Consider the following 53,525-nt stretch of genomic DNA (forward strand, 5'->3'; position numbering starts at 1 on the left):
CCCCCCTCGTGCCCGCTGTGCACGGCGGGCGGCATATCCACGTCCCGGTAACGGTCGGCGTATTCGGAAGGCGGATCGAAGGGGTCATGGGGCCCCACGAAGCTGACGAAGAGGTGCCACGGGTAGTCGTCCGGCACTTCGTCGATCCATTCGGCGGCGCGGCGGCCGATGTAGGCGTCCTCGAAGGCCTCGGCGGGCAGCACCGAATCGTGGGAAGCGCCTTCGATCCATCCCCGTGCCTGGCGGGCGGCGTAATCCGTCCGGAACGCGTCGAACAACCCCTGTTCCTCCAGCCAGAAGCCGTAGGGTCCCCGTGGTTCATCCGCCATGCCCGCGTGCATCTTGCCCTCGCACTCCACGGGATGGGTGAATCCCCAGCCGAAGACCCGGGGCCGGTCGCCGCGGCGGCCGTTGTAGGGGTCTGGCTTGGCCAGGTCCAGCTTGCCCACGCAACCGACCCGGTACCCCGCGTCCCGCAGCCGGGCGTAATAGGGCGTGATATGCCGGGGCAGGTAGCAGTTGTTGTCGAGGCACCCCAGCCGCGCGGGCTGGAGTCCGCTGGCCAGGCCGATGCGCGCGGGGGCGCAGACCGGGGCGTTGGTGATGCACTGCGTGAAACGGATCCCGCGGCTCGCCAGGCGGTCCAGGTTCGGCGTGTTCAGGAACGACGCGCCCGCGGCCGACAGGTAGTCATGGCGGTGCTGGTCGTCCATGATGAAGAGCAGATTGGGGCGTTCGGATTCGGCCATGTCTGTGTCCTTGAATTCAATCTAATTGATGAACGACTCGAACTGGTGCGGCGCCGCCGGAAACCACAGGCTGTCCACGAGGAATGAGAGGGCCATGCCGAGGACATACCCCACCAGGATGCCGAGAAAGAGCGGCTGCGCCCTGCGGTAAAGCGCTCCTCCGCCCAGGCGCAGCAGGATCACCTGGATAAGCCAGGCCAGGAAGAAGGGCAGGAACATGAACCGCACGGTATCCGCGGCCACGGCGACCAGCCCGATGGGATGAAGCGGCCACCACAGGAACAGGAACCGACCGAGGATCATCAGCATGTACAGGACGATGCCGTTCCCGAAGAAGATCAGTTCCAGGTCGGAAACGCTGCGCACGCTGCTGTTCCACGTCATGATCGTGTTGTAGAAGAAGGGCACGAGGTCGCCGGGCTTGGACAGGAGATTGTCGGCGCCGACGGCGTATCCCGCGCTGATGTAATAGTAGAGGGAAGTCACCACGCTGACGGCGAAGGCCAGGCAGATCCAGAGAAAGAGATGCCGGGTGGCCGGCGCCATCCATCGCTGCAGGTAAGCGGCATGGGACAGCCCGATCATCGTGAAAGTCCTCCAGTTCCGGGCGAAGGCGTTCGTCATGCCCAGGGCGGTGATCGTGGAGGGATCCAGGTTGTCGGCGCCGATGATGCCCGCGGTGAAGTTGTTGGCGTTCACCGGCAAGTCCATGGCGACCAGTCCGGCCTCCGCGACGATTCGGGCCATGCCGAGGTAGATGGTGAAGAGCACGGCCAGGAGGACCAGGCTGACCGGCAGGGACATGCCGATGCTGTACAGCCAGGCCAGCAGGTAGAGCAGGCCGAAGATCAAGCCGAAAACCGCCACCCGGTACGAGAAGAACTCCCCGCTGTCGTCCACCGACGGATCATTACGAAACGCCCGCCGGGCCACCGCCGCCAGGTGCCGGCGCGCCATCCAGAGTCCCCACACCACCAGGGAGATCAGGGCGCCGATCGACTGTGTGCCCACGAGGCCGGTAGGCGACATGGTCGTGGCCGCCGTAATACCAAGCATGTTCAACAGCCCCCGCTGCAGCATGGTGAACAGCAGGAAGAAGCACAGGCTGAAGAGAATCTCGGCGTTGATGAAGAAGGCGAAGCAAAGCACGAAGACGTTCAGCCGGATGGGAAGTTCCGGGATCGACGGATGGACCTGCAATTGCAACAAGTCCGGTCCCATGATGGGGACCGGGGTAACGATGTCCCAGTAGGAGGCGATGTTCCAGCACACGACGGCCAGCGACAGGCCGGCGCCGATCCGGAAGGCGGTCGTGCGGACCATGGGCGGACGGTCACGGTCCTTCCCCACGCCCATCAGGTTGAGCGCTACCTCCCCCAGGGGAAAGCGCAGCCGCTCGTGGCTGACCCACTGCTTCCTCAGGATGACCACGATGCACGCGCCCGTCCACATCAGGGCGCCGAAACAGGACATCCACCACAACAGGGGCGAGATCCAGGCCATCCAGGGGATCTGGTAACCCGGCGCGGCACCCTCGTAAAAGACCCGTACCGCGTCGGTCTTGCCGCTGATCACGAGCCACGTGGGAAGCGTGTCAAAGAACGTTTCCGCCCAGCGGTTCTCGGGGCTCGCATGGTAGAAGGGTCCGGTGATGAGGGAGACCAGGTACCTGGTCATGCCCCAGTCGGGCACCATGGAACCGATTAGGCCCATGGCGAAGACCACGATCAGTTCGGACGTCGTCAGGGCGTACCCGGGCGCCAGCCGCTTGAGCAGGACGTGGGGACCCAGGATCAGGATCAGGAAAGGGATCAGCAGCGCCGCGGGGAGATGGGCGTAGGTGGAATAGTTGTATCCGGCGTGATCGGCGGAGAACTGGCCCCAGAAGGCGACCACGGCGGAGAGCGCGAGCCCGATGACCCCGGATCGCAGCGTAATGGCCGAGCGGCCACGGGACCGGGGTGGTTCAGGGGGCATGACGTTCATCCGATCCGATTGCGGTACTTGAAGTTACCCGATCCAGGGATCCAGACGGAACAATTTGCGGCCCAGCGGGGTCAGCGCGGCCAGGGCGTCCGGACTCAGGGGCCGGTCGGGTCCGGGCGCCTGGCGGGCTTCTTCTTCTGACAGGGTCTGCAGCCGGGTGAACTGGGCGATCCTCGGCGAGGCGTTGTGGTTGGCACTGGCGGAATGCGGCATCAGGTGGTGCATGAGTACGAAGTCGCCGGCGTCCCCGGTGACCTCCATGGACGACTTGAAATCGACGATTTTGCCCCAGCCGTCGTTGCGCTTGAGCCCGTCCGGCTCGCCCAACATGATCTCCCGAACGCGGTTCGGCGCGCCGGGCACCACGTGTATGCCGCCACCGTTGTCTTCCACCTTGTTGAGGTAATAGCATCCGCCGATGCCGATGCCGGTGCGGAGGAATCCCTCGTTCAGTTCCTCGGGACCCTTCGGTACGGCGTCGAGGTGGAGGTTCTGGAGCCGCCCTTCCATGGCGCGGTTCCTCAAGGTAATCCCTGCCGAGCCGTCCCACACCTGGATGAATTCGGTCTCCAGGATGTCCACGGCTGCGCCGTACAGCCCCTCGTTCTGCAGCAGGGGCAGCATGGCAGGCTCAAAAAAACTGCCGTTTCCGTCCGGATTATGGGGCTTGAACCGGGCGTGGTTCGCGTGGTAATGGTCCGGGATGACCAGATCGCGTGGGATCAGGTCCAGCAGGAAACTGCGGGCACTGTCGACGACGTCGTCATCCAGCGTGCCCTTCAGGACGAGGTAGCCATCGGACCAGAATTGCGCCAATTGCTCTTCAGAGAGGTAGCGGGGGGATGGGGTCATGGAGATCCTGAACGGGGCAAGTCCTTCACTGTTGATTAGATCGCAATAGAAACCTGCGCCAGGGAACCATCGGCCTCAGGGAACCGCCGCCTCACACCGCCCAATACTTCCACAGGTCTTCGGGAATCTCGTATCTGAAGTCATGCTCCAGGTATTTCTCGTGGTTCCAGCGGGCGAACAGGGCGAAGCGCGGCGAGGAGCTGGTGTTTTCCGAACCATTGTGCGTCAGGTAGGAGTGCCAGAGCACCACGTCGCCGGCCTTCGCGGTGAATTCCCGGCCGCCGGTGGCAGGGTTGTCGCAGAAAACATCCCAGGAGAAACCCTCGATCTCGAGAAAACTCCCGTCCACGTGCGAGGGATGCTCCAGGAAATACCGGTGGGCGGCGTGGTGGCTTCCCGGCCAGTAGATGAGGGCGCCCCCGCCGGGTTCCACGTCGTAGAGATAGGTCGTCGCGCCGATCATGAAGGGCAGCCAGCGTCCCCCGTAGGCGTCGATATGGCCCGTTTGAGGGATCTCGAACGTCCGCTCCGGTTCGGGCCAGCGTATGATCGGTATGCCGTCGCCCGCGACGAAGTGTCCCCCGCTGAGCTGGTCGATAATCGACATCATGGACGGATGGTGCACGAGGGCCGATTGGGGTGGATCGTATTCGTACCCGTCGAGACCGCTCGTCTCCCGGGGCCAGGTCTCGGGATCCTCCAGGCATCCATCGAGCGCCCGCCAGATCTGCCGCCGCCACGCCTCCAGGGTCTCCCCGTCGAACACGTTCTCCAGCACCAGGTAGCCGTTCAGCTTGAAGTGGGCGATCTGCTGGGCGTTCAGCGGTTGTGAATTGGTCATGGGCTTGAAATTAAGCGGCGCGGCGGACGCTGTCAAGACCCGTGGATTCAAGACTCGCACAACTTTGAATACAGTCGGTTCGTTCCTGCTTGACACGAATCACGCAACCCGTATACCATTGCAGAAGCCAGGACGATTCCAGACAACGGTCACCCATGCTCCTCACTTGAATCAACTGTGTTATCCGCGCCGACGACGCGGCAGAAGGGATCTTGCGAAATGCAATCGGAAATCAGGCGATGGATCGCCGAGAGCAGGCGGAAACTGGAGGGGAAGGGACTGGATGACAGGGACCTGGATCGGCTGGAGGCGCTCCTATGCGGCAAGTCCCGCCCGAAGATCATGTACCTGACGGCCCGTTCGATCAATATGCGGTCCGGGATCGCCGGCTGGGCGGTTTTCGTACCGGGCGAGGGACCGGAGCTCAAGTTGCCGAGTGACGAGCCGCCTTACGAATCCGTACTGGATGCGGTTGCCGACGGTTGGCGCGTGGTGCAGTACCCAATCAATAAGCTCTACGAATACAAGGACCTCGAAAACGACTACGTGGGTTTCGATTTCATACTCGAGAAGTGGAACTGAGGAGGCGTTGCCATGGCGGAGATCAGACCGACAATGACCGATGACGACGTGATGGATTTCGTGGCCAATGGATACGTGGTGCTCGACGAGATGGTTGGTGCCGATTTCAACGAGCGGTGCCGCAACTTGAAACAAGGCCCCGCGAAGGAAACGGTCGGCTCGCCCGATTTCATCCGCGAAGTGCTGCTCCATCCCCGGTTGGCCGGCGTGATCCGTTCGCTGCTCGGACCCAATTTCCTGATGCCCACGGGGGGCCATCACCATCTCATTGACCAGCCGGTCTCGGGGCAGGACTGGCATTCGGACGGTATATCCGGCCTCGGATACGAGATCAACGAACTGCAGTGCTACTATTATCCTCAGGACGTGAACATCGAAGACGGGCCGACCATGATCCTGCCCGGTTCCCACTGCCGGGCGGTCAACCGCGACGCCCTGGCCCATTACGGCGATCTTGCCGGCCAGCTTTCGCTCGTCGTGAAGGCCGGCACCGTGGCCATCACCCGGTACGGCATCTGGCACCGGGCCGGCCCCAAGCTCAATTACAAGCCCCGCAGCATGATCAAGTTCTCCTACTTCCGCAATTCGGATCCGCGACAGCGTGACTGGCTGATCGAATCGGAAGAAATCCCCGCGTATCGGGATCGCCCGGCCGCGCCCTACACGAGCGGGGTGGAATCCTACCGGGACCTGAGGCGCCGCATCCACACCTGGAACTGGCTGTGCGGGCTGAGCGAGGAAGAGTCCATGGCCCACGACAGGTGGCGGCCCGCCTACGAGACCGGCACGCAACCCGTCGAGGAAGTCGTCCTGCAGTGATCTGACCGGCACGAACCAGGTCACTTTCTGCTCGAACCCACACAGGCACTGTTTGACCAGGTCTCATGGCGAGCTGGAGCAATCCGCATGCTGATCACCCACACCAGACGGGAAGAAATGCACCTAGGCGTCAGCCACGGCGGCGCGGCGGCGAGCTATTTCAATCCCGGTTTCGACGGGACGGCTTTCGCGTCTCCCTGGGGATTCATCCATTCCGTGATCTTCCCGCCGGGAAGCGGCATCGGTGAACACAGCCACACCTACGCGGAAGAGATCTTCGTCACCATCGACAACGCCATGCAGTTCACACACAATGGCCGCACGGCCGAAGTCGACGGCGGCGCCGCGGTGCCCCTGCGGTCGGGCGAGTCCCACGCCATCTACAACCACACGGACCGGGATACCTGGTTCTTCAATTTTCATTGTGTGGACACGGTCCGTGAACCGAAGCATGAGGACTTCGACGACCCGCGCAGAGTGGTCGAACTGGAGTCCACGGACCGCCTGCCCGTCGGCCGGTTCGACCGCGGCCTGCTCAGACCCCGAAGACACCACGGCGGACGCGGCGAAGTGCTGTACCGCCAGATCTGGGGAAGCCGGGATTTCCAGACCAATTTCGAATATCTCTGCCACGTCCTGCTGCCGCCCGGTACTTCTGTGGGGTACCACCGGCACGATCTCGTGGAAGAAGCCTACATGATCATGGACGGCCGGGGCCGGATCACCGTGAACGACGAGACCGTGGAAGTAGTCCGTGGGGATGCCGTTCCCAACCTGATCGGAAGTGCCCACGGTATCTACAACCATACGAACGAGGACCTCGAACTCTTCGTCGTCGGCGTGAGCCTGGAAAAGGGCAAGGTGGACGCGACCGACCTGGGCGACGACCTGGCCGGACGAACACCATGACAAAGCAATCCTTTCAGGCGCACGTACTGGATCTGAAGGTCGAAGGATACACTATCCTGACGGACCAGCTTACGGCGGAGGAGTGCGCCGAGGCGCGAAAGGAACTTGAAACCCGGTACCCCGACCGGGACCGCGGCAGCTTCGAGTGGCTCTTCAACAAAGCGCGGGTCTTCGAACGGTTCTACCAGCTGCCCGACCATCTGCGGCTGATCCGACACTTCCTCGGTCCCGACGCGCTCCTCAGCGCCGTGTACGGTTCGGTGGTGTTGCCCGGAGAGGGCGGTCGCGGCCTGCATTCAGACAGCGGCATCACGGGGCACAACCGCGAGGCTTCCATGCCCGAAGCCGACGATGGGCGGCGGATCACGAGCCACTCGATCGCCCTGAACACGATCTTCTGCCTGAGCCCCTTTACCGAGACCAACGGCGCCACCGAATTCGTCCCCGGCAGCCACCGGTACGAATACCTGAACGTGCCCGATTCGGCCTACGAAAACGCCCGGACCGCCGTGGCCCCGGAAGGATCGCTGGTGCTCTTCGACGTGAACACCTGGCACGGCACGACGAAGAACCAGACCGACGAAACGCGATACGCGGTGCTCAGCCCCTGGCGCCGGCGCTGGACGAAGTGCGAATACGAAATGGCCCGCGTGGTGAAGCCCGACGTGCTCGAACGGGCGGGCGAGGACGGACCGGTCATCTTCGGATTCCAGGCCCAGTCCCCCTACACGGAACTCTGGCAGTGGGACCGGGAAGAAGGCGGGCCCAAACCGGAGTTCAGCCACCTGCGGCGGGACTGACGGTGACCCGGAGATACGTGCCGAAAGTTAAAGGATACCATTGAAAATCACCGACGTTCAAGTGCACCTGGTGGAGTCCTGGCGTAAAACCAGGGACATCGGCTCGCCGTGGATCTTCGTCCAGGTCTATACCGACGAGGGTGTCGTGGGCCTGGGGGACGCCACCAACTGGCCGGGCGGTACGATCATCGCCCAATCCGTGGAGGAACTGGGCAAGCTCATCATCGGCGAGGATCCCTTCCACATCGAGTACCTGTACCATCGCATGTACTACGCCCTGGAGCAGATCGGGCAGACCGGCGCGGTCATCGCGGCCGTCAGCGGCATCGAGATCGCCCTGTGGGACATCGTGGGCAAGGTCACCGGACAGCCCATCTACAACCTCATCGGCGGACCATGCCGCGACCGCATCCGGTTCTACAGCCACGCGTCCAACCCGGAAGAATGCGCGGCGCTGGCTGAGAAGGGCGTTACCGCCATCAAGGCGTACTTTCCCGCCGACCCGCCGACCAACGGGGAGCGCATCGATTCGCCCCGCTCGGTCACGCTGCGGCAGGAGAAGCTGGCTCTGGATCACATGCGCCGTTGCCGCGAGGCCGTGGGCGACGAAGTGGACCTCTGCACTGACGTGGGGTGCCGGTACACCACGAGCGCCGCGATCCGCATCGGCAACCGGCTGGAGGAGATCGGCCTGCTGTTCTACGAGGAACCTGTCCACCCGGAGAACATCGACGCCCTCGCACGGGTGACCGCGTCGGTCAACGTGCCCGTGTGCGTGGGGGAGCGCAGGTACACGCGCTTCGGCTTCCGGGACCTGATCGCCGCGCAGGCGGTGGACATGATCATGCCCGACGTGGTGCGCACGGGCGGCATCATGGAGACCAAGAAGATCGCCGCCATGGCCGAGAGCTACTACATGCAGGTCTCGCCCCACAATCCGAACAGCGCATTGTCGACGACTGCGAGCCTGCACGTCATGGCCAACATCCCGAACGCCCTGGTCCTCGAGTTCGTGGACGAGAAATGGGACGCGCCCTGGCGCGACGACCTGCTGACCGATCCGCCGGTCGTGGAGAGCGGCTATTTCCGGCTCCCCGAGAAACCGGGGCTGGGGACGGAACTGAACATGGACGTCGTGGAGAAGTACCGGTTCAAAGGTTGAAGGAGCAGGCGAAATGCAACTGCATGACGACAAACAGACGAATCGCGCGGACAACATCCAGGGCGCCGAGATCCGGCTGCCGTCCGCGGACCTGACCGCGGACCTGGCTTTCTTCATGAAGACCCTCGGTTTCCGCATGGACAAGATCTATCCCGCCGACTACCCGACGATCTCCGTGCTTTCCGGCCACGGACTCACCATCCGGCTGGAGCAAGGCGCCTCCGAACCGCCGGGCACGCTGCGGATCCTGTGCCGCGATCCGGCGGCCCTCGCTGGCGGGCAGACTGAACTCACCGCGCCGAACGGCACCCGAATCGAGATCGTACAGGCCGATCCGCCGCTGGAGATTCCACCGACGCAACACGCCTTCCTCGTGCGGAGGCTGAAGGACAACACCCCCTGGGTGATCGGCCGCGCGGGCATGCACTACCGCGACCTGGTGCCCGGCCGCCTGGGCGGGAGCATCATCGCCTCTCACATCCGGATCCCCGACGCCGGGCCCGTTCCCGACGTCGTGCACTACCACACCGTGGGATTCCAGCTGATCTTCGCCTACAGGGGCGAGGTGAAGCTCGTCTACGAGGACCAGGGGCCGCCCTTCATGCTCAAGGCCGGGGACTGCGTGATCCAGCCCCCGGAGATCCGGCACCGCGTGCTCGAATCGTCCGAGAACCTGCAGGTGATCGAGATCGGCGTCCCGGCCGACCACGTGACCACCATCGACCACGAGGTCGAACTGCCCACGGGGGTACTGAATCCCAATCGCGTCTTCGGCGGTCAGACGTTCTGCCGCCACCAGCTCAAGGACGCGGTGTGGGAACCGTGGAGGCTGGCGGGGTTCGAAGCGAGGGAAACGGGCATCGGCGAGGCGACGGGCGGCGTGGCCTCGGTGCAGGTCGCCCGTGTGACGGATGGCAAGAACGACAGTTCAACGGACGGCCGCTCCTCTTCCGGCAGCGAACAGGTCACGAGCCACACGGGCGATATCCTCTTCACCTTCGTGATGGAAGGGGAAGTCGCGCTGAACGGCGAAAACCAGGAAACGCACAGGCTGGAGGCTGGGGACGCCTACGTCATACCGCCCCACACGAAGACTTCGCTCACGGACCGCTCGGCCGACCTCGAACTCCTCGAGGTGGCACTGCCCGCGCGGTTCGAGACCATCGTACACTGATCCACTAAGCATACCTGGTCGATGTCGGGCTGGACCGATATCCGCTTCGTCAGACCCCCAGCACCCCGCGCAACCGTTCAGAAGCCCGGCTCAGCACCGTGGGTGGCACGGGTACGTGGTTGTACGTGCTGAACCGCCGGTAGGCCCAGAAGGCGGCGTACTGGGATTGAAAAACGTAGCGCATACGGTCGGAGGTGACCGGTGCTCCGCGATGCCAGCACTGGTTGTTCTGCAGGTAGACATCTCCCGCCTTGCAGAAGGCCGAAACGGGTCCCCGTCCATCGAACTCCGGATTTTCCTGGTTGTTGGGGTCTCTGCCGGAGTACTGGCTGCCCGGGACGAACTGCGTCGGACCGTCCTCGATCGTGTCGATGTCGGTGAGCGCCATCTGGATGGTGAACCACTGCACCGGCATGCGGATTCGGGAATCATGGCGGGGCACGTCGTCCGGCAGCGGAAACTCCACCCGGTCGTCCACGTGCCACAGATCGATCGCCTGTCCCCGCGCGTTTCGGATCACGTTCTGGCCGCAGAACTTGCAGTCCTCCCCCACGACCGCCTCGGCCAGGCTCAGGATCGGTTCGCGGATCAGCATGTCCACAAACACCGCGTCCAGCTCCAGCGTATGCCGCAATACGAATCCGTCCCCTCGTCCGCTCACGTAGTCGGTACCGGCGAGCACGGGATCGTTGAAACAGCGGTCCGTGGCCTCGCGGAGCGCGTCGATTTCATCCCGGGTGAGCACCCCGGGGATGAGGGCGAAGCCGTCCCGGTGGAACTTTTCCAGCGTATCCTCCATCACGTTGTCAGCAAGGCGCTCCCCGGGAAGTATCCGTTTGGAAATCAAAACGCAATCCTCCATTAAAACCCCACTCCATAAATCATGTCGTACAGAGAAACATCTACTATGAAAATATGAAGTCAAGCGTTTGAGCGCTTGACAGTTTGCTGTACATCGTCTATTTCCTTGAAATCGTCGTGCCGATCCAACAATTCTCGAGGAGCTGAAGTCCGCAATGAATCTCGCCGAACAGATACAGCGTCTCTACACGCAGGCAGAGGCCGCCGACCGGGATGAGGCCCGCGCCGCGTTCGCGTCACTTCGAACCGAACTCGCGGAGGGCAGGGTGCGCGCGGCCGATCCGGACCCGTCGTCCCAGACCGGCTGGCGCGTCAACGCCTGGGTCAAGCAGGGCATCCTCGTCGGGTTCCGCTTTGGCGACGTGGTAACCTTCGACTCGCCGAGTACGGATTCGCCCTGGCTAGACAAGGATACGCTGCATCTTCGCCCGCTCTCCACCGCGTCGGACGTCCGTATCGTACCCGGCGGATCGTCGGTGCGTGACGGTGCGTATCTTGGCCGCGGTGTTATCTGCATGCCGCCGATGTACGTCAACATCGGTGCGTACATCGGCGACGGGAGTATGGTTGACTCACACGCGCTTATCGGTTCCTGTGCACAGGTCGGAAGCGGCGTCCATGTCAGCGCGGGGGCGCAGATCGGCGGCGTGCTGGAACCGGTGGGCGCCCTTCCCGTGATCGTCGAGGACGACGCCCTTATCGGCGGCAACACCGGTCTGTACGAAGGCGCGATGGTCAAGCGCAGGGCGGTCATCGGCGCCGGCACCGTGCTGACGGGATCCACCCCGATTTACGATCTGCCCAGGGAACGTATCATCCGGCCCGTGGAGGGCGAGCCGACCGTCGTGCCTGAAGATGCGGTCGTCGTACCCGGCGCGCGTGAAGTCACGGGCGGCGCCGGACCGGCCTGGGGCCTCTCCCTCGCTACACCGGTCATCGTCAAGTACCGCGACGATCGCACAGACGCGCGTGTTGAGCTTGAAACATGGCTCCGGTAGTTCTAAACCCCTACCCCTCGTCCATCACCGCCTGAATCATCGCCTGGATGTAGCCGAACTCGTAGGCGAAGGCCTGGCGGTAGCTGTCCGGGTCCTTGTGTCCCGGGGCGTGGTCGGGCACGCACATGTGCGGATAGCCGACCTCCTTGAGCGCCCGCATGTTGCGGTGCATGTTCATCACGCCCTCGTCGGGCCAGACCTCCTGGAACTTGTTGCGCCCGCCCACGATGTTGCGGAAATGGCAGAGGAAGATCTTCTTGCGCGAGCCGAGGTAGCGGATGATGTTCGGCACCTCGTTAAGGGGATCGAGGGAACTCTCCGCCATGCAGCCCAGGCAGAGGTTGACCCCGTGATAGGGACTGGGACAGATCTCGATGAACTGCTTGAAACCATCGAAGCCGCCGAGCACGCGGTCCACGCAGCGGTACCCGGGGGGAAGCCAGGGGTCGCAGGGATGGCAGGCCATGCGCACCTTGCATTCCGTGGCCACGGGGATCACCCGTTCCAGGAAGTAGGTGATGCGGGCCCAGTTCATCTCGGCCGTCACGGGTTCGTCGTACCTTGCCGGCCGGTCCTTGGCCTTCTCCAGGTCCCATGTGCTGTAGATCGATCCCCCACGTCCGGGCGGATCGCTCTCGGTCCGCTGGTTCTCCATTTCGCACAGGTAGTACTTGATCGCGGGGATGCCCGCTTCCGAGGCCTGGCGCACCATGTTGCAGACCAGCTCGATTTCCTTGTCGCCTTCCTCATACTTGCCCAGCATGTAGTTGGGTACCTGGCCACCGTCCACGTTCAGGTCGGCGATGGGGAGGGCCACCATTTCCATGTTGATGCCGAAACCGGCGCACTTCTCCTTCTTGGCCGCCAGTTCGTCCACGTCCCAGCCGTACTCCCTGTGAAAGGTGATGTTGAGCTCGCTCTTGTTGAAGACGCCGTGACGGGCGAGATATTCGAGGTCTTCGTCCGCCGTGCTGAACTGCTGGGTACCGACGTGCATGGTATCCTCCGTGTTATGTAAACTTGCGGGTGCTGGCGATGCCCAGGATTCGTGCGGCGGTGCCGCCCATGATCGCGGCCAGGTCCGCCTCGGTTAGAAAATCCGCGTACTTCTCGATCCAGTCCCGGGACTGGCGGTAGGTGCAGAACCGGTTCTGGAAAGGCATGTCCGTGCCCCACAGCAACCTGTCTGCTCCAATTCGGTCAACCATCTCTTCCAGTGCGGTCCAGACCTCGCGGTAGGGATAGTCGAACAGATCGCCGATCCGCACGGGAAAGCACACTTCCAGGCTGAGGTGGGGGTTTTCGAAGGGTCTCCACAGGCCTTCCGGCAACACGAGACGGTCACCGTCGATAAACATGCGCCAGGGGAAACCGTGGGTGATGCTGCAGACCGTGTCCGGGTAACGGTCCATCCAGTCCATGAACACGCCGAGTTCGCCTAAGTACCCCTGCGTGAGGTCGGCGTGGTACCCGAGGACGGGTCCGGCACCCAGGGTGAAGAAGACCGGGACGTTCAGGGCGGCCACGGCGTCCCAGAAGGGGTGGTAAGCGCCGCCGCTCCACGGCTGCCCGCTCCCGCGATAGGCCAGCGTGGCATTGAACTTGACGGCGTGCAGTCCGTGATCCCGCACGGCCCGCTCGATCTCCTTGATCACAGCGTCCGGCTCATCGGCGATACGCCACTCGTCCACGGGCGCCATGGAATACAGGCGGCCGGGAAAGGCAGAGACACACGCAGCCTGGAACGCGCTGTCCCGGCCCAGCATGGGATTGGTATGGAGCAGGGCGGCGTCCACGCCCGCGTAGTCCATCTCGGCGACCAGGTCGCCGGAGGTGTATTCAAGATTGCGAAGGTGGGGCGGGTAGAACTGCTTGGTGTAGTCTTCGCCGTCGATCGTCCACACCACGCGGCCGTGGGTTCGATCGACACGGAAATCCACGTCGGGGAGCGTGGACCAGTCGCCGGGGGCCTCCGGCGCGATCGCCTCCGACGAGGCGGGGGCCCGGTCCCGGACCCGCCAGGCCGGCTGGTGATGGACCGCGTGCTCGGCCTGCATCCACCTGAGGTGGTCCCGGGCATGGGCGTACCCGGCCTTCGCGTCACCCGGTGGAAAGCAGTACGCGTGGGAATCGATGATCATGGATCGGGAAACGGTTCCCTGGCTTTCGAAGCCCTGGCTTTCGAAGCCCTAGCTTTCGAAGGTACGTATCGTGCGGGTTACCTGGCCGTTGCTCTCCCAGTAGGTCTTCTTGCCTGCCAGGTAGGGGTCGTCCGGCGCCGGCTGCATCGTCCCGGCCGCCGTTATGCCCCGCGATGTGATCGTATGCTCGCCGGGGGACGGGCGGTCCCAGTCCAGGCGCCAGAACTTCCAGGCGTACTCGGCGTCCGCGCCCTCGATGATCTCCGCCGTCTGCCAGGGACCGTCGTCGATGCGCACCTGCACCTCCCTGAGCGGCTCGCCCCAGACCGCGCCGTAGATCCGGTGCAGGGGTCCGACCCGGGTGACCCGCGCCGTAACGGAGTTGATGCGGCCTTTGCCCACCGACTCCTGGCGCCACACGGTCTCTCCGTTGTGGGTCTCCTCGCGGATCGTGACGTAATCCCGCGAGATGAACCGCCCCATGTACCGGGTCGTGCGTACTTCGATGCGCTTCAGCCACTTCACCTGGGTAATCCCGTACCAGCCGGGTACGATGAGGCGCAGCGGATATCCGTGCTTCGGCGGCAGCGTCTGGCCGTTCACCTCGTAGCACAGCAGGATGTCCGGGTCCATAGCCTGCGCCATGGTGAGCGAACGGGCGAAGTTCTGCTTCATAGTCAGCGGCTCGCTGCGGCGGGGGGTGATGACCTCCTCCCCCTCGTCGTGACCGAAGAAAACCACCTCCATGCCGTTGTCCCACATGCCCGCCCGCTCCAGAATCGGTGCCAGCGGCGTGCCGGTCCACCGGGCGTTGAACACGCCTCCGCGGAAGACGGGAACGCCCCGGTTGCCGGAGCATTCGAGGGTGAAGTCCAGTTCTCTGCGCGGCATGGATTTGATCTCGTCCAGGCTCAGGTTGAGCCTCTGCCTCACCGCACCCGTTATTTCGAGGCTGTAGGTATCGCCGTCGACAGTCGGTTCGGGATAGTGGCTGGCCGAGAAGAACTGGTCCACGGGCGTAATCCACGATTCCAGGCCGTTCCAGTCCAGCAGCACGAAATCGGGGCTTCGGGGCGGCCCGAATTCGTCGATCCAGTTCACGGGCGTTTCGTCCCGCGCCAGCCGGTCCAACTGGGCCAGCACGTACGATGGCAGCAGCGTCGTGCCGGCCGTCGCGATCCCTCCCTTGATCAGCACGTCTCTGCGGGACAGGTTGGTTTTACCGGCCATGTACGTATCCTCCCGGCTTTACCCGGTTCAGTTGTTTCGATTCGGTCTCTTCAGTTCGAATGTAAATGGGGATTTCGGTGATCGGTTCTATGATACATCGGGTCGGCAGAACAGATCAAGGGCTATGTTCAAATCAAGGGCAATGTTGACAGGTCCTTCCTAACCCGGTAAAATCGATTGTCCATCTCTAACACCGTTGGTCCATCTCACCATCCCGGAGCACTTGATAAATGAACCGCTTGCTCGCCGAAGATTACCTCGTCCTGGCCTCATCGCCCGATCCGGAGAATGTGTACGCCGGTTCGCCATCGATTACCCGCACGCGCTCGGGACGCCTGCTGGCAAGTTACGAGTGGTTTCGTCCGTCGCCGCTCAAGGAAGCCGTACCGGACCAGACCGAGGTGCTGGTCAGCGACGACGACGGCGCCACGTGGAGCCTGGCGGCCCGCCAGGATTTCATCTGGGCGACCATCTGGTCTCACGAGGACGACGCCTACCTCATCGGCAACCGGCGTAGAAGCCGGGACATCGTCATCGGACGATCCCGCGACGGCGGCTTCACCTGGGAAGGCCCCGTCACGCTCTTCTTGGGCAGGCACCACTGCGCGCCTACGCCGGTGCTGATCCACAACGGCCACGCCTACCGCGCGTTCGAGACCTGCGACGCGCCCAGCCGCTTCGACTGGAAGTCCCTGGTGGTGGCCGGCGACCTTACGCGTGACTTGCTGGACCCGGACGCCTGGCGCATGTCTAATCATGTGCGGTTCCCGGGCGTCCCGGACGTACTCTCACAACGCCGGTACCCGGAGAGCGCGACGGACAAGGTGCCGGCCGACAGCTTCCTGGAAGGCAACATCGTGCTGGTGGACGGCGAGATCCGGATGATCATGCGCACGATCGTCGACGGCCACACGACGTCGAGCCTGGCCTCCATCGGCCGGGTCGAGGACGACGGTGAGACCCTGGACTACCGGTTCGTCCAGTTCCACCCCATGCCGGGCGCCCAGTGCAAGTTCCAGATCGTCCACGACGAGAAAAACAGCCTGTACTGGACCACGGTGACCCTGTCCACCAACCCGTGGCAGGACCGGGAACCCCTCCGTCGCATCGGATTCAGCGGTCCGCCGGGGAACGAACGGCGCATCCTGATGCTCATGTACAGCGTGGACGCCCTGAACTGGTTCCAGGCCGGCTGCGTGGCCATGAGCAGGAGTATGATGGAATCCTACAGCTACGCCTCGCAGGTCATCTCCGGAGACGACCTCCTGGTCGTCGTCCGCACCGCCCGCGGCGGCAAGAACCAGCACGACACCAACTTGGTCACCCTCCACCGGGTAAAGGACTTCCGCGATCTGGCCCTGGATCTGCGGCCCGAGGACGTGTAGTCCGGGCATTTTCCTTGAATCTTGGTTGACAAATACTGAAATGGACGCTATTATATGACTATAGACATGACCATGGTCATTTGATACCAACCGGGGACTACATGCCGACCATCTCAAAGAGCAGGCTCAAGGCCAACATGCTCCAGGTTTTCAGGGAGATCGAGGAATCGGGCGAAGAGCTGATCGTGACGCACAACCGGCGTCCCGTGCTGCGCATCCGACCGATTGGAACAAAACAACCGGTTGACAAGATATTCGAGAAACTACGTGGGAAAGTCGTCTACCACGAGGACATCAACACGCCCACCACCGACGAATGGGATGGAGTGTAATGGTCGTACTGGATACGTCCTCACTGGTATTCTGGACGCTGGATCCCGGCCGCCTGTCCAGGACCGCCGAACGGACCATCGCACTGGCCGACCGCGTAGGCGTCAGTTCGATATCGATCTGGGAGATCGGCATCAAAGTAGAACGGGGCAGGCTTGTACTGCCGCTTTCCGGCGCGGAATACCTGGAGAACCTGGAGCAAACCAATCGGGTGGAAATACTGCCTGTGGATCTCAGTACCTGGATCAGGAACCTGCAACTGGATTGGAATCACCAGGACCCTGTCGACCGGACCATCGTAGCAACGGCTTCTCTACACAACTGTCCGCTGGTGACTTCGGACAACGTGCTCCGCAGTTTCTACGAGAAGGCGGTCTGGTAGGGTTACTTCAGAGGTGGATCTGTTTCAGGTAGGACTAATAATGAAATTAGAGAAATCAGTCCAGGTAAGTCCTACTGTACAGTTCGCCATAGAATATCAAGGTTTATGTCGTAATAAGCATGGACTAGTCGATTTCACATTCCAATGATTCGCTGCCACGGTATTTGGTCATTATAACGACGAGTCGGTTCCGTTATCTGGTTCGCGGCCTCACCCACAATCTCGATATCCTTAACCAATGCAAGGACGAGTTTGCGATCGGTGTCCAAGTCACTACGCTCGCATCCTTGAACGAACGAAACCGCTTCCCGTGCGGCATCCAACATGTGCCTGAATCGGATCTCGTCATCCTTGCACATACTGATCCTCCGCCGTATCAAGGACCTCCTGACGGAAGTACCGACTCAAGTCCTCCGGTGTTCTCAGATCCACCTTTCGCCCGCCAAGTAGCTTAGATAGCTCAATCTCCATTCCTGCCATACCCAGGAGACCGGGAGAGTATCCGGGGGTAAACTCGACCAATACGTCGATGTCGCTTTCGGAATCGAAATCGGTCCGCAGCGCAGAGCCGAAAATCGCGAACCGACGTATTTTGTGCGCTTGGCAGAAATCTGCGAGTACTATCTCAGGGATAGATATCTGTGCGTTCACAGTAATACCTTTTAAGTCGAAATCAAAGCAGACAGGTTTAAGTGCCAATGTGCATCGAATCTTCACGCACTAAAATCGTGGAGATCAACCCAATTAAATCCATTAGACCGAAGTGTTGGATGTAACGACACAACCAATCACCTCAGTTCCTGGTTTTGTACATGCCAGATAGGTTAGTAAGATAAGCAGATAGCGGTTTACTGACAAGTTGACTGATGACAGGAAACTAAGGAAACACCATACTAGCATCACCCCGGCGCTGGCGCCACGTGTTCCAGCCCGAACTCATCCCGTAGGCGGGCCATCTCCTTTTCCAACTCTTCAGGATCGGCCGTTTCCGGGGGCATGCGCCGCAGCAACCGGTCGGACGCCTCGAAGAAGCGGTCCAGTCCCGCGGGGGTGCAGATCAGCACAATGTGCGCCGGATCGTCCCCTTCGTTCCAGAAGGAATGGGGTTTCCATCCCGGCACCGTAACCATCTGGCCGGCCTCAAGCACAAATGCGTTTTCGTGGAGAAACTTGAAAGTCAGCGCGCCTTTGACGACCAGGAACATCTCGATGAAAGCGTGCCGGGTGAATATGGGCGGCGGGCTGTGGGGCGGTTCGACGGCCTCGATGACCGTCACCCGACCCTTTGTGGCGGAACCCGGGGTCATGACCCGTACGTTCTGGCCCATGAGCGTATTGAGCCAGGGGCCGCCGTTGCCTCCGTTGCCGCCGTTACCCCCGGGGCCGCCGTTGCCTCCAAGACCTCCGGGACCTACGTTGCCGTCGCCTTTCATGAGACCTGCCCCGCGTCTCTAGCGGCTCCCGCGACCTCTACTCCCGCACTTCCCGAAATCATCTCCCGCCCTTCGTCCGCGTAGACCGTCTTGACCTCCTGGTCCACGGTGCGCCATACCAGGAACTGCTTGCGCAGCACGTTCAGGAAGCGCCGGTTGAGGCGCTGCCATGAATCCACGTCGCCGCTCAGACGGTAGATGTGCACCCACACCGCGTACAGGTCGTGTTCTTCTTCGGCGGGGGCCGCGTGGAGGGACACGCGTTGGCTGACCCCCGTGTCGTAGGGCGCCAGCCAGGTCTTCATGCTGATTTCGTAGGTGGATGCTTCCGGACCGGCATCGGATGCCCGCTCCTCACCCGGAACGGCCGTGGCCACCCGGCCGCCCGATCGCCCGGCCGCCGGAGCAGATCCATTCGTCCCGGTAAGCGCCACCTCGTCCGTCATGAAGTTTCCCAGCGTGCTTTCGCCGTGGGATTCGAAGAACCGTGTCAGGTAGGCGCAGAGTCCCAGCGTCTCCGTGCGGCTGATGGTGAAGGGGAACTCGAAACGCCAGTCGTCGCCCTCGGGCTCGGGGAAGGACCACTGCCGGTTGACGTCCGGCACGGCCATCTGGGAGGCTTTTCGCGCAGGATAGATCGTCGACAGCATGACCACCGCCATGACCATGAACGTGGAGGCCACGGCGGAAAGGGACGAGTAGTTCAGGTTCAGCCCCGCGAGCAACTGGTACTCCGTGATCCCCCGGACCAGGGTCTGTCCGATCAGGTAGCCTGACATGCCGCCGATGACGGCGTACATGGCCGCCTCCGCCATGAATAGCGCGCCGATGTGGGCCGGCGCCAGGCCCACGGCGCTGTACACCCCGATCTCGCTGAAGCGTTCGTAGACGGCGTTCATCATGGTGTTCAGGATGATGAGGGCGGCCACGACCATGGGAATGAACAGATTGCCGAGCCCCGACAGTGAACTCAGCGCCATGGCGCTGTATACCGCGACCTCTCCGTCCACGGACGCCACCACCGGGATCCCGAGACGCTGCATGAAGCGTTCGATCCGGTTGGCGGCCGCTTCGTCCGTGGGAAACCGGACCGCGACGGAGCGGAGGGTCCCGCCGAGATCGTTCACATAGGCCTGCGGGGTCAGCAGGATGTTCGCGGCCGGCAGGTGCTCGAACGCGGCCATATCCACGGGCTCTTCGTCGTAGTCCATCAGGGCGAGTTCGGTCAGCAGATCCTGGCCCGTCGCCGTGTAGTCCACGGGTGTGAGCGGCTCGCCGTCCAGATCGGTGATCTTTTCGAGGTCGGCCGCGTCGAATACGCCGATCACCTCGAAGGGCTGTCCGAACACGAGGACTTCGGATCCCACGATTTCATCCCCGGTCAAGCCGAGCAGCTCCGCCATTTCGGCCGGGACGATGCATACTTCGCGCTCCCCGGGCTCGAACCACCGGCCCGATCTCAGCGTGCGGTCCAGTCCGCTCACCTCCCCTTCTTCCGGCAGCAGGCCGAGGATGGCCGAGGCATAGGTGGAATGGTTCGTGCCGTCCGGTCCCTCCCGGTCCATCCTGATGAAGGTCGTCTCGCCGGGGAACGTGCCGGAGTACCACGACCGGGATACGATGGTGATGCCCCGGTCTTCGGCCTCCGACGAACCGAACTCGGATTCCACGTACTGGAAGGTCTGTTTCTGGAGCGGTCCCCAGTTGGGGTTGCGGACGAGGAAGCCCGTATAGGTGGCGTCCGTGTCCCGGCTCAGCGTCTGCAGCCGGAGGAAGGTCTGCACGGAGGTGAAGGAGAGCACGGTGAACACCAGGAGCACCAGGGTGACGCACGTCAGCAGGGTCCGGGCCTTGCGCTTTCGCATGTTGCCGATGCCCAGGGAGAAGGCCGTGGCCAGGGCGCTCGACCGCCGCACGTCGGCGGACTGCACGGTACGGTTGTCCTGCCGGACCTCCCGCATGGTCTGGCTGAACCGCTGGGATATGATCCAGATGACGACGGCGGCGAGGACGAAGGTCATGAAGGCGAGGAGCACGATGTCGGGCGCCGTGGTGATCTGGAAGGCCGGGTGGGTGAACCTCAGCAACCCGTATGCGGCCAGGAAGATGGCGACGGTAGTGGCGATCCGCTTGTACACGTTGGCGAATCCGAAGACCAACCGCTCCAGGGCGTACGCGAACGGGATGACGAGCACCATGTAGAACAGGACGCCCTTCACGACATCGTTGGCCGTCCCGGTCGCGTCCGGATAGGCGCGGGACTCGTATCCCCACGCGGCCCGGGCGTGCTTGATGAACCGGTCCCACTGCAGGTTTTGCCGGGCGGTCTCGGCCAGGTCCAGCAGGCGGCCCGCCTCCCGGTGGAAGTCGTCCAGCCGGGTGTTGCTCACGCCGACGGACTTGAGCGCGCCGATCCGCGCCTCGTCCAGGTGCCACATGTCTTTCGCCACCTGGTAGGAGGTCAGGGGGATGGCGTCGATACCCGCCTCGAACCCGATTCCCTCGGGGTTGTTCTCGTCCGCGTTGGTCAGGATGAGGCGGCGGCCGAACAGGCCGGTGGACATGGTGACCTTGAACCGGCTTTCCGGCGGCATGAAGAGGACGGCCGTGTCCTCCTCATACGAAAAACCCGTGGTCCACGCGCCTTCCTGGAAGGTCATGCCCCATTCAAGGGGCGGATTGCCCGATTCGTCGAGTACCACGGCCTCGTTCAGCCGGGTCAGGAAACGCGGGTCCACCAGGTCGTAGATGTTGGTCGCCTCGGACCGGAAGACCACCGTGGGTTTCTCCTTGTCCACCCAGTCCATCTTGATCTCGAGGGGATAGGCGCCTTCCCCGTAGGGACCGCGGTCCGGCGCGTAGATGATTTCCCCCGTTTCCGGGTTCATCACGTAACCTTCCGTGGGGTAGGTGCGCCCCGCCTCCAGTTCGGTACTTTCGGCTACCCCGGTGCTGTCCGCCACCACGAAAATCTCGTTCTTGACGCCGCTGATGGTCTTGTTGTAGCGGCGGAAACGGACCACGGCGCCCGGTTTGGGCTTGCTCGGGATGTAGTCCTCCCGGGGATCGAACTCCACGACCCGGATCCGGCCGTTCACGAAGCGGTCCTCAAGCTGCATCTTGAAGTCCGGGAACAGGCGGGGATCGTTGACGCCGCGACCGAAGAGCTCGGTCAGCAGCAGCGTCTGCGTGTACACGTTGCGGAAGTTGACCCGGTCGAGGTCGTCGATGGGCGTGTCCACGAACTCGCGGACGTCGAACACCGTGGCGAAGGACAGGGCCGGGATTCCCATCCAGAACATGAGTTCGGCCTCGAGGCCGATCTGGCCCGCGGGAAAGAAACCGGCGGTCCGGTGCCCCTGCGAAGGCGAAATCACGTTCACCAGGGCGTCGGCCGGAATGGCGCCCCGCCGGATCACTTCTTCGGCGTAGCCCATGAAGGTACGGCCGAATGGCGTGAAGAACCGCTGTTTTTCGAAGGAATCCCCCCCGAAGAAGACGCCGGAGTAGATGACGCCGACCTGGTCGCGCGCGCTGGACAGGTCGATACCGGCGAAGAGCTTGATGTTGATGGGGTCCTCGAGTTCGTCCGCGAAGTGACTGGAGATGCGTGCGTGGCGGTAGGCGAAGTCGTTGATCCCGCTGAGCGACATGAAGTGACCCGACGTCGCGAGTATCAACACGGTGCGCGCGGGAGGATGGGCCGCGAAGTAACGGGCCATTTCAAGGAGCGCGGCCACGCCCGACGCCTGGTTCGCGCCGGGGGATACGGCCGGCACGGCGGAGATGGAGTCGTAGTAGGCGTTGAGGACGATGACCTCATCCTTCAGCACCGGATGCGTCCCCGGGATCTTACCGAAGACATTGTAGGCCGGTCGCCGTTTCCAGGTCATGCGTCCTTTTGCCCGGACGTTGATCGAGCCGTTGGATTCGAGGTATTCGACCAGGGGCCGGGCCGCTGCCTTTTTCATCCAGAAACGGGGGAAGTCGAGGGGGACCTGGAGGTGCTTCTCCTCTCCGTCGACCCGCGTGGTGTGGTCGGGTTCCGCGAAGATCACGGCACGGGCGCCGAGCTGGGCGGCCCGCTGCCAGTTTACGCCGGAATTGAAGTCCATCAGGATGACGGCGCCGGCGGGATCGATGCCGTTGAAGTCCGCCCACTCGCCGTTGCCGACGTAGTGAAGCTTCCCCGTGATGCCCCCCGGCGGCGTCGTGGAGGTGCGCACCAGGTTGGGCCACAGGGCATAAAGGGGGATCGTCCGGGCCTCCAGGGTCGTGACATCCAGGAGGGTCAGTTCGCCGCCTTCGTCCAGGGGGATGGACGAGACGAATTCCTCCATCTCGACGTCCTCGAGACCGATTTCCCGCATGCGATCGGCCAGGTAGTACGCCGCTTCGGTGGCGCCCGGGTAACCGGCTACCCTCGAGCCGAAGGACACCAGGTCGGTAATGGTCTGCCGGATCCGCGCCGAGTCGACCACGGCGGCCACCTGGCCGTCGCCGATGGGTTCGGCCAGGACCTCCACCCGGTCGCGGACACCTGTCGTCTGGCAGGCGGAGACCGCGAGCAGTGCGAGCGGCAGGACCAGGCCGACAAGATGGCCGATAAGGGTTCGTTTAAGGTGCAAGGCGTCTTTCCGCTGATTGGGTGGGACGGAACATCCGCTCGATCCGCGCTAGACCTTCCACTTCCGCCGCATCTCCTCCATGGAAACGGTCTTTCCCTCGGTCCACGCGTAATGGGCGACGGGGTTTTCGCCGACCCACCGGTGGTCGACGGGTTCGCTGGCCAGCTGGTACCGGGTATCGGTGCTGATGCGGAACCGGTTCGACGTGTTGTTGATGGAGCCGTGCATGGTGTACATGCCGAGGACGATCACATCGCCCATGCTGAATTCGCTCGTCTGCCACTGGCCCCCGTACTGGTCGACCATCACGATGGGCTCGTTGGTGAAGTGGCCCGTCACGTGGTCACGGTCCACGTCCATCTGGCCGTAGGTCTCCTTGACCGCCTCGAACTGGTGGGATCCGGCCAGGATGACCAGGGGGCCCATGTCGAAGGACACGTCGTCCAGGGGCGTCCACACGGTATACAGGTTCGGCGTGCCCCGGCCCATGTAGACCATGTCGTAATGCGCCCCGGTGTTGTCGCCCGGCCCTACGGCCCGGAGCCACTTGTAGTCGAAGGTGAGGACGGGGCCGCCAAGGAACCGCTCGAAGAACCCCATGATTTCGGGGGAATTGACCACGGCGAGAAATTCTTCCGTGTGCGTCACCCGCTTGGCGCCGCCGAAGAAGGCGCCCCGCTTGCCCGGCGCGGCCACCCCCAGGTCGAGGGGATAGTCCGGATCGATCTGGTCGTTTGCCTGGAGATTCTCCAGCACGACCCTGCGGGCTTCCCGGACCTTGTCGGGATCGTGGAGACCGCGTATGAGCAGGTAGCCGTCTTCGGCCATGCGTTCCCGCAAGGCTTCCGCGTCGTCCAGCAGTTCGTTCGCTTCCCGGAGCGTGGACAGGTACTTCCCGTCCATCAGCAATTCGTCCTTGCCCATGACCAGGCTTGAGGGTTCCCGGGTGGTCATTGGTTCCTCCGTGGTTGGTCGTTCATGAAGCCCGGACGGCCAAGGCGTCGATGGCGGCATACACCGTATCCCCGACGGTGATGCCCATGTCCGAAAAAGACGCCCGCGCCACGTGGACGGTCAGGCGAAGTCCGGCGTCCACGTCCAGGCGTATGCGGTCTCCGTCCACCGCCGCCGCGGTCACGACGCCCTTAAGCGTATTCGCGGCGACCGGCGTGCGCGTCGGCTTCGCCGGCGGCCTCGCCAGCCGGATTTCCTGCGAAGAGATAACGATGTGGGCCGGTCCGCGCGCGGTCGTGTCCGAACGCAGGGTTACACCGCCGTCCAGTCTTACGACCGGGCCGTCGGCAGAATCCTCGATGCGGCCCTTGAAGACGTTCTCCGGTCCCCGCTCGAGCATCCGCCCGTCGCGCATGATCAGCACTTCGTCGGCGATGCGATAGGCCTGGTCGTACTGGTGCGTCGAGAGCACGACCGTCATGCGCCGCTGGCGGCACGTCTCCGCGAGAATCGCCTCGATCTGCTTCCCGTGCGCCGCGTCCACGCTGGCCGTGGGCTCGTCGAGCAACAGGACGTCGGGATCCGTAACCAGGGCCCGGGCGAGTCCCGCCCGCTGCGCTTCTCCGCCCGACAGGCTGTGTGCGGGCCGGTGGGCGAATTGCCGAAGACCCACCTTGTCCAGCATGCCGGTCACGCGTGCTTCGATGGCCTCCTTCGCCATGCCGCGGAACCGCAGGCCGGACGCCACGTTCTCGAATACGGAGGACCGGAACAGGTACACGTGCTGCATGAGCAGCGTGACGCGGCGGCGGTACTGACGGCTGCGGCCCGGATCGGCCCCGTTCACGGGCCGGCCTTCGAAGAGGATCCGGCCCTCCTGCGGCAGGGTCAGCAAGGCGAGTATGTTCAGTAGCGTGGTCTTGCCCGATCCGTTCGCCCCGTAGACGGCATAGGTCTTTCCGGCGTACAGGGCGAGGTTTTCGACATGCAGATGAAACCCGGAACCGTACCGGTGCGCCAGGTGCTCGCCCACGATAATCGGACCGGTCGTCATCGGACCGGCCGCGACCGGATCGGCCGTGATCGGATCGGCCATCAGTCGTCGAACCCCTGCAGCCAGTGAAAGAGAATGTTCGCGCCGAATGCCGTGAGCAGCAGGATGATCCCGAGGGCGATGGCGAGGCCGAACTCCCCCTTGTTGCTCTCCAGGGCGATGGCCGTCGTCATGGTCCGCGTGCTTCCCTTGATGTTGCCGCCCAGCATCATGGCCGCGCCCACCTCGGCGATGACCCGCCCGAATGCGGCTACCACCGCCGCCATGATGCCGAACCGGGCCTCCGAAATGAGGGTGCGCGCCGTCTGGGCTGTCGTCGCGCCCAGCGTAAGGGCCGTCTCCGTGATCCGGGAATCCACGGCTCGGAACGCCGAGAGGGTAAAGGCGGCCACGATGGGCAGAGCGAGGAGCGTCTCGCCGATGATCATGGCACTCGGTGTATACAGCAGTTCCATGAAACCGAGCGGGCCGCGCCGGGAGATCAGGGAGTAGACGAAGAGGCCGATCACGACGGTCGGCATGGCCAGCATCGTATTGAGCACCGTGGTCACCAGCCGCTGGCCCCTGAACCGGCGGGTGGCGAGCAGGTAGCCCGCGGGCAGTCCCATCACGGAAGCCAGCAGGATCGCGGACACCGCGACGAACACGGAAACGCCGACGATGGTATACACGCCGGATTCGCCGGTGACCAGCAGGCGGACCGCTTCCTGAAATCCACTGTACAGGTATTCCATAACCCCTATGAAACAACAAAACGGCCCGGCGAATCAACAGGTTTTTGCCCCGTGACAGCGACCGAAATACGTTGACAGAACCACCGTTGGACCTTAGGTTGTCTGGCATCCAGCGGAGCCGGACTCCGTTGGCGCCGCGGCCAGTCGGACGGGCTCGCCCCACCAGGCAGTTTCCTCATCCCTCGAATCGCGGTTTCGCAAGTGATTCTCCTGCACAAGCAAAGGATCAGACGATCGGATGCCCGTTATAGGGATCATTGGCGTCCTGTGGCTGCTGCTCGTCCTGGCCGCGGGATACTGGGGTAACCGGCGTAAACTGGACGCGACGTTCGTCAAGGGCGTCCAGACGCTGATTACCATCGTCGCCCTGGCCGTCGCGGCGCCGCAGCTCGGCGTATTCAATACCGCCCTCGCGACGCTCTGGCTCCTCCTGTTCGTCGCCGCTTCCACCCTCTTGCGGCGGTTTCGCGTGCCGAACCTGGCCGCGCGGGCCATCGCCCTGGCGGCCGTAAGCCTGGCGCTGTGGGGCACCGACTCCCAGAACGTCATGCTGATCCGCACGCTGATCATGCTCGCGGTCACCAGCATTTTCCTCCTCGGACTGAACCTGGGCTTCAGGTACCTGGTCCGCCGCATACTCTGGATCTTCCCCGTACTCTTCGCCGTCTCGGTCATCACCTTCTCCATCATGCACGCCGTACCCGGCGGTCCCTTCGACGCGGGCGGCGAAACCGGCGGCATTCCGCTGACGCCCGAGGTCCGCGCCAACCTGATGCGGAAGTACAACCTCGACCAGCCGCTGCACATCCAGTACATCTCCTGGGTGAGCAACGTCGTGCGGGGCGACTTCGGCTATTCCTTCCAGCACCAGAGCAAGACCTGCCAGGAGCTCATCGCCCAGGCCTGGCCCGTCTCCGTCCACCTGGGAAGCATGGCCCTGATCGTGGCCCTCACTGGCGGGTTGCTGCTCGGCATTCTCGCGGCGGTATACCAGAACACCTGGATCGATTACGTCGCCTCGCTCACGGCGGTATTCAGCATCGTCACGCCCAGTTTCGTCGTGGCCGTCGGGTTGACCGTCGTCTTTTCCCTGTGGCTGCACCTCTTCGAAACGGGGGGCTGGAATTCGCCCAAGGACTGGGTCATGCCGGTGATCGCCCTGTCGCTCGGAGACATGGCCGTGGTGGCGAGGTATACCCGGTCGAACATGATCGAGGCCATCCGGGCCGACTACGTGCGCACCGCCCGGGCCAAGGGCCTCACCGAGTTCTCGGTCGTGGTGGTGCACGTGTTCAAGAACGCCCTGATCCCCCTGCTGACCATCGCGGGACCGATGATGGCCAACCTGATCACGGGATCCTTCTTCATCGAGACGATCTTCCGGATCCCGGGCCTTGGGCGGTACTTCACCACGAGCGTGTTCGCCCGGGACTACCCCATGATCATGTCCACGGCCCTGCTCTGGTCGTCGCTCATCGTCGTGATCTACGTCATCACGGACCTCATGTACGCGCTGGTGGACCCCCGCATCCGGTATAGGAAGGATTGAGCATGGATCCGATCGGCACAACGGGCGAAGTCGGCATCGTATGGGTCCTCGGCGCGATCCTGGGTTGGAGCTGGGACACCATGATCCTCGAGGTGGGGCGGATCGCCCTGGCGATCCAGCTGGTGCTCTACCTGCCCCGCATGTACCGCCTGGGACACCGGGACGAGACCGGAAGATGGGCGTCCTTCTGCCACACGGTGGTCCAGCGCAAATCCTACTTCGCGGCCGCGGGCGCCGTCGCCCTGCTCGCGGCGTGGTGGCTGCTCGGGCCCTGGATGAACCAGTACCCCTACGGCACGGAGGACATCCCCGAAAGCCTGTCGGAGTCCATGAGCTGGGACGGCCTCGAGCCCTTCTTCTCCTGGGCGGGACAGATCTTCCGCGTCGCGCTGGCCACGGAGTTCACCCTGCTCTGGCCGCGGGCCTACCGGTATTTTAAGAAACACGACAGCGGGCTCTGGGCGGACGCCACGCGGCGATTCTCGCGCAACAAGCTCTCCCTGGTCGGTCTTTTCCTGGTGCTGCTGCTGAGCAACACGGCCCTGCTCGCGCCCTGGATCGCGCCGCTGCACTACACCAAGCAGAACTTCCTGGTCGCCTGGCAGGAACCGTCGTGGATGTTCCCCTTCGGCACGGACGGTCTGGGCCGCGACCTCTTCAGCCGGGTCATCTACGGCGCGGAGATCTCCATGACAGTGGGCGTCCTCGTGCAGGCCATCATCTTCGCCATCGGCGTGCCCCTGGGCTCCCTGGCGGGGTACGCCGGGGGCCGCGTGGACAGCGTCATCATGCGGGGCGTCGACATCATGTCGGCCTTCCCGGGGCTGCTCTTCATCATCCTGATCATGTCGTGGCTGGGCGCGGGGCTCTTCAACATCTTCGTCGCCATCGGGGTAACCGGCTGGGTAGGGGTATGCCGTCTCCTGCGGGGGCAGATCCTGTCTTTGAAGGAAAAGGAGTTCGTCCGGGCGGCCAAGGCCATGGGCGGCAGCCACCTGCGCATCGTCGTGACCCACATCCTGCCGAACAGCCTGACGCCGCTGATCGTGGCCCTCGCCCTGGGCATCCCGTCGGCCATCTTCGCGGAGGCCGGTCTGAGCTTCATCGGCATCGGCATCAGCCCGCCCACGCCGAGCTGGGGGCAGATGGTCGGCGAGAACGCCAACTACATCCGGTCCTACTGGCACCTGGCGACCTTTCCCGCCATCATGATCGCCCTCACCATGCTCGGATTCCAGCTGATGGGCGACGGACTCCGGGACGCCCTCGACCCGAAGATGAACGAGTAGGCCGTGCTGCAGAAGGGCCCGGCGGCGACCGCGTTCACGGGCCCGGCGGCGACCGGGTTCATGAAAAAAAGTGACCAAGGGACTTGACAGCGCGACTTTAACCCTTATATTTACCCGTGTCGCCGACTCGGCGGCAGCCCGAACCTTGCACGTTCCCCTGATTGATTCCTCATTGGAAAGCCGTTTCTTCCTTAGATCAAGTTTCATGACGGCCGGTACCGCATTCTACGGGATTACTCCATCACCAAGGCAAGTTGCGTTTGCCCATACCCTGATGGCATAACCTAAAACCAGCACATCCGCGCGTCTCCAGACGCTGCACGCCAGGCCCGATACGCACAGGCCCGACTACCGGAAACGAACCGATCGCAAGCCGACGTTTCCGCCGCACACCATGTTCACAACCCAGTCTGACTTCAAATACTCTCCCCCCGACGCGTCGCGGGAATCGGCGCCTTAAGGAACTAAGGAACGCCCGTTCAGCGGGGGTTCAAGGGAGTTCACCGAACGTTTTTACAACCGAACGTTTTTTACAAAGGGAAGGAAGCATGCACATCCTGGAACTCAAGACAAAGACCCTGCCGGACCTGTACTCCATCGCCCAGGAACTCGACCTGCAGAGCTACACGGGCCTGCGGAAACAGGAACTGATCTTCAGCATTCTCCAGGCACAGACGGAGAAGGAAGGCGTGATCTTCGGGGAGGGTGTACTCGAGGTGCTGCCGGACAACCGCTGCGGGTTTCTCCGGTCGCCGGACTACAGCTACCTGCACGGCCCCGACGACATCTACGTCGCGCCGTCCCAGGTCAAGCGCTTCGACCTGCGTACCGGGGACACCATCTCGGGGCAGATCCGGCCGCCCAAGGACGGGGAGCGCTTCTTCGCGCTGCTCAGGGTGGACACGGTCAACTTCGACAATCCCGAGGCGAGCAAGGAACGGACGCTTTTCGACAACCTGACGCCCATCTACCCGCTGGAGCGCTTCCAGCTCGAATACTTGAAGGACAAGCTGCCGACGCGGGTCATGGACCTGCTGACGCCGATCGGCAAGGGGCAGCGCGGACTGATCGTCTCGCCGCCGAAGGCCGGAAAGACCATGCTGCTGCAGGAGATCGCCAACGCCATCACGGACAATCACCCCGAGGTGGTGCTCATGGTCCTGCTCATCGACGAACGGCCGGAAGAGGTGACCGACATGGAACGGTCGGTCCAGGGCGAGGTGATCAGCTCCACCTTCGACGAACCGCCGGAGCGCCACGTGGCGGTCTCGGACATGGTCCTGGAGAAGGCCAAGCGGCTGGTGGAGCACGGCCGGGACGTAGTCATCCTGCTCGACAGCATCACGCGCCTGGCGCGGGCCCACAACGCGGTGACGCCCCACAGCGGCAAGATCCTGTCCGGAGGTATCGACGCCAACGCGCTGCAGAAGCCGCGGCGTTTCTTCGGCGCGGCGCGGAACATCGAGGAAGGCGGGAGCCTGACCATCGTGGCCACGGCGCTGATCGAGACCGGCAGCCGGATGGACGAGGGCATCTTCGAGGAATTCAAGGGCACGGGCAACATGGAACTGGAGCTCAGCCGCAAGCTGGCGAACCGGTGGATCTTCCCGGCCATCGACCTGAGCGCGTCGTCCACCCGCAAGGCCGAACTCCTCCTGGAACCGGATATCCTGGGCAAGGTGAAGATCCTGCGGAAGTTCCTGGACGGCCTGGGACCCGTGGAAGCCATGGAACTGATGACCGAGCGCCTCTCGCGGACACCGACGAACGTGGATTTCCTCAAGTCCATGAACGAGTAGCGGCGCGCGCGCTTCGACTCACTTGAGCCGCTTGTAGAATTCCCTGAACTTGCGTTCCGACTCCGCCTTCTGCACAGGCGTCATGGCCTGGTAGAATCCGCAGTCGTTCGCGAAGGAGGGCGAGAGGGAGCTTCGCCTCGGAACCTTGTAGGCCTCGAACTTGAAGGTATAGATCTCGCAGGTCACATCGTCCCCGTGCATGCCGGGCATGACGTGGACGCAGTCGGTGCAGTCGCGCCGCGTTTCCCCCAGGTGGCCGTGTGTCCGGTTGTGCATGATCGACTTCAGCTTGCTCATCAGCATGCCTCCTGAAACATCTCCAACCGCAATCGTACCATCAATGTGATTAACCGAAGGGTAAACGGACCACCCGCCCTTGTCAACCGCAGGTCTGGCCCGTGACGACAAAAACAGGTTCGGCCCTCTCTTACACCCGGCTGCTCAGGGAGAACCGGACCTACCGGTTCGTCTGGCTGTCGCAGGTCGTATCCAATGCGGGGGACTGGTTCAATACGATCGCCGTGCTGGGCCTGACCCTCGCCCTGACCGGTTCCGGTCTCGCCCTGGGCATCGTCACGATCTGCCAGATGCTGCCCCCCTTCCTGATGACCCCGCTGGCCGGCGTCGTCGCCGAACGGTACGACCGCAAGCGGGTGATGATTACCGCCGATATCCTCCGGGCCGGCGTCGCCCTGGGATTCCTGCTGGTCGAAACGGCGGACGACGTCTGGATGCTGTACCTCTTCATGGCGCTGCTGTCCGGCCTGCAGCCCTTCTTCGACGTGACGCGGACGGCCGCGCTGCCGAGCATTGCCCGGGGCAAGGCGCTGCTGGCGGCCAATGCCCTGTCCAGCACGACCTGGGCCGCCATGCTGACCATCGGCTCCGCCGTCGGCGGCCTGGTCGCGGATCACCTGGGCCGGTCCGCCGCCTTTCAGCTGAACGCCTTCAGTTTCCTCGTATCGGCGGTTTTCGTGGCCCGGATCGCCATTCCCGCCGCGTCCGGCGCGGGACAGCCGGTACGGTTCCTCTCGGATTTCGTCGAGGGCATGAAGTACATCGGCCGCGACCGGCCCACGCGGGTCTACTTGCCGGGCAAGGCCACCTGGGGACTGGCCGGCGGCGGCGCCGTGCTCCTCTACGCCGTGTTCGGGGGACAGGTCTACCGCGCAGGCGACTCGGGCATCGCCATCCTGTACACGGCCCGGGGTATCGGGACGCTGTTGGGCGCCGTGCTCATCAAGTTCTTCGACACGATCCGGCTGGGCAAACTGAGGACGGGCATCCTCATCGGGCTGATCGGCTACGGCGCCTTCTTCATCCTGTTCTCGCAGGCCCCGTCCATCTGGCTGGCGGCGGTCTGCATCATCCTCGCCGCCGCGGGCAGCATGGTGATGTGGGTCTATTCTTCCCTGGGGCTTCAACTCGTGGTGGACGAAGACTACCGCGGAAGGGTGTTTGCCGCGGACCACGGCCTGTTCACGCTGGCCTTTTCCATTTCGACCCTGGGGACGGGCCTGCTGCTGGACGCCCTGGCGGCGCGCCTGGTGGCCTTCATGGCGGGGGCGGCCGGCATCCTGATCGTTGTCGCCTGGTACCTGCTCGCCCGACGCATTCCCTTAGACGGAATCCATCCCGACCGGGAAGACGGCCTGGACGGCGACCAGGATGACTAACGCCTCAAGTGGTAGCGTTCGAGCCAGGACGGCTAGCGTCTCACGTGGTAGCGCTCGAGCCGTTCGAAGTCTTCGATGTTCTGATCTATAAAGGCCTTGATCTTGAGGTGCCCGTCCCGGAGTTCCAGGCCGTCCAGGGTCTTGGGAATGAAGAAGAAAACCCGCTGGAAGAATCCCGCTACGCCCCGCTTCCGGCCCGAAAGACCCTCGAAGTCGGTGTACCGCGCCCATTCCAGTTCGTCGTGCAGTGCCAGCGTCACCAGGTAGCTCGTCCGGGGACCGCCGTCATCGGTGTACGCGGTCTCGGCGCCGTGGACGATCACGTCGGCATTCAGGATGTCCCGGTCGAAACGGAACGTGTAGTTCATGTCGTAGAGCGCGCGGATGTGGACCAGGAAATCGCCTGAACGGGCGGCATCGGGGCTGAAAAAGAGGTATGAAACGTGGTGGAGCGGAAAGGTGAGGCCCAGGGAAAACCCCTGCTTGAGGGCTTCGTCGACCGCTTCCCCGTCGGCGTAGAGGGGTATGTTGCGTTCGGCGATCCACCGGGCCAGGACCACGTTGACCCGCAATAGCGTGAGCGTATCCTGTTCCGCGGCGGTAAACATGTCGATGACGTCCGCCGCGTTCAGCCGGAGGGCTGTGGAATCGCCGGTGAAGGCGCGCAGGCCCGGAGGAACGGGCTGCGGCTCGCGTTGGTCCAGTCCGGCCAGAAAGGCGTCCAGGTGGGGCGTAGCCGGTTCGAAGGCTCTCAGCTCGCCCGGCGAAGCAAGGACCAGCCAGGCGGCGCTTAACCACGCCAGCGGGAGCGCCCTGGCGCTTAACCTCGCCAGCGGGAGCGCCCTGCCGAAACCAGCATATCCTCGGAATGCGCTCCGCATGCCGTTTCCCCTGTTTTCCGTGGTTCGGCCTGGTCCGGCCGGTCTGGCCGGTCTGGCCTGGTCCGGCCTTACTGAACCCGCTCTATGGTCAGCTTCTCCAGCACAATATCGAAAAGGGGACGGTCGCTCCGCGTCTGCACCCGGCCGATGGCGTTGACCACTTCCTGACCCTTCATGACTTGACCGAAGATGGTATAGCCTCCGTCCAGGTACGACTTGGGACCGTGGGTGATGAAGAACTGGCTGCCCGCGGTATCCGGCGATCCCGCGTTGGCCATGGCCAGCCGGCCGGGACGGTCGAAGCGCAGCGAGCCCCGGATTTCGCCCTTGATTTCATAGCCCGGGCCGCCCTGGCCCGTTCCCGTAGGGTCGCCGCCCTGGATCATGAAGTTGGGAATGACCCGGTGAAAGAGCGTCCCGTCGTAGTACGGACGTTTAACCTCGCGCCCGGTTTTAGGGTCCTTGAAGGCCCGGGTGCCCTCGGCAAGCCCGATGAAGTTATCCACGGTGGCGGGCGCCAGCTTGTCGAACAACTTGCAGATGATGACCCCCATGTTGGTCTGGAACACGGCGTAGGTCCCCGCCCCCAGAGCCTGTGAGGCCAGTTCGCCGGACGACTGCGCCGCGTCGTTCGACTGGACCGGCGGATGCGCCACGGCCCATGCGGACCAGGCGACGAGCCCCGCCAGCGCGGCGGTTATCGCGGTGATACGTATCCTTCTCATCGGTTACTCGCCCTCCCCTCTGACCACGGTCACTTTGACGATGCTAACCTCTTCAATAGGCCGCGACTGGTTCGTGGGCACCTCCGAAATGGCGTCAGCCACTTCCTGTCCCTCCACGACCTGGCCGAAGATGGTGTGCACCATGTCGAGATGGGGCGTAGGCGCTACCGTGATGAAGATCTGACCGCCGTTGGTGTTGGGGCCGCGATGCGCCATGGCCAGACGGCCGGGCTGGTCGAAACGCAGTTCCTCGCGCAACTCGTCATCGAACACGAATCCCGGGCTGCCATTGCCGGTGCCGGCCGGATCGCCGGTCTGGATCATGAAGTTCGGAATGACCCGGTGAAAGATCACGCCGTCATAGTAAGGCGTGCCGGACATGGTCTCGCCGGTTACCGGGTGGATCCACTCCCGCGTGCCTTCGGCCAGGCTCGAGATAATCTCCACGGTGGTGGGCGTCATGTCGGGGTACAATTCGCATTTGATGGTGCCCAGGGTGGTTTCGATGATCAACATGTTCGCGGGTTCTCCGCTGGTTTCGGGTTGGTCGGACGATTCGCCACAGGAAGCCATGAAAAACATGAGCGATACAACAGTCACAAAAAGGCCAGGTTTGCGCATCTTTCGCCTCCACTGACTTGGAATGATGGTCTGACCCCGGCTTCTCCGTCCGGGGTTCAGACCGCGGTATGCCCCGCATCCGGCCGGCCGGCGCTGGGCGCGGACTGCCGTTTGCGGTATGGCAGTCGGTGACTCTTCCGGTACTCCCACTGGAGCCGGTGGTTTTCCTTCTCCGTCGAAATGAAATCCCAGGGAAGCGACTGCAGATCCGCCATGTCCCCGAGATACTGCGAGGTATCCATCCCCAGTTCCGCCGCGGCGCGTTTCCAGTCTCCGTCCAGCCGCGCGGTTTCCATCACGAATCCGCTCAGTTCCCGGCCGCCTCGAGACAGGATGGCCTCGAAATAGGCGGACTTCAGGCTCTCGTGCTTGACGTCCACCCCTGCCGTGCCGCGCAGGGCCTTCTGAATGCGATTCAACTTGCGCCTGACCTCCTTGGGAGACGCCATGGGACTCCACTGGAAGGGCGTCAACGCTTTCGGCACGAAGGGATTTATGCTCAGCCGCAGCCGTCCGCCCGGTTCCCCGCACTCCCGCTGCAGTTCGGCAAGCCGGCGCGTCATCTCGATGAGTTCCTCGATGTCTGCGTCGGTCTCCGTCGGCAAACCGACCATGTAGTACACCTTGAGGTGCTTGATGCCCTTATCAAGTATCCTCCGGGCGCCGGTCAGGATTTCCTCCGAGGATATGGGCTTGTTGATCGTCTTGCGAAGCCTTTCCGACCCGGCCTCCGGCGCGATGGTCATGGTGCGCAGCCCCGTCTTCAGCATCAGCCTCAGCAGGCTGTCCGGGACCAGGTCGACCCGAACCGAAGAAACGCCCACGCGGAGACCGGTTTCTTCCAGGCCCGCACAGAGTTCGTCGAGGTGGGGATAGTCGCACATGGCCGAGCTGACCAGGCCCACGGCTTTCAGCCCCTCCTTGCCGTCGCGCGCCAGGGACGCGTTCTTCGACCGGATGACATCGAGTATGGTATCCGGCTTCAGGGCGCGGAACTTCGGATAGACGTAACTCACGGCGCAGAAACGGCACCGGCGGGGACACCCCCGGGAGATCTCGATGAGCAGCATGTCGCCGAACTCGGTGTCGGGCGTGAGGACGGCGGAATGGGCGGGATAGTCCTCGAAGTCGCGCACCTGCTGCTTGGCGATCCGTCCTACGGGCGCGCTTTCCGCTTCGGCCGCCGGGGCATCGCATCCGGCATCCGAGTCATCGCATCCGGCATCCGAGGCCATCCCGGCCTCCATCCTCTCCCGTTCACCCGGGGAAGCGGTCTGCAGGGACGGCACATACATGCCCGCCAGCGACATGGTATGGGCGAGATGGCGTTCCCGGTCCAGTCCCTGGTCCGCGAGGTAGCGGTCGATGTAGGCGTAAGCCGCCTCTTCGCCGTCGCCTATGACCATCACGTCGGCGAAATCCGCCACGGGCTCCGGGTTGATGTAGGTGATCGCGCCTCCGATCAGCACGATCGGATCGAAGCGCGTCCGGCTTGCCGCGAGCACCGGCACGCGGGCGAGTTCCAGGATGCGGACCAGGTTGGGATAGTCGTTTTCGAAGGATACGGAGAAGGCCACGATGTCGCACGAACCGAGCGGCAGCCCGGATTCGAGCGTAACCAGCGGCTTGCGGGACCTGGACAGGGCTTCAAGGCCGGAAGGTTCCGGGAGAAAGGCCCGTTCGCAGACGACATCGTCGCGTTCGTTGAGGTGACGGTAGATGGTCTGGAAACCCAGGTTCGACATGCCCAGGTAGTAGGTATTGGGATACACCAGGGCGATTCGAACGGCCTTACCGCCCGGTTTCTTGTATATGGTCCCCCGTTCGCGGGCGAGGGTCTCCGCCTGGGATTGTCCGAACATGCACCCTTCCGAAACGCTGATCGGCCGTGGCCGCGCTTGCCGGGCCGCACCGGACCGATCGTCCGTGTCACCATTCGCTATGGACCGCCAAAATACAGTCCCGAGACCCGGGTGTCAAGGCTCGCACCAGGGCAGCCACCGCGGCTGTGGCGGTGCGGGATAGGCTTGACACGCCGCGTTCCCGCGGTTAGTTTTCCGACAAACGACGGCTGTTGCGGTACCCCGTATACCGGGAGCCTGCGCATGGATGTGATGAACCACCGAAAGACCCGGAAAAGACTGTGGATACCGGCCGGCGTTCTGGCGCTCTGCCTGCTGGCGATACCACCGCAGGACGCCCGCGGGCAACAGGTGAGAGCCGACGTCATGGCGCACCTGGAAGCCCTGCCCGTCCTGCACCGCGAGCAGATGGCGGACTTCGGCCTAACGCTCGCCGACTACATCGAAGAATGGGACTGGCTGGAAGAGGACCTGCCCGAGCCGGTACACGTGGGTATCGAAGCCATTCTGGCCTTCATGGGCAGCGCGGTAAAGACCCAGTACGGCTCGCGCCTGACCGTGTACAGCGGAACGGACCTGAAGTACCTGGACCGGTGGTGGTTTTTTGAGTACGAACGGGAAGACTATCTGCAACATGACGACCAGCAGTTCAACGCCTTGACGTGGCTGATCGACTACTACGTGCACATCATGATCGGACACGCGCTGGACAAGTACACGGAGTTCGGCGGACAGCGCCATTTCCAGCGGGCTAATGCCATCGCGCTGGACGGCCGGTTCAGCCGCGAATTCCAGCGGGGGTGGGACGAACGGCTGGACCTGATCGACGGGATCCTGGCCGAAGACTACAAGCCCTGCCGCCTGATCCGGAACCGGTACTACCGGGGGCTGGCGGCACAAAAGGACAACAAGCTGGTGGAGGCCCGCACCCTCTGCCGCGAGGCCGTGGATTTAATGGCGGAAATCCACGAGAAGAACCCGAGAGACAAGTGGCTGAGTGAGTTCCTGAACGCCCACTACCTGCAGCTGGCGGATGTTTTCAGCGCGGAATCACCCACCGAAGTGCCCGATGCGGAATCTTCCAGGGAAGCCTACGACATGCTCATCAAGATCGATCCCGAGCACCGGGCGACCTACGAAGAGCATGCGGAGCAGGTGGGCAGATGAAGCGGACCGTTCAGTCCCCACGGCGGTACTTCGTGGACCGGGAGGACCATCTCCGTGACCTGTTCCGCTGAAACCGGCTGCGGCCGCAGGTAGGACACCGCCACTTGCGCTGCTTGTGAAAGCTGCGCTTTTCCTCGATCATCTTTCGGTCGCAACGATTGCAGCGCATGGGTATCGAAATGGGAAGACAGTCAATGACCAATGAATTCGGCAGGACAGGCAGGACCGACAGAACCGGCAGCACCGGCAGCACCGGCACACTCACAAACCTGATCCCGGGCGTCCTGATGGTACTGGCGGCACTCCTCGGCGCCCCCACGGCCCACGGATCCGAAGGCGAACCGGCGATCTGGCGCAAAATGGTGCGCGCATCGACCACCGTGCACGATGTTTTCCTTTCGCGTACGCCGCAGATCGTGATCTACGGCAACGGCCTCGTCGTGTTCCGGGACGACGATGCCCAGGCGCTGCACCGCTACATCCGACTGGTAGATGAGGAAGTGCCCGGACTGTACCTGGTCATGCAGACCACCTTCGGCCTGTCGAGCCTGACCAATGAGTGGCTCGATAACGAATTGACCTATGCCAGAAGCATACAGGAGCCCTATCGGGATAACAACGACAAGGTGACCATCTGGATCGGCATGCACTCCCCGCCGAGCCTGCACACCTACTCGCCCGCGCTGCTCAAGGCCCGATCCGTCAACGACGTGATCGCGCCGGCGTGGAACGCCATGTACAAGTTCAACCTCTTCCTCGCCGGGTTTACCCATCCCAGGGCCGCACCCTACGTCCCCGACCGCGTCGAGATCGCCGTGCAGCATCTGCCCCGGTACATGGCGGACCAGTCCGGCGAGGCCGTGGACTGGCCGCTGGATTCGACCGACCTGGCCGAGGTGAAGGGGAAGCGCCCGCGGGGATACCGCACGCTCACCGGATCATCGGCTCGCGAAGCCTATGGGCTGCTGACCGTCAACCAGGTGATCCGCTCCGGCGATCAGCTGTACCTCGTCTGGGTGCGCCCGGTCCTGCTTCCTTGATTTGACGCCTTCCTTCCCTTATCCCTTCACCGCCCCCAGGGCCAATCCCCTGACCATGTACCGCTGCACGAAGGCGAACACGGCCAGCGCCGGAAGCAGCGCCAGCGTGGCGCCGGCCATCATGCGGCCCCAGTGAACGTCGTACTTGCTGATGAAGTTGTACAGGCCCACGGGCAGGGTGAAGGTGGATTCCGAGTTCAGGAACATCACCGCAAAGAGCAGTTCGTTCCAGGCGCCGATGAAGGCGAAGAGAAAGGTGGCGATCAGCCCGGGACGGGCCAGCGGCACGGCCACGCGCAGGATCGCCCCCATGCGGTTGCACCCGTCCACCATAGCGGCCTCTTCGAGTTCCGACGGGACGCCCGCGAAGAAGCCCTGCATCATGAGCGTGCAGAAGGGGATGTTCAGCACGGTATATACGATCATCAGGCTGTAGAGCGTGTCGAGCAGGCCGAGTACCCGTAAGATAATGAAGAGCGGGACGATGAGCACCACCACGGGCATCATCTGGGTTGCCAGGAAGACCAGGAGGGTGACCTGGCGTCCCCGGAACCGGTAGCGCGCCAGGGCGTAACCCCCCAGCACGGACACGGTCAGCGTGCAGGCCGAAGCCAGACTGGCGACCGTGAGGCTGTTGGTGAAGAACCGGGGGATGTCGGTGCGCAGGAAGACCGAGGCGTAGTGTTCCAGCGTCGGCGCCGCCGGGAAATACCGCAGGGGCCATACAAAGAGGTCCTGCGCCGGCGTAAGGGAAGTAACCACCATCCAGTACACGGGAAAAACGGCGAAGACGAAGAACGCGCACATTCCGGTGAATTGAACCCCTCGGCGCAATGGATGCATACGGATCATCGTTCCTGCCTCAAAAAGCGGCCTCAAATGGCGGCCTCGTCGCCGTAGAACCGGGTGACGCGGAGGAACACGGCGGTGAACACCAGGGAGATCACGGTCAGCGCCACGCCCAGGGCGGCCGAATACCCGAAATCCAGGCCCAGGAAGGCCTTCTGGAACACGTAGAGCGCCAGGGTGCGGGAAGCCCCGGCCGGACCGCCCCCGGTCATGACCCAGATCAGGTCCGCCCAGTTGAAGACCCAGATCGCCCGGAGCAGAATGGTGATGACGATGGCCGGTTTCACCATGGGCGCGGTGACGCGCCAGAAGGACTGCCAGGCCGTGGCGCCGTCCATGTCGGCCGCTTCGTACAGGCTCGGAGGGATGGCCTGGAGCGCGGCGAAGAGCATGACGGCGAAGAAGGTGACCCCGAACCAGATGTTGGCCAGTACGCAGGAGAGGAGCGCCGTCTCCTCGCGGGACAGGAACCCCACCTTCTGATCCAGCAGGCCGACCCGGATGAGCAGGTCGTTGACCAGCCCGAATTCCCCGTTCAGGAGCCAGGCCCAGATGATGGCGATCAGGAAGCCCGATACCGCCCACGGCGCGAAGACGACGGCCTGGAAGATCCCCCGGGCCCTGAACCGCGCGCTGTTGAGCAGCAGCGCCAGGCAGAAGCCGAGCAGGAACTGGAAGAACAGCGAAACGACCACCCATACCACGGAGTTCCACAGGCTCCGCCAGAAATACTCGTCCCCGAGCATGAAGGCGTACTGGTCCAGTCCGACGAAGGGCGTATTGAGGGGATCCATGAGCTGGTATTCCTGCAAAGACAACAGGAACACCGTGGCCATGGGGTAGAACAGGAATCCCGCGATGAGCAGGTAAGCCGGCGCCAGGAGCAGGTAGGGATCGGCCTTTTTCATGGCGAAAGGGGTTGCTCAGACGGCTCGGACAGCCGGGGCGGCCGCGGCGTATCCGGACCGTGGCGTTCCACGTAACGCCGCTGGGCCCGGTCCAGGAAGTCGGCCAGCCGGTCGAGCGTATCCCGCGGCGACTGCCGGCCGAGGAGCATCTTCTGCTGTTCCTCGGTGACCAGCACCTCGATGAATTCACCCATTTCGGGCAGGTAGCTCGGGTACCAGTTCTGCAGGAGCGTAGTATCGGTGGCCATGTCCATGAACGGCCGCAGGAACCCCTGGCCGAAGTAGGGGTCGTCCATGCCCTGATTTACCGTCGGCAGCACGCTCGCGTCCTTGCTGTAGGCGATGAGCTGCTCCGGCGCCATCATCCACTCGTAGAACGCCAGGGCGCCGCCGGGGTTCTTCGCCTCCCTGGATATGGAGAGGATCCAGATGTCGTTGGAGGCCACGTGGGCCCGGGGTCCGGCGGGCATGGGCGCCGTGACCAGGGTCGATTCGTCCATGCCGTGATCCAGGCAGGTGCGCACCACTTCCGGGTCCTGCTCGATACACCCGCAGATCCCGGACCAGAACCCCTGCACCAGTTCGTTGTATCCCCAGTTCACCGCGTCCGCCGGCGCCAGCCCGTCCCGGTAGATATCGTACCAGTAGGTCAGTCCTTCCACGTGCTCCGGGCTGTTGATGATGCAGCGCTGGTCCCCGTCGAACCATTCGTTCGTGCCGGAGAACTCCTCCAGGATGGGCCACCAGGTCCAGAAACCGCCGCGGGCCCCGCGCAGGGCGTATCCGTAACGGCCCCGGTCCCGGTCAGTGATCCGTTCCAGCAACGCGCGCCAGCCGGTCCGGGTCGCAGCAGGATCCAGTCCCTGCTCATCCAGCCACCGCCTGCGGTAGAACATGGCCCGCGTCGTCAGCTCCAACGGCAGCCCGTAGACCCGGCCGTCCTCGATGGCCGTGCTGCTCTCGCACCGGAGCAGGGCCGTCCGCGTGAAGGCGTCGCGATGAGGCCACGTCGCGTACCAGGACGTCAGGTCCTCGATAGCGCCCATGGCCCGGAACTCGGCAATCCACTGGCCCGTCGCCGTAATCACGTCGGGCGGGTTGCCGCCGGCGATCATGGTGAGCAGCTTGGCGTGGCCCTGGTCCCACGGCACGGGCATCACTTCCACGCGCAGGTCATCCCGCGAGGCCATGAAGCGGTCGACCTGGCGGGCCAGGGCCTGGTTCTTCACTTCGCCCATCGGGCTGAAGACGGAGACGGCCCGGCGGTCGTCCCCGCCTCCGCAGCCCAGCACGGCCACGCCCGCGGCGGCGGTTCCGCCGAGCCGCAGCATGTCGCGGCGGGTGAGGTGACGGATTCTCCTGAGGGGTCCGGCGTGATGAGGCATCGTGTGGGTTTCGTAGCAGCGAATCGGCCACCTGCGCGGACCAACGCGCTGTCCGCACAGTCGTACGGCGTGGTCTATTGACGAAATATGCCCGGGACCGCGGGTCGTCCGGGACCGCCGCGCTAGGCCGGCGGCCTCGGCGTTTCCGGGCCGTACCGATCCACGTACTTCTGCTGCGCCCGGGTCATGAAGTCGGCCAGCCGGTCGAGCGTCTCCCGGGGAGACTGCCGCTGCAGCAGCATCTTCTGGTGCTCCTCGGTCACCCGCACCTCCAGAAACTCCCCCATCTCCGGCAGGTAGTTGGGATACCAGTTCTGCAGGATGGCCGGGTCCGTGACCATTTCCACGAAGGACCGGTAGAGACCCTGTCCGAAGGCGGGGTCCTCCATCGCACTGGCGAAGGGCGGGATCATGTTGACGTCCCTGCAGTACCGGAGCCGTTGTTCGGGCGCCATCAGCCAGCCGAGAAACGTCCAGGCTTCATCCTTGTGCGGGGAAGCCGACGACATGGCTGTATACCCCCCGTCGGACAGGGCCACGCGGGCCCTGGGGCCGGCGGGCATGACCGTGATGGCGAGGCTGTCTTCGTCCAGGCCGTGCTCCAGGCAGGTCCGGACGACCTCGGGGTCCTGCTCCATCGTGCCGCAGAGCCCCGACCAGAATCCCTGGACCAGTTCGTTGAAACCCCAGTTCAGCGAGTCGGGCGGCGCGAGTCCGTCCTGGTAGAGGTCGTTCCAGTAGGACAGGCCTGCCACGTGGTCCGGACTGTTGATAATGCACCGGTGGTCTTCGTCGAACCAGGCGTTCGACCCGGCGTATTCCTGGGCGATGGCCCACCACGACCAGAAACCGCCCCGGGCGCCCCGGAGCGCGTATCCGTAACGCTGGCGGGAAGGGTCCGTGATCTTTTCAAGCAGTACACGCCACTCCTCGCGCGTCTCCGCAGGCGCCAGGCCGTATTCGTCGAGCCACTCGGTGCGGTAGAACATGGAACGGACGGCCACCTCCGTGGGCAGGCCGAAGACCTGGTCGCCGTCGAAGGCCATCGTCGCCCGGGTCAGCCTCTTCACCTGTTCCGAGTAGCCCTGGAGATGGGGCCAGTCCCGCACCCATGGTCCGAGGTCCTCGAGGGCGCCCATGGCCCGGAACTCGGTCACCCACCAGCTGGGAATGGTCATGACGTCGGGCGGCGCACCGCCCAGGATGGCGGTGAGATACTTCGAATGGGCCTGGTCCCAGGGCACCTTGATGTGCTCGATCCGGATGCCTGGATGGATCTCCATGAACTCCGCGATGAGCGGTTCAAGAGACCGGTGCTTCTCCCGCGTCTGGGCCGTCATGAAACGCACGGTCTTCCGGTCAGCCTGGCCGGCCCGGCCGGTCCGGCCCGCCCCGTCGTCACCGCCGCCGCAAGCTGACACGGCCGCGCCGAGCAGGGCGCCGCCGCCGAGCAGGGCGCCGCCGCCGACCTTCAGGGCTTCGCGCCGGGACATTTTCCCGGGTTTATCAGGTGCGGTCATGGGATGGATGGGACGTAGCCGCGGCGGTCGTGGAAGACGCGGCGCGGCCTACCACTTCTCGAGCTCGAAGGTCATCGCCGCGAAGGACAGCGGGGGTAGAAAACACTGGCACCTGCCCCCGGCGACCTTGATTTCCCGGTAGGGCTGCTTACCGACCAGGTCGGGCTGCTCGAACGAATTGGCCGCCTTCGGGTCCTGGCCTCCGGAGAGTATCTCGGCGCTGACCAGCGATTCGATCGGCCGGTCTTCGAGCACGATACGCAGGGGCACGTCGGTGTCCGTGCTGCGGTTCGTGACGAAGACATGCAGTTTACGGTCGTTCTGTATCATGGCGGCGTCGATGTAGTTCACCCGCCCATAGCTCTCGCTCATGTATCCCGCGCCGTCCACGAAGGTCCGGAGCGACGTGCCTTCCTGCCGACCCGCGTACATGGTGAAGGGGTGGTAGATGGACTGAATGAGGAGGTCGTCTCCCCGGGTAATCAGCGGGGCGATGACGTTGACGATCTGGGCGATGTTCGCGATGCGGACCGAGTCGGCGTGGCGCACGAAGCTGTTGAGGAAACCGGACACGACGAGGGCGTCTTCGAGGTTGTACACCTCCTCCACCAGGTGCGGCGCAAACTGCCCTTCACCGTCCATTTCGCGGTTCTTGTACCAGACATTCCATTCGTCGAAGCACAGGTAAGTGCGTTTGTTGCTCCGGCGCTTGGCCTGGACGAAACGGCATACCGCGTCCATCTCCTCGATCTGTTGGTCGATGGAGTTCGTTACCGCCAGGTAGTCCGGCGTATCGTCCTTCGGGTTGCCCACGTAACGATGCAGGCTGATGTAGTCGGCGTAATCGCCCAGGTAGTCGAGGACCTGCCGGTCCCATTCCATGTAGGTGTCGAACATGTCCACGGAGCAGGATCCGCAGGCGACCAGTTCGATCCGCCGGTCCGCGTCCTTCATCATCTTCGCGGCCTGCTGGGCCCGGATCGCGTACTGGTCGGCCGGCACATGACCGAGCTGCCAGTGGCCGTCCATCTCGTTGCCCAGGCACCACAGGCCGACGTCGTAGGGCATCTCCTCCCCGTTGCCCACCCGGATGTCGGCGAAGTTCGTGCCCGCGGGACAGTTGCAGTACTCGACCCAATTTCGGGCTTCCTCGGGCGAGCCCGTGCCGAGGTTGACCGTGAGCATGGGCTGCCAGTCCATTTTACGGCACAGCCGGATGAACTCGTCGGTGCCGAATGCGTTCGGCTCGATGCTCTGCCAGGCTAGCTCGCGCACGGTGGGACGCAGCTTCTGCGGGCCCACCCCGTCCATCCAGTGGTAGCCGGACACGAAGTTGCCGCCGGGATACCGCATGACGGTCATGGACTGATGTTTCATGGCATCCATCACGTCCGTGCGGAACCCGTCCTCGTCCGCGTGCTTGCAGTCCGGGTCGAACACGCCCTCGTAGACGGCCCTGCCGATATGCTCCAGGAACCCTCCGAAGATCCTCGGATCGACCGGCGCGATCTGGAATTTAGTGTGCGCGTACAGTGTCGTCTGTCGCATGCGGGTCGCGTTCCTACGGGTTTACATCACCTGGGTGTACACCACCTGGATCTACATTACCTGGGCCGTAGTCTTGTAGTGCATCTTGGCCACGGAAGACAGCTTGTCCACACCATGCCGTTCGACGTATTTCCTGCCTGCGGCGACGACCGGCGCGCCGGCGCCCTTGGGCAAAGTAAGGCCGGCCTCGCCCGACAGCCTTTCCAGGTACTCCAGGAACCGGTCCCGGGCGAGAATGGACGCCGCGGCCACGGCCAGGTACCGCTCTCCCCTGTGTTCCTGGATCAGTTCGATCTCACGGCCCTTTTTCATGAGCCGGGACCGGATGTAGCTTTCGTTGCCGAACTGGTCCGTCACGGCCAGTTTGCACGGGGTACCTTCCAGCAGGCTCTCGATGGTGCGGGCGTGTCCCCAGGCCAGGAGATGGTTGAGATTCCTGCCTTCACGCCGGAATTCCTCGTACAGCGTGTTGTATCGTTCCGGCGGTATGATCACCTCGCGGTATTTTCCGATGCAGATCCGCCTGATCTCGGCCGCTAGCTTGCGGCACGTGGCGTCGCCCAGCTTCTTGGAATCCCGGATGCCCAGGGTCACCAACCGCTCCCGGGTCCCGTTTTCGACCAGGACGCCACCCACCACCAGCGGACCGAAATAATCGCCCTTGCCGGACTCGTCCGTCCCGATGTGGGGAAGGGGAAGCTTCCGGGTCCCGGCGCCGCCGGAACCGTTGCCGCCGCCGGAACCGTTGCCGCCGCCGGAATCGTTGGCAGCCGTTTCAGCGTGCTCATCCAGAAAGGGCGAAAGCACGTGCAGGATCACCTGGAGCAGATGACCCGCCCTGCCCTGGATCATCAGGGTGCCTTTCCGGTACTGCTTGAGGACCAGTCTTTCCCCTTCGTCCTCGAACGCCAGCACCCAGTCGCACCAGTCTTCGGTCCTGCGCTCTGTCGGACCGAGGTTTTCCAGGGCCTCAAGGATCCCGCGCCGCGTGCCGGCGTCGGCGATATCGTATCTGCGGGATACGGGTTCCGGTCTGCGCCGGTTCATCGGTCACCGCTTTCCGGTCGTGCCCGGCCGCTAGACGGGGTCGTCACCGGACCGCCACGGAACCGGCATGTTCAGCTTTCGCAGCTTGGCTTCGAGTTCGTCCCGCTCCCGGCTGCGGCGCAGCTTGCCCGACTTTGAAATGTACCGGTACTCCACCAGTAGTTCGTTGACTTTTCCGTTATCGCCCGCCTGGATCGCCCGGATGATTTCCCAGTCGAGGTGGGTCAGCTGCATCGCGTTCACGCTGTAGTCCATAAAGGCCTGCCAGGCGATGGGACACCAGGCCGACACGATGCGGTGTCCGATCAGGTGGGCGTACTGGCGGATCTCCCACTGGGCGTGATCATCCATGCGCAGCAGGAGGAACCGGAGCAGGTTCAGGAGGTTCACCTTCCAGTAGGCTTCCGTGTAGGTGGACAGGGGCAAGTCCTTGCGGGCTTGTTCCCGGGCGATGCCGGCCTCGATACGTTCTTCGTAACGGGTCCGGGCGGCCTCCTGGAGTTCCCGTTCCTTCTCGGAGAAATAGGCGCCCCGCTCCGTGTCGACGAAGCCTCCGCTGCCCTGGCGGTTGCCCTCCGCCTGAAACCTCCACGCATCGGGCGACGTCGTCTGTGTCGCGTCGATCGCCAGCGAATAGCGGGTGCTGTACTCGTTGACCGAAGCCGTCCGGTGCCGGATCCACTGCCGCCAGCAATCCATGGGCACCCGGAGGTGGAACTTGATGTCGCACATCTCGAAGGGCGTGGTGTGCTGATGCCGCATGAGATAGCGGATCAGCCCCCGGTCCTGGTGCACCTGGCGGGTACCGGCGCCGTAGGACACGCGCGCGGCCTGCACGATGGAGTGATCGCTGCCCATATAGTCCACGACGCGGACGAACCCGTCGTCGAGCACCTTGAAGGGAACGCCCAGGATCTCGTCCAGATCGGGCACCACAGGTCGGTCGAGATGTTGCGCTTCGATCTGTTCGGGTACTTCGGGTTCTTCGGACACGGCATCCCGCAGTTTTCGAGCGTGGTTTTCCGGGGGAGATTTCAGTGTCCGTTCCGGGTTGCAAAACGGTGTTCACCACAACGGCGTTCACCACGGAAACGGACTTGGGGACGTTAACCGGGGCGGGCAGGGCTGTCAAGGCATTTTGTGACCTCCGGCCCGGGGATTCAGATCGATGTTTTTATCGTTGCGCCGCGCATCTGCCGGGCTATCTTCTGTTGCTTAAGCACCCGATATCAAAATCAAAATTGCTACTCCGTCAGGAGGGTTTCTCCATGCCCGAATCGCCGGCCTTTTCCACCATGAGCGAAGAGGAACAGTACCTGTACGACCTGCAGGGCTTTCTTCACGTGCGCGGTTTCCTGGACGGGGACGAAGTACAGGCAATGAACGCGGCCCTCGACGCCAATCCCGACCGGCTCGGTTCGTACGACGGGCCCAACGAACTCAGCGGCGACTGGCGGGGCAGGCCCTTCGAAGGCAAGTACGCCCCCTTTCGCCACTACGAGGGGATGCTCACCTGGCCGCAGCCCTGGTGCCAGCCCTTTCGCGACCTCCTGGTCCATCCGAAGATCATTCCCTATCTCAACACCCTCTTCGGCCGCGGCTGGAAGCTCGACCACGGCGTCGACGTGCTGATCGCCGAAGCCGGTTGCGAGGGGCTCAAGATCCATGGCTCCGGAAACGCGACCTTCAACGGTTCCCGCTACTACCACTATCACAACGGCCGCATGCGCTCGGGCCTGATCGTTTGCCAGTTCGCCCTGGCGGACGTGGACCCCGGCGCGGGCGGGCTCTGCGTCATCCCGGGCAGCCACAAGGCCAACTTTGCGTGTCCCGAGGACATCCTGACCTGGGAGGCCAACCAGGACCTGGTCCATCACATCGTACAGAAGGCGGGCGACCTGGTGATCTTCAACGAGGCCACCGCCCACGGCACCCTGCCCTGGCACGGCAAGCACGATCGGCGGGTCGCCCTGTATCGGTACACGCCCAAGTACCTGCACTACGCCGGCGGCATCTACGAAACCAACCTCCCCGAATGGACCTCGGAGCTCACCGAGGCCCAGCGCGCCGTGCTGGAACCGCCCTACATCTATCACCACCCCATCGTGGAAGACGACGGCGAAACTGTCGTGCGGCCACGGAGAGAGGGCGAGTAAGGATTGCGGGGCAGACTGGCGAGGGAATGGAGGTAGAAATGAGTATTTCATTTTCAAAATGGAAAGTGACGGAGCACCTGCGCACCTTGGAAGACGCTCGTCTCTACCTGGAAGCATGCGCGAAAGAAGATCCGGGAGATGGCAGCCAGATTCGTGCCGCCCTGAACGATATCGCCCGATCGGGGAACATGAGCTGGCTGGCCCGTGAGATTGGAATGAGTCGGGAAGGGTTGTACAAAGCACTGTCGGAGGACGGCAATCCCGCATTCTCCACGGTAGTTCGTATCGTACGTGCCCTGGGTCTCCAGGTGCGGTTTACGGCGTGATCCGTTCAGAAGGTATTTAATGTACAACTTACAAGGCAAAACCGCCCTGGTCACCGGAGCGGGCGGAGAACGGGGCATCGGCCGGGCCGTCGCCATACGACTCGCGAAGGAAGGCGCGGACCTCATTGTCAGCGACCGGGTCGCAAATCCCTATCCCGGCGACTCTTCGGAATGGCAGGGACTGCCCTCCGTGGTCCGGGAGATCGAGGCGGCGGGACGCAGCGCGGAGGCCATCCTGGCCGACGTCTCGCAGGCCGACCGGGTGGAACGACTCGTATCCGGGAGTATCGACCGGTTCGGCCGCATCGACATCCTCGTGAACGGCGCCGGCTCACTGCCAGGCAAGGACCGCGTGCTCGTCGTCGACATGGAAGAGGAAGCCTGGGACAAGGAGATGAACGTCAACGCCAAGGGCGTGTTCCTCATGTGCCGGGCCGCGGCGCGCCACATGATCGAACGGGGAGAGGGCGGCAAGATCATCAACATCGCCTCCACGTCGGGCAAAATCGGGCGGAAGCGATTCTCGGCCTACTGCGCGTCCAAGGCGGCGATCATCCGGTTCACCCAGGCCCTGGCACAGGAAGTCGGTCCCCACGGGATCAACGTCAACTCGGTGTCGCCCACCGCGGTCGATACGGAACGCCTGGGATTCATCGAAGAGGCCGTATCCGACGGCGCCGTCCAGGGCAGATCGTGGAAAAACAGCGAGGCCCACCGGACTTTTATCCAGGAGAAATCCGCCATCTCTCCTCTTGGCCGAGTGGCCCGGGGCGACGACGTGGCACAAACGGTCGCTTTCCTGGCCTCATCGGAATCGGACTACCTCACGGCCGTGGACCTGGTGGTGGCGGGCGGCGCGGAGATCTTCTGATGAACCCTCGTAAACCCCGCCTGGACGGCAAGGTGGCCGTCGTGACAGGCGCGGGCACGCAAAGCGACGTGGCAGGTACCGGACAGGCGACCGCCGTGCTCCTGGCCCAGGAAGGCGCGAAGGTGCTGCTGACGGACCGAAGCGCGGAGAACGCCGGAAAGACGCTGGCCGTCATCGAGGAAGAAGGGGGTACGGCGTCGGTCTTCGCCGGGGACGTGACCCGGTCGGCAGACTGCCGGGCCATGACCGAAACCGCGGTGGAACGGTACGGCGGGCTGCACATCCTCTTCAACAACGTGGGGCTCAGCTATCCGGGTACGGTGGTGGACGTGCAAGAGGAGCATTGGGACGAAATCATGGCGGTGAACCTCAAGGCCATGATGCTCGCGAGCCGGTTCGCCATACCGGCGATGATGGATGCCGGGGGCGGATCCATCATCAACATGGCGTCCGTCGACGGATTCCGGAGCGGATGGTCGTACAACGTCGCCTACGAGACTTCCAAGGGCGGGGTCATCGCCCTGACGATCAACATGGCGGTACAGCACGGCAGGGACGGGATCCGTGTGAACTGCATCGCCCCGGGGCACCTGCACGGGTCCTTCACCGCCGGGCTGTCGGATGCGCACCGGGAACTCCGGCGGCGCTCCACGCCGCTGGGCACCGAGGGCACGGCCTGGGACGTAGCCCACGCGGCCGTCTTCCTGGCCGGCGACGAATCCCGCTGGATCACGGGGATCACGCTCCCGGTCGACGCGGGTTCCTCCATCGCCCTGCCCCTTTCGGTCCTGCCCCGGGACGAGGGCGGCATCCTCCCTGACGCGGAAAGTGCCCGTTTCTGACCTTAAACCGTCCTTTAACCGTCTCCCGGTTGGAAACACCGGACAACACAAAGCCGTTTCTCCCCGTCCAATCATTGAACGGGGAGAAACGGCTTCGGTGTGTTATTGCGACCGGCGGTCCGGTCGTCGGGCCGCACTAGGGTCGCTGGGTCTTCATGTGAGCCCACGTCAAGGTCGATGGGTCTTCATGCGGGGCTGCTTCTTGGACGACCGGTCTTCCTCCGGAGGCGGTGGAGGTGGAGGCGGTGAAGGGGGTTCGTCTCTCGGTGGCGGTGGAGGCGTCCTGTCCGGTGGCCGGTCATCCCTCGGAGGCGGCGCCTCGATCGGCGGTTCATCTTTTGGAATCGGCGGATTGACCGGTCGCCGGTCATCCCGTCGTGGCGGCTTCGCCGTCGGCCGATAGTCCCGTCGAGGCGGTCGATAGATGGTCGGCCGGTCATAGGACCTGCGGGGCCGGCGGGGCCGGTACACGGTCGGCCGATCATAGGACGAACGGGGTCGATAGACGGTTGGCCAGTCCTGCCCTTGACGGGGTGTTATAACATCGGACAGGTCATCCGACTGCCTGATCGCGATGGCGTCGATCCGGAGCGTGTAGGCTTCGTTACTCCGGTCCGCGTCTGTTTTCTCGCCGGAGAAAAACCGAGCCACGTTCTCAAGTTCCGAATACAGGGAGACTTCCTCTCTGGTCTCCTCCACTTTGACGATGAGCAGCCTGTTCGCCCCGATCTGCGATGCTCTGAGCCGCAACTTATTGACGAGGGCCTCCCGCGCCGTCCCCGTGATGTGGATGGCCGCGACGCGGATGTAGGAACCGGGCCCCAGTTCAGACACGGTGAAAACGGTCTTTACATCGAAGTACCCGACCGATGGCAACGCGCCCTGGGTGTCCAGCCAGACTAACGACGTTTCCGAACCGTCCGACGTGCCTGCTCCGCGCGAGTCGCCGGACCCGCCTGAACCAAGCTGGGTGTACGACGAGCATCCGGCGAAAATCATGGCAAATGCGAATACCAGACAGCGCATGGTAGACCTCCTGCCTTCGGAATCGCGGAATAGCCAGTATTGAATTCTGGAAATGCTGAGAAAGCGTCGCTGTTTGATTGTAATGTACTAACTATTTGTCGAACAGGAAACAAATTCTGTTGAAGGTCGGGTATTTGGAGGGAGGGCGTCCGCGGACAGGGCGTCCACAGGACCATCACGGACGATGCGTGATTGGACCACGATTCGGTAAAGACAATCGCCCGTTCTATTCCGGTACGTAGGCTTTCGGCGCCATGGCGTCGATATCGGTGACCACGTCGACGACAACCGGTCCATCCGCGGCAAGCGCTTCTTCGAGCGCCGGCCGGATCCGCTCCGGGTCTTCCACGCGTATCCCCTTGCATCCCATGGACTTGGCCACTCCGGAGAAATCGATGTCCTCGAAGACCCACAGGTCGTCCGACCCCTGGCCCCGCCGGCCGCTCGCATCTTCGAAAGCATCCCGGCACTGGTTGAAGGACCGGTTGTTGTTGATCACCGTGACGGTGTTGATCCCGAACCTGGCGGCCGTCTCGAGTTCCCCGAGGTGGTACCAGAATCCGCCGTCGCCGGTGAAGCAGATGACGGGACGGTCCGGCGCCGCGCACTTGGCGCCCATGGCCGCGGGGAAGGCCCAGCCCAGGGACCCGGCACAGCGGAGGTAGGTCTGACCCGGGTTCGTGATCTCGATCATGGCGCCCGTCCACATGCCGGCGTGGCCCGTGTCCGACAGGAGGATGGCGTCAGATGGGAGGAATTCGGTGATTTCTTGGCAAAGCCGCTCGGGGCGGATGGGCACGGCGCCCGATCGAAGCAGATCGTCGAATTCAGCCCGCCACCGGTCGACGAGCACGCGCACGCGCTCCGTCCAGGCCGCCCGGTCCGGGACCGGGGCCGCGGCCTCGATGAGGCGTTCCAGTGTCGCTTTCGCGTCGCCCTGGATAGCGACTTCGGCGGGATAGTTGCGGCCGATCTGGGCAGGGTCCACGTCGATCTGTATGACAGGCGTTCCCTGCCGGGGAATCTGCCAGAAGTGGCTGACCTGCCCGCCCGTATGGCTGCCCACGAAGATCACGAGATCCGCCTCCGAGACGATCTCGTTGGCGCAATTGCGGGAGTAGGTGCCCACCACGCCTGCGGACAGCGGGTGGTTCTCGAGTATCGTGCCCTTGGCGTTGAGAGAGGTCGCCACCGGGACGGAGAGCTTCTCGGCCAACCGGACCACCTCGGCCTGCGCGGCCGATGCAGTAACCCCGCCTCCCGCGACCAAAACCGGCCGCTCCGACCGGGCAATGCGTTGCGCCGCATCCGCGACACGACCGGGCTCCGGTTCGGGACGAAAGGCCGGATACCGTGCGAAGGACGCCTCCACGGTCACCTCGGCGTCGAGTTTAGAACCTGCCGCGAGATCGCCGGACAGGCCCAGGAAGTCCAGGTGGACCGGACGGGGCGCGCCCGTGGTGGCTTCGCGGAAGGCCTGGCGCAGCAGGAAAGGGATCTGTTCCACGCCATCCACGTAGGCATTGAACTTGGTGACCGGATCGTAGAGGGGGCGGTGGTCGATCTCCTGGTAGGCCTGCTGATAGAGATAGTGGGGCATCCAGCGGCCCGTGACGGCGATGACCGGCGAGCACGCGAGCCAGGCGTCCTGGAGCCCGGCGGCGAGATTGGCCGCGCCCACGGACTGCGCCATGGCGATGCCGGGGCCGTGGGCGACCCGCGCGTATCCGTCGGCCATGTACGCAGCGGCCTTTTCGGAATGGCACCGGATCCGCCGGATACCCAGTTTCTCCATCTCCACGAGGGCGCCGTCCAGGACGTATGGAACGTGGAAGACGGCCCGGATCCCGTAGCCGCGCAGCATCTCCGCGATGTACCGGTAGCCGGTCATTTCAGGCATCGGGGTTCCTGTTCTACCCTTTCAGGATATCAGACCACCGGAGGATCCGGGTGGTGGCAAGGTCAGAAAATGTACTCTAATTAAGGGCAAGGAACTCGATTTGGGTAGGGCTAATACATCCGCGAAGCGGCCGACGAGTTCTCATACCGACATGACGCAAAACCAGAATGCTCTCATTCCGCATTTCCTGAATTCGGCGAGTAGTACTTTAATTGTCCTATATCGAGTTTAAAGATCAAAAGGTGGACCAGCGATTAGTGGCGTGCACGTACTTTTTAGGCACGATATTGACATAGTTTTTGTCGGCGATGCATTTGCTACTACAAGCTATCGCCTACCAAAGGCGGACCGAGATGTGTTCTATCGCAGCCTCATCATTTTCATGACATCCGCGAATCCGTTCGCCGTCATCCGGCAGAACTACACACCGATCGGTATGGATCTGCCGGGCGCGGTATCCAGCGCTTTAGCGGCTGGATGTATTCTGATTGTTATTGTATAATTCCCCATATGAAAATTTAAAAAGTACACATA

Annotated in this window: 48 protein-coding genes and 1 pseudogene; 20 read left to right on the top strand and 29 right to left on the bottom strand. The window is 63.4% G+C overall.

From position 1 onward, the window contains the following. From F4Z81_09895 to F4Z81_09910, 4 genes are all read right to left on the bottom strand, one after another. The coding region (locus F4Z81_09895; protein ID MXW05364.1) for a sulfatase-like hydrolase/transferase at nt 1-749 on the bottom strand (749 nt) is incomplete at its 3' end. A gap of 21 nt (nt 750-770) precedes the next feature. Then, the gene (locus F4Z81_09900) at nt 771-2,726 is read right to left on the bottom strand and encodes a hypothetical protein (protein ID MXW05365.1); all 1,956 of its coding nucleotides are present in this window, start codon (nt 2,724-2,726) and stop codon (nt 771-773) included. A gap of 33 nt (nt 2,727-2,759) precedes the next feature. Next, nucleotides 2,760-3,587 (bottom strand): phytanoyl-CoA dioxygenase family protein, encoded by an 828-nt coding sequence (locus F4Z81_09905; GenBank protein ID MXW05366.1) that lies wholly within the window; start codon nt 3,585-3,587, stop codon nt 2,760-2,762. A 91-nt stretch (nt 3,588-3,678) separates the two neighbouring features. Continuing rightward, nucleotides 3,679-4,464, bottom strand: coding sequence for a phytanoyl-CoA dioxygenase family protein (locus F4Z81_09910; GenBank protein ID MXW05367.1), 786 nt, complete (start codon nt 4,462-4,464; stop codon nt 3,679-3,681). 183 nt (nt 4,465-4,647) lie between these two features. Here F4Z81_09910 and F4Z81_09915 point away from each other — a divergent pair, with 183 nt between their 5' ends. The 6 genes from F4Z81_09915 (at nt 4,648) to F4Z81_09940 (ending at nt 9,874) form a co-directional block, all read left to right on the top strand. Beyond that, a complete protein-coding gene (locus F4Z81_09915) occupies nt 4,648-5,010 on the top strand; it encodes a hypothetical protein (protein MXW05368.1) in 363 nt (120 codons plus the stop codon). A gap of 12 nt (nt 5,011-5,022) precedes the next feature. Beyond that, a complete protein-coding gene (locus tag F4Z81_09920; protein ID MXW05369.1) occupies nt 5,023-5,829 on the top strand; it encodes a phytanoyl-CoA dioxygenase family protein in 807 nt (268 codons plus the stop codon). 87 nt (nt 5,830-5,916) lie between these two features. Continuing rightward, nucleotides 5,917-6,738: a cupin domain-containing protein gene (locus F4Z81_09925; GenBank protein ID MXW05370.1), complete on the top strand. Its 822-nt coding sequence runs from the start codon at nt 5,917-5,919 to the stop codon at nt 6,736-6,738. Further along, a complete protein-coding gene (locus F4Z81_09930; protein MXW05371.1) occupies nt 6,735-7,538 on the top strand; it encodes a phytanoyl-CoA dioxygenase family protein in 804 nt (267 codons plus the stop codon). Before F4Z81_09925 ends, F4Z81_09930 begins: the two co-directional genes overlap by 4 nt. Before the next feature lie 40 nt (nt 7,539-7,578). After that, nucleotides 7,579-8,700, top strand: a complete 1,122-nt coding sequence (locus F4Z81_09935; GenBank protein ID MXW05372.1) for a mandelate racemase/muconate lactonizing enzyme family protein — start codon at nt 7,579-7,581, stop codon at nt 8,698-8,700. A gap of 13 nt (nt 8,701-8,713) precedes the next feature. Next, a complete protein-coding gene (locus F4Z81_09940) occupies nt 8,714-9,874 on the top strand; it encodes a cupin domain-containing protein (protein ID MXW05373.1) in 1,161 nt (386 codons plus the stop codon). A 49-nt stretch (nt 9,875-9,923) separates the two neighbouring features. Here the strand turns inward: F4Z81_09940 and F4Z81_09945 are convergent, their stop codons facing one another. Then, on the bottom strand, nt 9,924-10,736 hold the full coding sequence (locus F4Z81_09945; protein MXW05374.1) for a phytanoyl-CoA dioxygenase family protein: 813 nt from the start codon (nt 10,734-10,736) through the stop codon (nt 9,924-9,926). Nucleotides 10,737-10,890: 154 nt separating this feature from the next. Here F4Z81_09945 and F4Z81_09950 point away from each other — a divergent pair, with 154 nt between their 5' ends. Continuing rightward, nucleotides 10,891-11,733, top strand: coding sequence for a 2,3,4,5-tetrahydropyridine-2,6-dicarboxylate N-succinyltransferase (locus F4Z81_09950; GenBank protein ID MXW05375.1), 843 nt, complete (start codon nt 10,891-10,893; stop codon nt 11,731-11,733). Nucleotides 11,734-11,743: 10 nt separating this feature from the next. On the opposite strand, the gene F4Z81_09955 is transcribed toward F4Z81_09950, so the two are convergent. Genes F4Z81_09955 through F4Z81_09965 form a run of 3 tightly spaced genes read right to left on the bottom strand, consistent with a single transcriptional unit; the run spans nt 11,744 to nt 15,104 of the window. Continuing rightward, nucleotides 11,744-12,730 carry a mannonate dehydratase gene (locus F4Z81_09955; GenBank protein MXW05376.1) on the bottom strand — a complete coding sequence of 329 codons (987 nt, stop codon included), beginning with the start codon at nt 12,728-12,730 and terminating at the stop codon, nt 11,744-11,746. Between the two features lie 13 nt (nt 12,731-12,743). Next, nucleotides 12,744-13,874 carry an amidohydrolase gene (locus F4Z81_09960; GenBank protein MXW05377.1) on the bottom strand — a complete coding sequence of 377 codons (1,131 nt, stop codon included), beginning with the start codon at nt 13,872-13,874 and terminating at the stop codon, nt 12,744-12,746. A 48-nt stretch (nt 13,875-13,922) separates the two neighbouring features. Next, nucleotides 13,923-15,104, bottom strand: coding sequence for a molybdopterin-dependent oxidoreductase (locus tag F4Z81_09965; GenBank protein MXW05378.1), 1,182 nt, complete (start codon nt 15,102-15,104; stop codon nt 13,923-13,925). Between the two features lie 230 nt (nt 15,105-15,334). On the opposite strand from F4Z81_09965, the gene F4Z81_09970 reads away from it, so the two are divergent. From F4Z81_09970 to F4Z81_09980, 3 genes are all read left to right on the top strand, one after another. After that, on the top strand, nt 15,335-16,489 hold the full coding sequence (locus F4Z81_09970) for an exo-alpha-sialidase (GenBank protein ID MXW05379.1): 1,155 nt from the start codon (nt 15,335-15,337) through the stop codon (nt 16,487-16,489). Nucleotides 16,490-16,590: 101 nt separating this feature from the next. Next, on the top strand, nt 16,591-16,821 hold the full coding sequence (locus F4Z81_09975; protein MXW05380.1) for a prevent-host-death protein: 231 nt from the start codon (nt 16,591-16,593) through the stop codon (nt 16,819-16,821). Continuing rightward, the gene (locus F4Z81_09980; protein MXW05381.1) at nt 16,806-17,201 is read left to right on the top strand and encodes a type II toxin-antitoxin system VapC family toxin; all 396 of its coding nucleotides are present in this window, start codon (nt 16,806-16,808) and stop codon (nt 17,199-17,201) included. Before F4Z81_09975 ends, F4Z81_09980 begins: the two co-directional genes overlap by 16 nt. A 71-nt stretch (nt 17,202-17,272) precedes the next feature. Here the strand turns inward: F4Z81_09980 and F4Z81_09985 are convergent. From F4Z81_09985 to F4Z81_10015, 7 genes and pseudogenes are all read right to left on the bottom strand, one after another. After that, nucleotides 17,273-17,560 (bottom strand): annotated as a pseudogene (locus F4Z81_09985) (DUF86 domain-containing protein). After that, nucleotides 17,547-17,852, bottom strand: coding sequence for a nucleotidyltransferase family protein (locus F4Z81_09990; GenBank protein MXW05382.1), 306 nt, complete (start codon nt 17,850-17,852; stop codon nt 17,547-17,549). The pseudogene F4Z81_09985 and the gene F4Z81_09990 overlap by 14 nt, the downstream one beginning before the upstream one ends. Nucleotides 17,853-18,100: 248 nt before the next feature. Next, nucleotides 18,101-18,634 (bottom strand): cupin domain-containing protein, encoded by a 534-nt coding sequence (locus F4Z81_09995; GenBank protein MXW05383.1) that lies wholly within the window; start codon nt 18,632-18,634, stop codon nt 18,101-18,103. Continuing rightward, nucleotides 18,631-23,262 (bottom strand): FtsX-like permease family protein, encoded by a 4,632-nt coding sequence (locus tag F4Z81_10000; GenBank protein ID MXW05384.1) that lies wholly within the window; start codon nt 23,260-23,262, stop codon nt 18,631-18,633. Before F4Z81_10000 ends, F4Z81_09995 begins: the two co-directional genes overlap by 4 nt. A 48-nt stretch (nt 23,263-23,310) precedes the next feature. Further along, nucleotides 23,311-24,216 (bottom strand): phytanoyl-CoA dioxygenase family protein, encoded by a 906-nt coding sequence (locus F4Z81_10005; protein ID MXW05385.1) that lies wholly within the window; start codon nt 24,214-24,216, stop codon nt 23,311-23,313. Between the two features lie 22 nt (nt 24,217-24,238). Then, nucleotides 24,239-25,312 (bottom strand): ATP-binding cassette domain-containing protein, encoded by a 1,074-nt coding sequence (locus tag F4Z81_10010; GenBank protein MXW05386.1) that lies wholly within the window; start codon nt 25,310-25,312, stop codon nt 24,239-24,241. Continuing rightward, nucleotides 25,312-26,004, bottom strand: a complete 693-nt coding sequence (locus F4Z81_10015) for an ABC transporter permease subunit (GenBank protein MXW05387.1) — start codon at nt 26,002-26,004, stop codon at nt 25,312-25,314. Before F4Z81_10015 ends, F4Z81_10010 begins: the two co-directional genes overlap by 1 nt. 568 nt (nt 26,005-26,572) lie before the next feature. Between F4Z81_10015 and F4Z81_10020 the strand changes: the two genes are divergently transcribed. From F4Z81_10020 to rho, 3 genes are all read left to right on the top strand, one after another. After that, a complete protein-coding gene (locus F4Z81_10020; GenBank protein MXW05388.1) occupies nt 26,573-27,553 on the top strand; it encodes an ABC transporter permease in 981 nt (326 codons plus the stop codon). A gap of 329 nt (nt 27,554-27,882) precedes the next feature. After that, complete coding sequence (locus F4Z81_10025) at nt 27,883-28,842, top strand: ABC transporter permease (GenBank protein ID MXW05389.1); 960 nt, start codon at nt 27,883-27,885, stop codon at nt 28,840-28,842. 548 nt (nt 28,843-29,390) lie between these two features. Further along, nucleotides 29,391-30,641 (top strand): transcription termination factor Rho, encoded by a 1,251-nt coding sequence (gene rho / locus F4Z81_10030; protein ID MXW05390.1) that lies wholly within the window; start codon nt 29,391-29,393, stop codon nt 30,639-30,641. 18 nt (nt 30,642-30,659) lie between these two features. On the opposite strand, the gene F4Z81_10035 is transcribed toward rho, so the two are convergent. Further along, nucleotides 30,660-30,938 (bottom strand): hypothetical protein, encoded by a 279-nt coding sequence (locus F4Z81_10035; GenBank protein MXW05391.1) that lies wholly within the window; start codon nt 30,936-30,938, stop codon nt 30,660-30,662. Nucleotides 30,939-31,039: 101 nt separating this feature from the next. Between F4Z81_10035 and F4Z81_10040 the strand changes: the two genes are divergently transcribed. Beyond that, complete coding sequence (locus tag F4Z81_10040; protein ID MXW05392.1) at nt 31,040-32,317, top strand: MFS transporter; 1,278 nt, start codon at nt 31,040-31,042, stop codon at nt 32,315-32,317. Between the two features lie 32 nt (nt 32,318-32,349). Here the strand turns inward: F4Z81_10040 and F4Z81_10045 are convergent, their stop codons facing one another. The 4 genes from F4Z81_10045 to F4Z81_10060 form a co-directional block, all read right to left on the bottom strand. Beyond that, nucleotides 32,350-33,198, bottom strand: coding sequence for a hypothetical protein (locus tag F4Z81_10045; GenBank protein ID MXW05393.1), 849 nt, complete (start codon nt 33,196-33,198; stop codon nt 32,350-32,352). Nucleotides 33,199-33,266: 68 nt separating this feature from the next. After that, a complete protein-coding gene (locus tag F4Z81_10050; GenBank protein MXW05394.1) occupies nt 33,267-33,923 on the bottom strand; it encodes a peptidylprolyl isomerase in 657 nt (218 codons plus the stop codon). A 3-nt stretch (nt 33,924-33,926) separates the two neighbouring features. Further along, complete coding sequence (locus F4Z81_10055) at nt 33,927-34,439, bottom strand: peptidylprolyl isomerase (GenBank protein ID MXW05395.1); 513 nt, start codon at nt 34,437-34,439, stop codon at nt 33,927-33,929. Between the two features lie 161 nt (nt 34,440-34,600). After that, nucleotides 34,601-36,406, bottom strand: a complete 1,806-nt coding sequence (locus F4Z81_10060) for a radical SAM protein (protein MXW05396.1) — start codon at nt 36,404-36,406, stop codon at nt 34,601-34,603. Here F4Z81_10060 and F4Z81_10065 point away from each other — a divergent pair. Together F4Z81_10065 and F4Z81_10070 are read left to right on the top strand one after the other, a co-directional pair. Next, nucleotides 35,651-37,573, top strand: a complete 1,923-nt coding sequence (locus F4Z81_10065) for a DUF4835 family protein (GenBank protein MXW05397.1) — start codon at nt 35,651-35,653, stop codon at nt 37,571-37,573. The genes F4Z81_10060 and F4Z81_10065 overlap by 756 nt on opposite strands. A 194-nt stretch (nt 37,574-37,767) precedes the next feature. Next, entirely contained in the window at nt 37,768-38,613 is an 846-nt protein-coding gene (locus tag F4Z81_10070; protein ID MXW05398.1) for a hypothetical protein, read from the top strand. A gap of 18 nt (nt 38,614-38,631) precedes the next feature. On the opposite strand, the gene F4Z81_10075 is transcribed toward F4Z81_10070, so the two are convergent. From F4Z81_10075 to F4Z81_10105, 7 genes are all read right to left on the bottom strand, one after another. Continuing rightward, the gene (locus F4Z81_10075) at nt 38,632-39,465 is read right to left on the bottom strand and encodes a carbohydrate ABC transporter permease (protein ID MXW05399.1); all 834 of its coding nucleotides are present in this window, start codon (nt 39,463-39,465) and stop codon (nt 38,632-38,634) included. A gap of 23 nt (nt 39,466-39,488) precedes the next feature. After that, entirely contained in the window at nt 39,489-40,370 is an 882-nt protein-coding gene (locus tag F4Z81_10080; protein ID MXW05400.1) for a sugar ABC transporter permease, read from the bottom strand. Beyond that, nucleotides 40,367-41,755, bottom strand: a complete 1,389-nt coding sequence (locus tag F4Z81_10085; protein ID MXW05401.1) for a sugar ABC transporter substrate-binding protein — start codon at nt 41,753-41,755, stop codon at nt 40,367-40,369. The genes F4Z81_10080 and F4Z81_10085 overlap by 4 nt, the downstream gene beginning before the upstream one ends. A 122-nt stretch (nt 41,756-41,877) precedes the next feature. Continuing rightward, nucleotides 41,878-43,248, bottom strand: coding sequence for a sugar ABC transporter substrate-binding protein (locus F4Z81_10090; GenBank protein MXW05402.1), 1,371 nt, complete (start codon nt 43,246-43,248; stop codon nt 41,878-41,880). A 75-nt stretch (nt 43,249-43,323) separates the two neighbouring features. Then, on the bottom strand, nt 43,324-44,823 hold the full coding sequence (locus F4Z81_10095; GenBank protein ID MXW05403.1) for an alpha-N-arabinofuranosidase: 1,500 nt from the start codon (nt 44,821-44,823) through the stop codon (nt 43,324-43,326). Between the two features lie 51 nt (nt 44,824-44,874). Then, nucleotides 44,875-45,870: a ribonuclease HIII gene (gene rnhC, locus F4Z81_10100; GenBank protein MXW05404.1), complete on the bottom strand. Its 996-nt coding sequence runs from the start codon at nt 45,868-45,870 to the stop codon at nt 44,875-44,877. Between the two features lie 30 nt (nt 45,871-45,900). Then, nucleotides 45,901-46,833: an FAD-dependent thymidylate synthase gene (locus F4Z81_10105; protein MXW05405.1), complete on the bottom strand. Its 933-nt coding sequence runs from the start codon at nt 46,831-46,833 to the stop codon at nt 45,901-45,903. Nucleotides 46,834-47,138: 305 nt separating this feature from the next. On the opposite strand from F4Z81_10105, the gene F4Z81_10110 reads away from it, so the two are divergent. From F4Z81_10110 to F4Z81_10125, 4 genes are read left to right on the top strand one after another with little or no spacing between them, the layout of a single operon-like run. Beyond that, nucleotides 47,139-48,026, top strand: a complete 888-nt coding sequence (locus F4Z81_10110; protein MXW05406.1) for a phytanoyl-CoA dioxygenase family protein — start codon at nt 47,139-47,141, stop codon at nt 48,024-48,026. A gap of 38 nt (nt 48,027-48,064) precedes the next feature. Next, nucleotides 48,065-48,352, top strand: coding sequence for a putative addiction module antidote protein (locus F4Z81_10115; protein ID MXW05407.1), 288 nt, complete (start codon nt 48,065-48,067; stop codon nt 48,350-48,352). A gap of 19 nt (nt 48,353-48,371) precedes the next feature. Next, nucleotides 48,372-49,223, top strand: a complete 852-nt coding sequence (locus tag F4Z81_10120; protein MXW05408.1) for an SDR family oxidoreductase — start codon at nt 48,372-48,374, stop codon at nt 49,221-49,223. Beyond that, nucleotides 49,223-50,065, top strand: coding sequence for an SDR family oxidoreductase (locus F4Z81_10125; protein MXW05409.1), 843 nt, complete (start codon nt 49,223-49,225; stop codon nt 50,063-50,065). The genes F4Z81_10120 and F4Z81_10125 overlap by 1 nt, the downstream gene beginning before the upstream one ends. Nucleotides 50,066-50,233: 168 nt before the next feature. On the opposite strand, the gene F4Z81_10130 is transcribed toward F4Z81_10125, so the two are convergent. Together F4Z81_10130 and F4Z81_10135 are read right to left on the bottom strand one after the other, a co-directional pair. Beyond that, the gene (locus tag F4Z81_10130; protein ID MXW05410.1) at nt 50,234-51,091 is read right to left on the bottom strand and encodes a hypothetical protein; all 858 of its coding nucleotides are present in this window, start codon (nt 51,089-51,091) and stop codon (nt 50,234-50,236) included. Between the two features lie 226 nt (nt 51,092-51,317). Further along, a complete protein-coding gene (locus tag F4Z81_10135; protein MXW05411.1) occupies nt 51,318-52,982 on the bottom strand; it encodes a thiamine pyrophosphate-binding protein in 1,665 nt (554 codons plus the stop codon). Between the last annotated feature and the right edge of the window lie 543 nt (nt 52,983-53,525).

The organism is Gemmatimonadota bacterium (assembly GCA_009835325.1).
GTDB lineage: Bacteria > JAAXHH01 > JAAXHH01 > JAAXHH01 > JAAXHH01 > JAAXHH01.

What these genes read in the sequence shown, in the direction of transcription:
- F4Z81_10015 (MXW05387.1), bottom strand. Translation starts at nt 26,004, where the DNA reads ATGGAATACCTGTACAGTGGATTTCAGGAAGCGGTCCGCCTGCTGGTC.
- F4Z81_10075 (MXW05399.1), bottom strand. Translation starts at nt 39,465, where the DNA reads ATGATCCGTATGCATCCATTGCGCCGAGGGGTTCAATTCACCGGAATG.
- F4Z81_10035 (MXW05391.1), bottom strand. Translation starts at nt 30,938, where the DNA reads ATGAGCAAGCTGAAGTCGATCATGCACAACCGGACACACGGCCACCTG.
- F4Z81_09955 (MXW05376.1), bottom strand. Translation starts at nt 12,730, where the DNA reads ATGCACGTCGGTACCCAGCAGTTCAGCACGGCGGACGAAGACCTCGAA.
- F4Z81_10080 (MXW05400.1), bottom strand. Translation starts at nt 40,370, where the DNA reads ATGAAAAAGGCCGATCCCTACCTGCTCCTGGCGCCGGCTTACCTGCTC.
- F4Z81_09950 (MXW05375.1), top strand. Translation starts at nt 10,891, where the DNA reads ATGAATCTCGCCGAACAGATACAGCGTCTCTACACGCAGGCAGAGGCC.
- F4Z81_10020 (MXW05388.1), top strand. Translation starts at nt 26,573, where the DNA reads ATGCTCGCGGTCACCAGCATTTTCCTCCTCGGACTGAACCTGGGCTTC.
- rnhC (MXW05404.1), bottom strand. Translation starts at nt 45,870, where the DNA reads ATGAACCGGCGCAGACCGGAACCCGTATCCCGCAGATACGATATCGCC.
- F4Z81_10005 (MXW05385.1), bottom strand. Translation starts at nt 24,216, where the DNA reads ATGACCACCCGGGAACCCTCAAGCCTGGTCATGGGCAAGGACGAATTG.
- F4Z81_10125 (MXW05409.1), top strand. Translation starts at nt 49,223, where the DNA reads ATGAACCCTCGTAAACCCCGCCTGGACGGCAAGGTGGCCGTCGTGACA.
- F4Z81_10060 (MXW05396.1), bottom strand. Translation starts at nt 36,406, where the DNA reads ATGTTCGGACAATCCCAGGCGGAGACCCTCGCCCGCGAACGGGGGACC.
- F4Z81_09930 (MXW05371.1), top strand. Translation starts at nt 6,735, where the DNA reads ATGACAAAGCAATCCTTTCAGGCGCACGTACTGGATCTGAAGGTCGAA.
- F4Z81_10085 (MXW05401.1), bottom strand. Translation starts at nt 41,755, where the DNA reads ATGCCTCATCACGCCGGACCCCTCAGGAGAATCCGTCACCTCACCCGC.
- F4Z81_10090 (MXW05402.1), bottom strand. Translation starts at nt 43,248, where the DNA reads ATGTCCCGGCGCGAAGCCCTGAAGGTCGGCGGCGGCGCCCTGCTCGGC.
- F4Z81_09995 (MXW05383.1), bottom strand. Translation starts at nt 18,634, where the DNA reads ATGAAAGGCGACGGCAACGTAGGTCCCGGAGGTCTTGGAGGCAACGGC.
- F4Z81_09980 (MXW05381.1), top strand. Translation starts at nt 16,806, where the DNA reads ATGGGATGGAGTGTAATGGTCGTACTGGATACGTCCTCACTGGTATTC.
- F4Z81_10010 (MXW05386.1), bottom strand. Translation starts at nt 25,312, where the DNA reads ATGGCCGATCCGATCACGGCCGATCCGGTCGCGGCCGGTCCGATGACG.
- F4Z81_09925 (MXW05370.1), top strand. Translation starts at nt 5,917, where the DNA reads ATGCTGATCACCCACACCAGACGGGAAGAAATGCACCTAGGCGTCAGC.
- F4Z81_10045 (MXW05393.1), bottom strand. Translation starts at nt 33,198, where the DNA reads ATGCGGAGCGCATTCCGAGGATATGCTGGTTTCGGCAGGGCGCTCCCG.
- F4Z81_10070 (MXW05398.1), top strand. Translation starts at nt 37,768, where the DNA reads ATGACCAATGAATTCGGCAGGACAGGCAGGACCGACAGAACCGGCAGC.
- F4Z81_09970 (MXW05379.1), top strand. Translation starts at nt 15,335, where the DNA reads ATGAACCGCTTGCTCGCCGAAGATTACCTCGTCCTGGCCTCATCGCCC.
- F4Z81_10135 (MXW05411.1), bottom strand. Translation starts at nt 52,982, where the DNA reads ATGACCGGCTACCGGTACATCGCGGAGATGCTGCGCGGCTACGGGATC.
- F4Z81_10050 (MXW05394.1), bottom strand. Translation starts at nt 33,923, where the DNA reads ATGAGAAGGATACGTATCACCGCGATAACCGCCGCGCTGGCGGGGCTC.
- F4Z81_10115 (MXW05407.1), top strand. Translation starts at nt 48,065, where the DNA reads ATGAGTATTTCATTTTCAAAATGGAAAGTGACGGAGCACCTGCGCACC.
- F4Z81_09900 (MXW05365.1), bottom strand. Translation starts at nt 2,726, where the DNA reads ATGCCCCCTGAACCACCCCGGTCCCGTGGCCGCTCGGCCATTACGCTG.
- F4Z81_10130 (MXW05410.1), bottom strand. Translation starts at nt 51,091, where the DNA reads ATGCGCTGTCTGGTATTCGCATTTGCCATGATTTTCGCCGGATGCTCG.
- F4Z81_09915 (MXW05368.1), top strand. Translation starts at nt 4,648, where the DNA reads ATGCAATCGGAAATCAGGCGATGGATCGCCGAGAGCAGGCGGAAACTG.
- F4Z81_09945 (MXW05374.1), bottom strand. Translation starts at nt 10,736, where the DNA reads ATGGAGGATTGCGTTTTGATTTCCAAACGGATACTTCCCGGGGAGCGC.
- F4Z81_10065 (MXW05397.1), top strand. Translation starts at nt 35,651, where the DNA reads ATGGGCGGGATAGTCCTCGAAGTCGCGCACCTGCTGCTTGGCGATCCG.
- F4Z81_09905 (MXW05366.1), bottom strand. Translation starts at nt 3,587, where the DNA reads ATGACCCCATCCCCCCGCTACCTCTCTGAAGAGCAATTGGCGCAATTC.
- F4Z81_09975 (MXW05380.1), top strand. Translation starts at nt 16,591, where the DNA reads ATGCCGACCATCTCAAAGAGCAGGCTCAAGGCCAACATGCTCCAGGTT.
- F4Z81_10055 (MXW05395.1), bottom strand. Translation starts at nt 34,439, where the DNA reads ATGTTGATCATCGAAACCACCCTGGGCACCATCAAATGCGAATTGTAC.
- F4Z81_09920 (MXW05369.1), top strand. Translation starts at nt 5,023, where the DNA reads ATGGCGGAGATCAGACCGACAATGACCGATGACGACGTGATGGATTTC.
- rho (MXW05390.1), top strand. Translation starts at nt 29,391, where the DNA reads ATGCACATCCTGGAACTCAAGACAAAGACCCTGCCGGACCTGTACTCC.
- F4Z81_09960 (MXW05377.1), bottom strand. Translation starts at nt 13,874, where the DNA reads ATGATCATCGATTCCCACGCGTACTGCTTTCCACCGGGTGACGCGAAG.
- F4Z81_10120 (MXW05408.1), top strand. Translation starts at nt 48,372, where the DNA reads ATGTACAACTTACAAGGCAAAACCGCCCTGGTCACCGGAGCGGGCGGA.
- F4Z81_10025 (MXW05389.1), top strand. Translation starts at nt 27,883, where the DNA reads ATGAGCTGGGACGGCCTCGAGCCCTTCTTCTCCTGGGCGGGACAGATC.
- F4Z81_10095 (MXW05403.1), bottom strand. Translation starts at nt 44,823, where the DNA reads ATGCGACAGACGACACTGTACGCGCACACTAAATTCCAGATCGCGCCG.
- F4Z81_09965 (MXW05378.1), bottom strand. Translation starts at nt 15,104, where the DNA reads ATGGCCGGTAAAACCAACCTGTCCCGCAGAGACGTGCTGATCAAGGGA.
- F4Z81_10110 (MXW05406.1), top strand. Translation starts at nt 47,139, where the DNA reads ATGCCCGAATCGCCGGCCTTTTCCACCATGAGCGAAGAGGAACAGTAC.
- F4Z81_09940 (MXW05373.1), top strand. Translation starts at nt 8,714, where the DNA reads ATGCAACTGCATGACGACAAACAGACGAATCGCGCGGACAACATCCAG.